Raw genomic sequence first — 56293 nt, forward strand, 5'->3', positions numbered from 1 at the left:
GCTGCTTCTCGACGGCGCGCTCCGAGCCGGCGTGGGTCGCTTCCTGGATGCGGCGCTGCAGATCCGCGAGCTTGCCCGCGGTGGTGTGGATGTCGATGTCGTTCATGACGCGTGGTGTGTCCCGTTCGGTCAGAAGGTTTCGAGGGGTGCGTGGACGCCCCGGACGTCGTGCGGGGCGTGGGAGACCTCGCCGCCCGCGGCCCGCGGTTTCAGCGCTTCGCGCATCGGCGGCGGGCTGTTGCCGGTCCCTCCCGCGTCGGCACGGAGGTCGTCGAGTGCCCTGCGGACCACGCCGGAGTCGCGCTCCTCGCGCAGCGGGGCGTTCCCGGGAGACCCGGCTCGGCGCCCGCGTCGAAGCCGTCCAGCGAGGCTCCGCCGCGGTGCGGACGGATCGGCAGGTCGGACTCGCCGCGCGCCATGGAACTCACACTGAACCTCCCTCGGTACTCAATCTCGCCTTGACGGTACCCAGTACCATTCGGGAGGGCAAGTGGCCTCCGGGGGGTGAGACGGGGAAAGATGGGTGATCATGAGCAAGCCATCCGCGCGAAACCGACTCGCGGACGCCGCCTTCGCGCTCTTCGACGAGCGCGGATACGAGCAGACGACCGTCGACGACATCGCCGAACGCGCCGGCCTGGGCCGCACGACGTTCTTCCGGCACTACCGGTCCAAGGACGACGTGATCTTCCCGGACCACGACCGGCTCCTTGACCTGATCAGGGACCGGCTGGCGACGTCGAGTCACAGCACCGCTCTGATCGCGGTCTCCGACGCGGTCCGCCTGGTCCTGCTGCACTACCTGGACGAGGGCGACCTCGCGCGCCGGAGGTACCAGCTCACGAGCAAGGTCGCGGCTCTCCGCGACCGCGAGATCGCCAGCGTGGCGCGCTATCAGCGCCTCTTCCGCGAGTTCATCGCGGACTGGATGGGCGATTCGGCCCAGTCGGCGTCCCTCCGGGCCGAACTCATGTCGGCCGCGGTGGTCGCGGCCCACAACCACGTGCTGCGCCGCTGGCTCCGAGGGGAGACCACGGATCCGGTCGCAGAGGTGGACGAGGCGATGCGTGAGGTGCTCGCTCTCTTTCCGGCGGCCGGTTCGCCGACGACGGGAGTCGGCACCACGGTCGTCGCGTTCCGGACCGGGCAGGACATCGACGCGTTGCTCCCCTCGTTGCGGCGGCTTGTCGAGGGCGGGACCGGGCGCTGAGGCCGCCCCGCTGCGGGAGACGCGATGAGTCGGCGTCCGTGAGGGGTCGTGCCGTGCCCGCACCGGAACGGTCCCGCTGACGCTGACGCTGACGCTGACGTCGCGCGGCAGGGTGCGCCGACCGGAACATCCGACGGCGCGACGGAGCCCGGTCGCAGCTCGCGGTGGGTACTCCGCGAAGTGCGCCGGGCTCGGGTGGTGGTGGAGGAGCGGGACGGCGCCGGGTTCCTCGGTCCAGGTGGAACCTGGGGACGCGGCAGGGAGCCCCGTGTGTCCGCTCAGACGGTTTCCGCGGCCCCGGTCGAGTCGCTCTGGATGTCGCGCCGGGACAGGGCGAGGTAGGCGACGAAGCCGACGATGGCGACGGTCCAGGAAGCGGTGACCGGGCCGAGGCCGAGGGCGAGACCGCCGCGCGCGTGGCTGAGGGCCATCCAGTCGGCGACCGACGCGCCGAGCGGGCGCGTGATGACGTACGCGGTCCAGAAGGCGGCGACCGCGTTCAGGGAACCCCAGCGGTGGGCGATGGCCGGGACCGCGATGGCGACGGCGTACAGGACGGCCGAGCCCAGGTAGCCGAGACCGATGGTGGCGGAGAGGTCGCCGGCCGCGGTGCCGAGGGCGAAGGTGGCGAGAACGGTGGCCCAGTAGAAGATCTCGCGGCGGCGGGTGCGGATGCTGTGGATGGAGAGCGTGCGCTCACTGGCGTACCAGACGGCGAACACGGCGCCCAGCGCGACGAGGAAGAGCGGCGTGGAGATCGCGTACGGGACGCCGAGACCGACATGGAGCACATCCGCGGCCATCGTGCCGAACACGCTGACCATGACGATCGCGGTCCAGTAGATCCAGGCCACATAGCGGCGTACGGCGAACTGGAGCGCGAGCGAGGCCGTGAGGGCCAGCCCGCCGAGCCCCACGGCGGGGATGGGCCCGATCCAATGGGCCAGGAAGTCGGAGGCCGTCTCGCCCATTCCGGTGGTCAGCACCTTGATGATCCAGAAGTACAACGTGACTTCCGGGACCTTGCTCGCCAGGACGGCGGCAGGCGGGATGCTTCGAGAGTGACGGGTGAGGTGCTCGGTGCTCATGACCCGCACAATGACACGGCCCAAAGGCCCTACCACAGAGGTCTTTGCCATCGCTTGGGAGCTTCTGGAGCAGGACTTGCCAGGGGTCGTGACGAGCCTGAACGCAACCTGAACGGTCCGACGGAATGCCTGGTCGACGCCATGATCCCGGTGATACGAAGAGAGGTCGCGCGGTTCGCCGGTGGCGGCGCGACGCCGGGGACCAGGGCCGGCCCGGACGTGTCGCGAGTGTCCCCCGGAACCGATCCTGGCAACCCTTCGCACTCGCCGGCACACGGATGGGCCGACCACCCTCCGACGCCCGCCCGGTGCGATGGACGCGTGACCGCGCCCGTCACTCCCCGCTCACCAGGACCACCTCCAGGGTGCGCGGACCGTGCACCCCCTCGACCCGGTCCAGCTCGATGTCACTGGTGGCCGAGGGGCCGGAGATCCAGGTCAGCGGGCGCGCCGGATCGAGGCGTTCCATGGCCTGCGGTACGGAGGCCACCACCTGGCCGGGAACCCGGACGACGCAGATGTGGTGGTCCGGGATCAGGGTGATGCGGCGGCGGCCCTGGTCCGGGCCGCCGTCGAGGACGATCGTGCCGGTCTCGGCGATGGCGACGGCGCAGCCGGTCACCACGCTCGTCACCTTGTCGAGCTCGCCGGGCGTGCTCACGGCACGGTCGTGGACCCGGGTGGGATCCGCCGCCGACATCCATTCCGGCGGGAGCCCCGGCGGCACGAGCACGTCCTGGGACCCGCGTTCGGCGAGCAGCCGCGTGATGACGTACGGCAGTTCCCCGCCGGTCGTGCGGTGCACGATCGCCCGGTAGTCCGCCAGGTTCTCCGCGAGCAGGTCCACCGTCTCCGCGGCACTCCGCGCACCGTGCTCGCGCAGATACTTCCGGTCGACGGCCTGCTCGTACCGGGGGTCGTTCCCAGGCCGTTCAGGCAATGGGGGAGTGCCGTCCCGGGGTACGTCCGCGAGTGCCCTGCGCACCCGGCCGAGAATCAGGTCCCTGCTGCTCACTTCGTGGTGTCCTTTCCGCCCCGGGTACGCTGCCACCAGTCTCGGAACGACTCCGCCGGGACCGTGGGCAGTTCACGGGTCGCGCTCCAGGCCCGGCCGGGTCCCGGCAGGGTCCGCGGGTGGAAGCGGCGGGTCCGGGACGCCAGCCGCTGTCCGGCGCCCAGTGCGCCGGGGTGGCTGAACGCCCATCGCGCCGCCCGCATCGCCGCCCGCTCGGCGGCGTGCCCCTTGGCCGGCTTCAGCACGACCGTGTTGCCGTCCCGTGTCGCCGGGCCGCCCTGCGCGATCCGTTCCCGCAGGTGGACGAGCACTTCCGGGATGTCGATGGCGACCGGGCAGACCTCGTAGCAGGCGCCGCACAACGTGGAGGCGAACGGCAGCGAGGCGTCGATCTCGCTCGCGGTGCCCCGGAGCTGCGGGCTGAGGATGGCGCCGATCGGGCCCGGGTAGACCGAGCCGTAGGCGTGGCCGCCCGCCCGCTCGTACACCGGGCAGACGTTGAGGCACGCCGAGCAGCGGATGCAGCGCAGCGCCTGGCGTCCGACCTCGTCGGCGAGCGTGTCGGTGCGGCCGTTGTCCAGCAGGACCAGATGGAAGTTCTGGGGGCCGTCCCCGTCCGTCGTGCCCGTCCACATCGAGGTGTACGGGTTCATGCGCTCGGCCGTCGAGGAGCGGGGCAGGGTCTGCAGGAACACCTCCAGGTCCCGCCAGCTCGGCACGATCTTCTCGATGCCGACGACCGAGATCAGGGTCTCGGGGAGCGTCAGGCACATCCGGCCGTTGCCCTCGGACTCGACGACCACGAGGGTGCCGGTCTCGGCGACCATGAAGTTGGCGCCGGAGATGCCGACCTTGGCGCGCAGGAACTTCTCGCGCAGGTGCAGGCGCGCCGCTTCGGCCAGTTCGGCGGGTTTGTCGGTGAGTCCCTCGGGAGCGGCCCGGCCCCACGCGCCCATCTCGCGGACGAAGATGTCCCGGATCTCGCCGCGGTTGCGGTGGATCGCCGGGACGAGGATGTGCGAGGGCCGGTCCTTGCCCAACTGCACGATGAGTTCGGCGAGATCGGTCTCGTACGCGTGGATTCCCGCGGCTTCCAGTGCCTCGTTGAGCCCGATCTCCTGGGTGGCCATCGACTTGACCTTGACGACCTCGCTCTCGCCGGTCATCTTGACCAGCGCCGTGACGATCCGGTTGGCCTCCTCGGCGTCGGCGGCCCAGTGCACGATGCCACCCGCCGCGGTCACCGACTCCTCCAACTGGAGGAGATACCGGTCGAGATGACGGAGCGTGTGGTCCTTGATCCGCTTGCCCGCCTCGCGCAGCTCCGCCCAGTCGGAGAGCTCGGCGACGGCCTTGGCCCGCTTGGTGCGGATGGTGTGGGTGGCGTGCCGCAGATTGCCGCGCAGGGTCGCGTTGTTCACGGCCTCGCGCGCGGCCTTCGGGAAGGCCGGCATACCGACGAAGGTTCCGCTCATGCGCTCGGCTCCTCTTCCGTTTCCGTGCTCGCTTCCGCGCCCACTCCCGTTCCCGCTCGTGTGTCCGCCGTCGTGCTCGCCAGGATCTCCGCGATGTGCACGGGCCGCAGGCCCGTCCTGAGGCGGCCCATCGTGCCGCCGATGTGCATCAGGCACGAGTTGTCCGCGGCACACAGCACCTCGGCGCCCGTCGACTCGGCGTTGCGCACCTTGTCGGCGCCCATCGCCGCGGAGACATCGGGGTTCTTGACGGCGAAGGTGCCGCCGAAGCCGCAGCACTCGTCGGCGCCGGGCAGCTCCCGCAGCTCAAGTCCCCCGACGGCCTGGAGCAGTCGGCGCGGCCGGTCGCCGAGCCCCAGGCCGCGCAGGCCGTGACAGGTGGGGTGATAGGTCACCGTGTGCGGGTAGTACGCCCCGACGTCCGTCACACCGAGGACGTCGACGAGGAACTCGGTGAGCTCGTACGTCTTGGGCACGACCGGCGCCAGCGTCCTGGCCAGGGTGTCGCCGCGCCCCTCCGCGCGGGCCCGTTCACCCATCCGCGGATACAGCTCCCGCACCATCGCCCCGCACGAGCCGGACGGCGTCACGATCGCCTCGTACTCCCCGAAGACCTCGGAGAAACGCCGGGCGAGCGGCTCGGCCTCGTGGCGGTAGCCGGTGTTGTAGTGCGCCTGCCCGCAACAGGTCTGCCCCATCGGGAAATCGACGTCGACACCCAGTCTGGTCAGCAGTTTCACCACGGCGCGGCCGGTGTCCGGATACAGCGTGTCGTTGACACAGGTCAGGAACAGGGCGACACGCATCGCGGCTCCTCGGTCTCGGTCATCGGAATGGGTGCAGGGTACGGGGCGGGAGCGTGGCCGGAGGGGCAGCGCGCGCCCGCCCTGTCCGCGGCGCGCCGCGGAGCGCGTCGCACGATGTGCCGCACGGCGCGTCGCGCAACGGCCACGTCACGGTGTGCGCTCCACTGTGCGCGTTGCATGACGCGCGCTCCACGGTGTGGGTTTCGCGGTGTGGCTTTCACGCCTCGCGTCTCACGATGTGCCCAGCCTCGCCTCGGCCGCGCGCCAAGCCGCCGTGTCGCCCCGCGGCTCGTAGCGGCGGAGCGGCTGGGTGCGCGCCACCAGCGCGCGCATCTCGGCGCGGTCGCCCACCAGCCCGTGCGCCCGCGCCTGGACGAGGACGTTGCCGAGCGCGGCCGCCTCCGCCGGGCCCGCCACGACCGGCAGCCCGCAGGCGTCGGCGGTGAGCCGGCACAGCAGCTCGTTGCGGGTGCCGCCGCCCACGATGTGCACGACGTCGACCGGATGGTCCGCGAGGGACCGCGCCCGCTCGATCGCGCGGCGGTGCGCGAGGGCGAGGGAGTCGAGGATGCAGCGGGTGATCTCGGCGCGGGACTCGGGCACCAGCTGCCCCGAGTTCCGGCAGGCGTCCGCGATCCGCGACGGCATGCGGCCCGGCGCGAGGAACTCCGCGTCGCCCGCGTCCACGACGGAACGCAGCGGCGCCACCTCGGCGGCGGCCGCGAGGAGTTCACCCAGATCGGGGTCGCCCCATTCGCGTACGCATTCCTGGAGCAGCCACAGGCCCATGATGTTGCGCAGATAGCGGACCGTGCCGTCCAGGCCCAGTTCGTTGGTGAAGTTGGCGGCCCGGCTCGCCTCGGTGAGGACGGGAGCGTCCAGCTCCAGGCCCGCGAGGGACCAGGTGCCCGTGCAGATGTACGCGAACCGCTCCCCGGTCGCGGGAACGGCGGCCACCGCCGAGGCGGTGTCGTGCGACCCGACCGTCGTCACCGGCACCGGGCCGGTCATCCCGGTCTCCTCCAGCACGCGCGGCAGCAGCGTTCCGGCCGGGTCACCGGGGCGGCGCAGCGGCGCGAACAGCCCGAGGTCGATGCCGAGTCGCTCCGCGAGACCGTACGACCAGTCACGCGTCCTCGGATCGATCAACTGCGTGGTGGAGGCATTGGTGAGTTCGGTGCCCGGTTCGCCCGTGAGCCAGTACGCCAGCAGATCCGGGATGAGCAACAGACGCTTGGCCGAGGTGAGTCGGGCGGAGGAACGGGCTGCCGTCAGCTGGTAGAGGGTGTTGAAGGGCGCGTACTGCAAACCCGTCGCCGCGTACAGTTCGGCGGCGGGCACGCTCGCCCACACCTTCTCCGCGACACCCTCGGTGCGGGCGTCGCGGTAGTGCACCGGATTGCCGAGCAGTGCTCCGTCCGCGTCCAGCAGCCCGTAGTCCACGGCCCAGCTGTCGATGCCGACGGAGTCGACCTGCCCGGCCGCGCGCAGTCCGTCGATGACCCCCGCGTACAGCGCGAGAATGTCCCAGCGCAGCCCTTCGGGGACCCGGACCGGCCGGTTCGGGAAGCGGTGCGCCTCGGTCAGTTCGAGCGTGTCTCGGCCGACGCGGCCGACCATGACACGCCCGCTGGACGCGCCGAGGTCGACCGCGGCGTAGGTGCGCGCGGAATGGGTGTGCGGGGCAGGGGTGTGCGGGGCGCTCATGGACGTCATCGCAGGAACGCGGCGGCGACGCCGGCGTCGACCGGTACGTGCAGCCCCGTGGTGTGCGTCAGGTCCCCGCCGGTCAGGGCGAACACGGCGTTGGCGACATGCTCCGGGAGCACCTCCCGCTTGAGGATGGTCCGCTGGGCGTAGAACTCGCCGAGCTTCTCCTCCTCGATGCCGTACGTCGCCGCCCGCTGCGCGCCCCAGCCGCCCGCGAAGATGCCCGAGCCGCGCACCACGCCGTCGGGGTTGACGCCGTTGACCCGGATGCCGTGGCCACCCAACTCGGCTGCCAGGAGCCGTACTTGGTGGGCCTGATCGGCCTTGGTCGCGGAGTAGGCGATGTTGTTGGGGCCGGCGAAGACCGCGTTCTTGGACGCGATGTAGACGATGTCGCCCCCCAGTCGCTGCGCGATCATCACCCGGGCCGCCTCGCGCGAGACGAGGAACGAGCCGCGCGCCATGATGTCGTGCTGGAGGTCCCAGTCCTCGGCGGTGGTCTCCAGCAGCGGCTTGGAGATGGAGATGCCCGCGTTGTTGACCACCAGGTCGACTCCGCCGAAGGCGAGTACCGCGGCCTTGAAGGCCGCGGTGATCTGTTCCTCGGAGGTGACGTCCACGGCGACGGCGACGGCCCTGTCGGGACCGCCGAGTTCGGTGGCGACCCGTTCTGCGCCCTCGGCGTTCAGGTCGGCGACCACGACACACGCGCCCTCCGCCACCAGCCGCTCGGCGATGGCCCTGCCGATCCCGCTGCCCGCGCCCGTCACCAGGGCGACCCGGGTGGCGAGCGGCTTGGGCCTCGGCATCCGCTGGAGCTTGGCCTCCTCCAGGGCCCAGTACTCGATGCGGAACTTCTCCGACTCCTCGATCGGCGCGTACGTCGAGACCGCCTCGGCCCCTCGCATCACGTTGATGGCGTTGACGTAGAACTCGCCCGCCACCCGCGCCGTCTGCTTGTCCTTGCCGAAGGAGAACATGCCGACTCCGGGGACCAGCACGATCGCCGGGTCCGCGCCGCGCATCGCGGGGGAGTCGGGCAGCGCGTGCCGCCCGTAGTAGGCCGCGTACTCCACGCGGTACTCGGCGTGCAGTTCTCCGAGCCGGGCGACCGTTTCGTCGAGGGAGGCGGCCGGGGGCAGGTCGAGGACGAGCGGCCTGACCTTGGTGCGCAGGAAGTGGTCCGGGCATGAGGTGCCGAGCGCCGCGAGCCGCGGGTGTTCGGCGCGGGCCAGGAAGTCCAGCACCTCCTCGGAGTCGGTGAAGTGGCCGACCTGCGGGCGGTCCTGGGAGGCGAGGGCCCGGATGTGCGGCGCGAGCGCGGCGGCCCGCTCGCGGCGGTCCTCCGTGGCGAGCGCCTCGTAGCCCTCGACGACCGGTCCGAACGGCTCCGCCTTGCCGCGGTCGGCGAGGAAGGTCTCGGCGGTGCGGATGATGTGCAGCGAGTTGCGCTCGCACTCCTCGGCGCTCGCGCCCCACGCGGTGACGCCGTGGCCGCCCAGGACACAGCCGATCGCTTCCGGGTTGGCCTCCTTGACCGCCGCGATGTCCAGGCCGAGCTGGAATCCGGGCCGGCGCCACGGCACCCAGACCACGCTGTCGCCGAAGCATTCGGCGGTCAGCTTCTCACCGTCGGCCGCGCAGGCGAGCGCGATCCCGGAGTCGGGGTGCAGATGGTCGACGTGCGGGGCGTCGACGAGCCCGTGCATGGCCGTGTCGATCGACGGCGCGGCGCCGCCCTTGCCGTGCAGGCAGTAGTCGAACGCGGCGACCATCTCGTCCTCGCGCTCGACGCCCGGGTACACCTCGGTCATCGCCCGCAGCCGGTCCAGACGCAGCACCGCGAGCCCGGCCTCGGTGAGGGTGCCGAGGTCGCCGCCGGACCCCTTGACCCACATCAGCTCGACGTCACCGCCGGTCACGGGGTCGGTGTCGGTGCCCTTCGCGGAGGTGTTGCCGCCCGCGTAGTTGGTGTTGCGCGGATCGGCGCCGAGCCGGCGCGACCGGGCCAGCAGAGCGGCGGCTTCGGGATGGGGTGCCATGGTCATGGTCCTTAGGGAGAGTGTGTACGTGCACTGGGGAACGAACCCGAGGAGAAGCGCCCCGCCAGGGGCGCGGGGAACCGCGCGACCGGTCACGACGGCTCCCGCAGTCCGCGGATCACCGCGTGGGGCAGACGCGGCACGGAGGGCCGGCCCCGACCGGCCCCGGCCGGGCCCGCCGTGCCGGTCAATCCGGGAACCCCCGATCAGAGAGCCGAGAAACCCCCGGTCGAAGAGCGGGGCCCGGTGAGCGGGCTAAGCCCCCCAGCCTGCCTGGGTGCCCCCGACCCGCTCCGCCGCGATCCGGTCCGCGTAACCGGACCGGTGGTACGCGGCCACCGGGTCGGGGTCGAGCCCCAGCTCGGCACGGACCTCGGCGAGCAGCGGACGCACGTCCGTGTTGTACGCGTCCATGACGACCGCGTTGGCGGCGAGGACGTCCCCGCCCCGCTGGGCCTCGGCGAGCGCGGCGCGGTCGACGAGGAGCGCCTTCGCCGTGGCCTCCTGCACGTTCATCACCGAGCGGATGATCGCGGGGATCTTCGCCTCGATGTTGTGGCACTGGTCGAGCATGAAGGCGACGTCCGGGGTGAAGCCGCCGCCGCGGATCACCTCGTACATGATCCGGAAGAGCTGGAAGGGGTCGGCCGCGCCCACCATCAGGTCGTCGTCGGCGTAGAAGCGGGAGTTGAAGTCGAAGGCGCCGAGCTTGTCCTCGCGCAGCAGCGTGGCGACGATGAACTCGATGTTGGTGCCGGGGGCGTGGTGCCCGGTGTCGACCACGACCTGTGCCTTGGGGCCGAGCTTGAGGCAGTGCGCGTACGCGGTGCCCCAGTCGGGGACGTCCGTCGCGTAGAAGGCGGGCTCGAAGAACTTGTACTCCAGCAGCATCCGCTGGTGGTCGCCGAGCCGTGCGTAGACCTGCGCGAGGGCCTCGGCCAGCCGGTCCTGGCGCTCGCGCAGATCGTCCTGGCCGGGATAGTTCGTCCCGTCGGCGAACCACAGCTTCAGGTCCTTCGAACCCGTCGCGTCCATGATGTCGACGCATTCGAGCAGGTGGTCGACGGCCTTGCGGCGCACCGCCGCGTCCGGGTGGCAGACGGAGCCGAGCCGGTAGTCGTCGTCCTGGAAGGTGTTGGAGTTGATCGCGCCCAGCCTCAGGCCGCGCTCCTCGGCGTGCTTCGCCAGCGCCGCGTAGTCGTCGACCTTGTCCCAGGGGATGTGCAGCGCGACGGTCGGGGCCGCGCCGGTGAACTCGTGGACCTTGGCCGCGTCGTCCAGCTTCTCCTGCGGGGTCCGGGGCACGCCCGGTTGCGCGAACACCTTGAAACGGGTTCCCGAGTTCCCGTACGCCCACGACGGCGTCTCGACGGCCTGGGTCTTGAGCGCGGCCTTCACCGCGGCGAACTCGGTCACTTCGGGACTCCTACGACTTCGAATGGGAACGGCTTCTTCGACGGCTTGCCGAACCGCTTCGCGACGGCCGCGCCCGGCACCTCCCTCGGCAAGCGCGGACGGGCTTGCCGAGGGGCTTCCCGCGTGACTCCCCGAAGGGCTTCCCGCGGTCCTGCTCGCAGGGCTTCTTGAACACAGCGTCTGAAACGATTCAGAAGGTGAAGTTATGAGCCCCCCGAAGGGCTGTCAACCCCTCCGGCGTGGACCGTTCGCCGTGACTCTCTTGTGACACGCGGCCGTCGAAGAATTTCGACACGAACCCATTGACGCGGCCTGGGTGACCTGTCTAACGTCCCGGCAATCCAATTGAAACCTTTCACGACGCTGTGGGAGCCGTCCCGCCGGCGTCGTCGAGGAGCCCCTCATGACCCACCCGTCCGACACGGGACCGACCCCGGTGCTGGCGCTGAAGGACCTCTCCAAGTCCTTCGGTGCCGTACGCGCCCTGCGGGACGTGTCCCTGGAACTGTTCCCCGGCGAGGTGCACGCGCTCGCCGGAGAGAACGGCGCGGGCAAGTCGACCCTCATCAAGACGCTCGCCGGCGTGCACCGACCGGACGCCGGCCAGGTGCTGCTGGACGGCGAACCCACCGTCTTCCACGGCCCCGCCGACGCCCGCGACGCGGGCATCGCGGTGATCTACCAGGAGCCCACGCTCTTCCCCGACCTCTCGATCGCCGAGAACATCTTCATGGGCCGCCAGCCCCGGCGGGCGCTCGGCCGCATCGACCACAAGGCGACCCGCGCGGCGACCGCCGCCCTCATGAAGCGCCTCGGCGTCGAACTCGACCCCGAACGCCCGGCGCGCGGTCTGTCCATCGCCGACCAGCAGATCGTCGAGATCGCCAAGGCGCTCTCCTTCGACGCCCGTGTCCTGATCATGGACGAGCCGACCGCGGCCCTCACCGGCAGCGAGGTGGCCCGACTGTTCGGCGTGGTCCGCACCCTGCGCGAGCAGGGCTCGGCGGTGCTGTTCATCTCGCACCGGCTGGAGGAGATCTTCCAGATCTGCGGGCGCGTCACGACCCTGCGCGACGGGGCCCTGATATCCAGCGAGCCGCTGGAGGGCATGACGGAGGACGACCTGGTCCGCCGGATGGTCGGCCGCGACCTCGACGAGCTCTACCCCAAGCAGGACGTCGAGGCGGGCGAGGTCGCCCTGAGCGTGCGCCGGCTGACCCGGGAGGGCGTCTTCACCGACGTCTCCTTCGACGTCCGGCGCGGCGAGATCGTCGGACTCGCCGGGCTCGTCGGCGCCGGCCGCACGGAGGTCGCGCGGTCCGTGTTCGGCGTGGACCGTTGGGACGCCGGAGAGGTGGAGGTCGACGGCCACGCACTGACGAACGGCGCCCCCTCCACCGCCATGGCCGCCGGGCTCGCCCTCGTCCCCGAGGACCGGCGCGCCCAGGGCCTGGTGATGGGCATGTCCATCGAGCGCAACATCGGCCTGACCGGGCTGCGTACGACGGTCAGGGCAGGCCTCATGGACCGCGGGGCCGAGCGCAGCCGCTCCCTCGACTGGGCGGTCAGGCTCCAGGTGAAGTACGCCCGGATAGCCGACACCGTCTCCACGCTCTCCGGCGGCAACCAGCAGAAGGTCGTCCTCGCCAAATGGCTGGCCACCGGCCCCAAGGTACTGATCGTCGACGAGCCCACCCGCGGCATCGACGTCGGTACCAAGGCCGAAGTGCACCGGCTGCTCAGCGAGTTGGCCGCCGACGGGGTGGCCGTACTGATGATCTCCTCCGATCTGCCCGAGATCCTCGGCATGGCCGACCGCGTGCTCGTCATGCACGAGGGCCGGCTCACCGCCGAGATCCCACGTTCCGAAGCCACCGAGGAATCCGTGATGGCCGCCGCCACCGGGAGGGCCGCCGCATGACAGCCATCGAGAGGGCTGCCCGAATGACCCCGATCATCCCCCGGAGGGCCGCCGCATGACGGTGACCGCGCCCACCCCCGCCCCCGCCACCGAGGTGCCCGAATCCAGCGGCGCCCGGCTGGTTGACCGTGTCTTCAAGATGCGCGAACTCGCCATCCTGGCGGTCTTCCTGGTGATGATCGCCATCACCCAGACGGGCAACAGCGAGTTCCTGTCCGAGCAGGGCGTCAAGGACCTGCTGCTGAACGCGACCATCCTCGTGCTGGTCGCCACCGGCCAGTCCCTCGTCGTCATCACCCGCAACGTCGACCTGTCGGTCGGCTCGACGCTCGGTGTCAGCGCCTTCGCCGCCGGCACCTATCTGCAGGGCGGCGGCAACCCCGTCGTCGCGGTGTTCCTCGCCGTGCTGCTCGGTATCGGCTGCGGACTGGTCAACGGCGCGCTCGTCAGCCTCGGCCAGGTACCCGCGCTCGTCGTCACCCTGGGCACCCTCTACATCATCCGCGGCATCGACTCGATCTGGGTCGGCCCCCGGCAGATCACGGCCGCCGATCTCCCCGGCGGATTCGTCGACTTCGGCTCCGGCGGCATCTCGGCGGTCCCGTATCTCGCGTTGATCGCCCTGGTCGTCGTCGTGGTCGCCGCGTACTACCTCAAGCACTTCGGCAGCGGGCGCGAGCTCTACGCGCTCGGCTCGAACCCGGAGGCCGCGCGGCTGGCCGGCATCCCGGTGCGCAACCGCATCCTGACCGCCTACGTCGTCTGCGGCGGCCTCGCCGGACTCGCCGGCGCCCTGTACCTCGCCCGGTTCGGCAACGTCGACTCCGGCACCGGCACGGGATACGAACTCACCGTCGTGAGCGCGGTCGTGGTCGGCGGCGTCGTCTTCACCGGCGGCTCCGGCAGCGTCTACGGGGCCGCGCTCGGCGCCCTGCTGCTCACCTCCATCAACAGCGTCCTGCCCGCCCTCGGCGTCAGCTCCGTCTGGGTGCTCGCCATCAACGGCGTCCTGCTCATCCTCGCCATCGCGGTCGACCGGATCGTCGCGCTGCGCGTGGCCGCCGCCCTGAAGAAGAGGAACGCCCGCCATGGCTGACTCCGCTCTCGCGCGCGCCGTCCGCTGGGACACGGTCGTCGGCGCCCTCCTCATCGTCCTGCTGCTCTTCTCCTTCTCCTTCGTGGACGGCTTCGGCAACGCCCTCAACCTGTCGTTCCTGATCGGCAACACCCTGCCGATCGCGCTGATCGCCCTGCCCATGACCCTGCTCGTGGTGGCCGGTGAGATCGACCTCTCCGTCGCCTCCACGGCCGGGCTCTCGGGATCGGTCATGGGCGCCCTGTGGAACCAGGGCATGGCGATCGAGACGATCATCCCGCTCTGTCTCGTGCTCGGCGTGGTGTGCGGGCTCGTCAACGGTCTGCTGGTGACCCGGCTCGGACTGCCGTCCCTCGCCGTCACCATCGGCACGCTCGCCGCCTACCGGGGCATCGCGCAGATCGTGCTCGGCTCCGACGCCGTCACCGACTTCCCCACCCAGTACCAGGACTTCGCGGCCGGACGCATCGGGAACACGTTCGTCCCGCAGGCCCTCCCGCTCTTCCTGGTACTGCTGGCCGTCGCCGTTCTCGTGCTGCACGCCACCCCCTTCGGGCGCTCCGCGTTCGCGGTCGGCGCCAACGAGGAAGCCGCCCGGTTCGCCGGCATCCGGGTCAAGCGGCAGAAGCTGCTCCTGTTCGTCGCGACCGGCTTCATGGCCTCCCTGACCGGCGTGTTCTGGGCCCTGCACTACGCCAGCGCCCGCTACGACAACGCCACCGGGCTCGAACTCTCCGTCGTGGCCGCCGTCCTGCTCGGCGGTATCGACTTCGACGGCGGCAAGGGAACGCTCGGCGGCGCGATAGCGGGAGTCTTCCTGCTCGGCGCCCTGCAGAACGTGATGAGCCTCCTCAATGTCTCCGCGCAGTCGCAGATCGTCGTCACCGGCGTTCTGCTCGTCGTCTCCGTGCTCGGCCCCCGGGTCGGGCGCCAGATCTCCGTAGCGAGGGCGGGCCGCAGAGCCGCCTCGACTCCGATCTCGTAACCCCGCTCCGCTCACCCTCGTAAAGGAACCCTCAGCCATGCGCAAGTCTTCGATCCGCCGTACCTGCGCGGCGCTCGCCGCCGTCACCTCCCTCGCCCTGGCCGTCACCGCCTGCGGCGGCACCACCAAGAACGACGTCAAGGACTCGGGCGGCTCCAACGCAGCCGCCGGCGGCAAGGCCGACCCGAACGCGGCCACCAAGAAGGGGCTGACGGTCGGCTTCCTGCCCAAGGCGGTCAACAACCCGTACTTCACCTCCTCCGACAAGGGCGGCGAGAAGGCCCTGACCGAACTGGGCTCGAAGTACAAGGAGGTCGGCACCAGCAGCGCCACCGACACCAGCGGCCAGGTGAGTTACGTCAACACGCTCACCCAGCAGCAGGTCGACGCGATGGCGGTCTCCGCGCAGGACCCGGGTGCCCTGTGCACCGCGCTCAAGCAGGCCATGACGAACAAGATCAAGGTCGTCACCTACGACTCCGACACCAAGGCCGACTGCCGCAACGCCTTCGTCTCCCAGGCCAGCGCCGAGGACCTGGGCCGTACCGAGGTGCAGCTGCTCGCGAAGCAGATCAACTACAAGGGCGAGATCGCGATCCTGTCCGCCGGGCAGACCGCGACCAACCAGAACACCTGGATCGGCTTCATGAGGGAGGAGCTGAAGGACCCCAAGTACAAGGACGTCAAGCTGGTCAAGGTCGCCTACGGCAACGACGAGGCCCAGCAGTCCTTCCAGCAGACACAGGGCCTGCTCCAGGAGCACCCGAACCTGAAGGGGATCATCTCCCCGACCACGGTGGGCATCAAGGCGGCCGCGCAGTACCTGTCCGGCTCCAAGTACAAGGGCAAGGTCAAGCTGACCGGCCTCGGCACCCCGAACGACATGCGCAAGTACGTCAAGAACGGCACCGTCGAGGGCTTCGAGCTGTGGGACCCGGCGAAGCTCGGCGAGCTGGCCGCCCGTACGGCCGTGGCGCTGTCCTCGGGGCAGATCACCGGCAAGGAGGGCGAGACCTTCAAGGCCGGCGACATGGGCTCCTTCACCATCGGCAAGGACGGCGTCATCAGCCTGGGCAAGCCCACCGTCTTCGACGCGAAGAACATCGACCAGTTCAACTTCTGACCCTCTGTCGGCCCGGCCCTCAGGCGCCTCGCAACCTGACGTCCTGATGGCCCCGTCGGCCCGACTCCCAGGCCCCGGAGGGTCATTGATGCAACGTGTGTGCTTTCTGCTGAAGGTCCGTGCGGACCGCCTCGACGAGTACCGCGAGCGGCACGCCGCCGTGTGGCCGGAGATGCTCGACGCGCTCTCGGCCACCGGCTGGCACAACTACTCGCTGTTCCTGCGTGAGGACGGCCTGCTGGTCGGTTACCTGGAGACCGAGGACTTCGCGGCCGCGCGGGCCGCCATGGAAGCCACCGACGTCAATGCCCGCTGGCAGACGGAGATGGCGCCGTTCTTCACCTCGCTGGACGGCGCCAGACCCGACGAGGCCATGAAACCGCTCGCCGAGGTGTTCCACCTCGCCTGAACGGTCGCAGTGCCGCGGCTCGCGTGAACGGACGAGGTGTGCCACCTCGTCCGGACAGCCCGCCCGACGTGCCTGAACAGCCGCCCCACCCCCGCCCGCAGCCCGATCGAGGAGCCCGTACATGAGACGACGCACCGTGCTGACGACGGCCCTGCTGGGCGCCGTGGCAGGCCCCGCCCTCACCGCGCAGACGGCGCGAGCGGCCGCCCCCGGCCCCTCCCTCACCCAGTCAGGCACCACTCAACTCGACTCCCAGGCGCTCTACTTCGTCTCTTACGACGGTCTGGTCAACAACAACTCGTTCCAGAAGAACGGCCTGTTGACCTACCGCGGCTATCAGTACGCGGCCTGGTACACCGCGGACCGCAGCGCGGTCGTCGCCCGCCGCGCGCTCGGCGCCACCACCTGGTCCAAGATCACGCTCGGTCACAAGCTCAAGAGCGACGACTCCCACAACGTCATCTCCATGGGAGTCTCCCGCACCGACGGCCGGCTGCACCTGAACATGGACTCGCACAGCGACGGCTTCTTCTACGTCAAGTCGGTGGCCGGGCTGCTCGACAACGCCGCGTCGACGGCCTGGACCTCCTCGGTCCTCGGGGCCGTCCAGACCTCCCTGGACGGTCTCGCGCTCACCACGCAGTTCACCTACCCGCAGTTCGTCGCCACCCCGGACGGCGGCCTCCAGCTGAGCTACCGCGTCGGCGTCTCCGGGAACGGGCGCAACGCCCTCGCCGAGTACGGAGGTTCGTCCTGGACGGCGCTCGGCGAATGGTCCGCCTCCACAGGGACCTACACCAGCGCGCACGGGTCGAGCACGGCCCGCAACATGTATCTGCACGGGATCGACTACGACCTGAACGGCCGGCTGCACTCCTTCTTCACCTGGCGCGAGCAGAACGCCGCCGTCATGTGCAACGCCGGCGGCATCACCAACCACGACACCGGATACGTCTACTCCACCGACCGGGGCCGCAGTTGGCGCAACGACGCGGGCACCGTCGTCGGCACCACCGGAACCTCGGGGACCGTCGCCGTCACCGACGCCGGGCTCGTCGTCGACGCCCTCGACCCCGACCACTCCCTGATGAACCAGGAGAGCCAGGCCACCGACTCGGCGGGGCTGCCGCACGCGATCATCAGCTATGTGCCCGGACGCTTCGGCCAGTGCACCACCAACTACGTGACGGACCGCACGGCCAACGGCCGGGCCTTCCACCTCCGCAAGAACTCCTCGGGCGGCTGGACCAAGACCGAGATCCCGATCGCCCTGAACTCCAGCCAGCGCACCAGACTGGTCCTGGACCGGTACGACAACGCCTACGCGATCATGCCGTTCGGGCGGATCGCCGGAGCCTCGAAGTCCTCCGGACACACCGACTGGAAGCTCCTGTTCGACGGCAGCGGCCTGAACGCGTTCGGCGAGGTCGTGATCGACGAGACGCGCGTCTCGCAGGACGGAACGCTGTCCGTGATGTACCAGGAGAAGTCCAGTGGAACCACGCCGTCCGCGCTGCACGTCATCGATTTCCGGCTGCCCTCATGACCACTGTTTCCGGCCCGCCCGCGGGTAATGTGAGGGCCTGCCTGCCGCTTCTCGTTCTTCTGGAGGTTCCCGCCTGATGGCCCAGTCGGTGGGTATCAAGGACGTCGCCCGTGCCGCCGGAGTCTCCGTCGGAACGGTCTCGAACGTGATCAACCGCCCCGACTCGGTGGCCTCCGAGACGAGGGCACGCGTCCTGTCCGCCATCGACCGGCTCGGCTACGTACGCAGCGAGTCGGCACGCCAACTGCGTGCCGGACGCAGCCGGATCATGGGACTTCTCGTCCTCGACATGGGCAACCCGTTCTTCGTGGACGTCGCGCGCGGCGCCGAGCGCGCCGCACGGGAAGCCGGACTCGGCGTGATGGTCTGCAACAGCGCGCAGAGCCCGAGCGAGGAGGCCGACTATCTGTCGCTCTTCGCCGAGCAGCGGGTACGCGGGGTGCTGCTGACACCCACCGACGCGAGCGGGCGCAACATCGAGGCCTTCCGCCGCAACGGCATCCCCTTCGTGCTGGTCGACCGGGTCGCCGAGGGCACCACCGAGTGCTCGGTCTCGGTCGACGACGTGGCGGGCGGCGCGCTGGCCGTCCGGCATCTCGTCGACGCGGGACACCGATCGATCGCGTACGTCAGCGGACCGCCCGGCCTCAGCCAGGTCAGGGACCGCCGGACCGGCGCGTTGAACGCCCTGGCCGAGGCGGGCCTCGGCCAGGCGAATCTGCGCGAGCTGCCGACCGAGCGCCTCGACGTGGCCGCCGGGCGTGACGCCGGCGCCCGGCTCCTCGGCCTCGCCGAGCGGCCCACCGCCGTCTTCTGCGCCAACGACCTGCTCGCCCTCGGCGTGCTGCAGGCCATGTACGCGGCCGGCGTCGGCGTGCCCGACGACCTTGCCATCGTCGGCTACGACGACATCGAGTTCGCGGCCGCCGCGGCCGTACCGCTCACCTCCGTGCGCCAGCCCGCCGTGACCATGGGCGCCCTCGCCGCCGAGCTGCTGCTGGAGGAGATCGAGGCGGAGAACGCGCCCGCGCCGCACGAGCACCGGCGGGTCGTGCTCCAGCCGGAGCTGGTGGTGCGCCACTCCAGCCTGGCGGCGCGCTGAGCGGCGGTTCAGTTCCCGGCTACGGCCTGCTGAGTCACTGTTCAGTTCATTTTCTTGATCCCCGGGCCGCGGAGCCCGGGGAGGATGTGCTCAACTGGGACGCAGCCTGGAATCCGTACGTCTCGGGAGCCCTGTTGACCGTCAGCTACCGCCAGCCCGGTGTCGTCCTCACCGACCACCGCCTCACCGTGCCTCTCGACCATGACCGCCCGGCGGGCGAGAGCATCGAACTGTTCGCCCGCGAGGTCGTCGCGAGCGACAAGGCGCACCAGAGCCTGCCCTGGATGGTCTACCTCCAGGGCGGCCCCGGCTTCGGGGCGAATCGTTTCGTCGGCCGTCAGGCCTGGCTCGACCGGGCGCTGACGGACTTCCGCGTCCTGCTGCTCGACCAGCGCGGCACCGGACACTCCACGCCCGCGAACCGGCAGACGCTCCCGCTGCGCGGCGGCCCCCGTGAGCAGGCCGACTACCTCGCGCACTTCCGCGCCGACTCCATCGTCCGGGACTGCGAGGCCATCCGGCCCGGACTCACCGGCGGAGCGCCCTGGACGGTCCTCGGCCAGAGCTTCGGCGGCTTCTGCGCCGTGCACTACCTGTCCAGCGCCCCCGAGGGTCTGAGCGCGGCCGTCGTCACCGGCGGCCTGCCCACCCTCGACGGGCACGCGGACGACGTCTACCGCGCCGCGTACCCGCGCATCGAGCGCAAGGTCGCCGCCCACTACGCGCGCTACCCGCAGGACGTCGATCGCGCCCGCCGGATCGCCGAGTACCTGCTCCAGCACGAACCGGTCCTGAGCGGCGGCTACCGGCTGACCGCCGAGGCCTTCCAGTCGCTGGGCATCCTCCTCGGCGGCAGCGACGGCAGCCACCGCCTGCACTACCTGCTGGAGGACGCCTTCGTCCGCACCCCGCAGGGAACGGCCCTCTCCGACGCCTTCCAGGAGGACGTCCAGGGGCTGCTCTCGTACGCGGGCCATCCCCTGTACGCGCTGGTCCACGAGGCCTGCTACGCCCAGGGCGACCGCCCCACGGCCTGGTCCGCCGAGCGCGTGCGCGCCGAGTTCCCGCAGTTCGACGCGGCCAAGACCCTCGCCGACGACGGACCGCTGCTCTTCACCGGCGAGTCCGTGCACCCCTGGACCTTCGAGAACGACCCGGCGCTGCGCCCGCTGCGGGACACCGCCGAGGAACTGGCCGCCCGCACCGACTGGGCGCCGCTGTACGACCCGGCCCGCCTCGCCGTGAACGAGGTACCGGTCGCGGCGGCGGTCTACCACGACGACATGTACGTCGACGCGGAGCACTCCCTGCGCACCGCGCGTGCCGTCCGGGGCCTGCGCACCTGGGTGACCGACGAGTTCGAGCACGACGGGGTACGGGCAGGCGGCCCGCGCGTCCTGGACCGGCTGCTGGCGCTCACCCGCGACGAGGTCTGACAGGTCCGCACCCCCGCGCCGTCCGGCCCCGCCAGCGGGTTCCGCCGGACGGCGCAGCCGTCTCCGTCACCGGTCGCCGAGGACCGGACGTGGACATAGCGTCGCAGACGACCTGAAGTCGTCCGCGGATCGAGGGACCGGCATGGCTGTTCTGGTTCAGAACCAGAGTGCGGTGTGGAGCCAGAAGCTCTACGACATCATCTTCGAGCGGGTGATCCCGGACCGCGCGAAACCGCCCACCGGGCTCGTCGCCCACTACGGCGCGCCCCTCGCTTCGGGCGGCTTCCAGGTCGTCGACGTATGGGAGTCGGAGGACGCCTTCCGGCGGTTCGAGGCGGAGGTCATCGCGCCCGCCGCGCAGGACCTCGGCCTGCCCCCGTTCGACACGACCGTGGTCGAGATCCACAATTCCCTCGTCGTGTAACGGCGTTCCTCGCCCCCTTCATCCGCCAGATGGCGCCTTCTAGAATTCTGACGGTCTGTCAGAATTCAGAGGAGGCGCGGATGATCGACACCACGCGTACGGACATCCCGGAGGGCGACGAGCGGCTGCGTCTCGACGTCGAGGGCGGTATCGGCGTCCTCACCCTGTGCCGCCCGGCGAAGCTCAACGCGTGGAGCTGGGAGTCCACCCGCCAACTCGGCCTGTTCGCGGACCGGATCCGCTTCGACGGCTCGATCCGGGTGGTGCTGCTGCGGGCCGAGGGACGCGCCTTCTGCGCGGGGATCGACGTGAGCGCCCCGGGTGGCGCGATCACCGGCCGCTCGGGTGCCGAACGCGCCCGCGCCTACTACGAGGGCATTCGCTGGGCCCACGAGCGCTTCGCGGCCTTCGCGAGGCTGCCGCAGCCCGTCGTCGCCGCCGTCCAGGGTCACTGCCTCGGCTTCGGGTTCGAGCTGGCACTGATGGCGGACATCAGGATCGCCTCCCGCGACGCCGTGTTCGCCCTGCCCGAGGCCCAGTTGGGGCTCGCCGTGGACGCCGGCGGGGATCTGCGGATCGCCCGCGAGGCGGGCGCGGGGTGGGCGAAGTTCCTCGCGCTGACCGGGAGACGGCTGGACGCGACGACGGCCGAACGTCTGCACCTCGTCCAACTTGTCGCGGAGGAAGGCCAATTGGACACGGCGGCCCGAGCCGTCGCCGCGGAGATCGCGGCCAACGGTCCGCTCGCCGTGCAGGGAGTCAAGCGTGACATCGACACGTACGCCGACGCCGGTCTGGCCGCCGCCCTCGACCGGACCTCTCTGTCGGCCGCGCTCACCCTCACCTCCGAGGACGCGGCGGAGGGATACGCGGCCAAGGGCGCCCGCCGCGCGCCCCGCTTCGAGGGAAAGTGACCGACGTGTTTTGATCGGTCACTGTTCCGTACGACGAGGCAGGGGGACCGATGAACGACACAGAGCTTCTCGCGGACCGGTTCGAGGAGCACCGGGGCCGGCTGCGGGCGGTGGCCTACCGGATGCTCGGATCGCTCAGCGAGGCGGACGACGCCGTCCAGGAGACCTGGCTGAAGCTCGTCCGCACCGACCCGGGCGAGATCAGGAACCTGGGCGCCTGGCTGACCACCGTGGCCGGCCGGGTGTGCCTCGACATGCTGCGCTCGCGCACCGCGCGCCGCGAGGACCCCCTGGAGTCCTCCGGCACCTTCGTCCCCGACCCCGTCGTCAGCCCCCTGGACCGGATCGACCCCGAACAGGAGGTGCTGCTCGCCGACTCGGTCGGGCTCGCCCTGCTCGTGGTCCTGGAGACGCTGGAGCCCGCCGAGCGGCTCGCCTTCGTGCTGCACGACATGTTCGCCGTGCCGTTCGACGACATCGCGCCCGTCGTGGGCCGCTCCTCGGCAGCCACCCGTCAGCTCGCCAGCCGGGCGCGCCGCCGCGTGAAGGAAGGGGCTCCCGAGCCCGAACGGGATGTCATCCGGCAGCGGGAGGTCCTCGACGCCTTCCTCGCGGCCTCGCGCGGCGGGGACTTCGAGGCCCTCGTCGCCGTCCTCGACCCCGACGTCGTGCTGCGCGCCGACGCGGGCCCGAAGGCCGCCGGCGAGGCGGTGTCCAGGCTGGTCCGCGGCGCCGAGACGGTGGCTCGGCAGGCGCTCGCCTTCGCGCGGTTCGGGGCGGCCTCCCGGCTCGTCCGGGTCAACGGGGAGGCGGGTGTCGTCGCGCTCGTCGACGGCCGGCCGCACTCGGTCATGGGCGTCACCGTCGTCGACGGCAGGATCGTCGCGATGCACATCCTCGCCGACCCCGACCGGCTCGCCCGGCTCGACCTCGCGGGGGAGAGGGCGGGGGAGTGAGGGTGCGGGAGTGAGGTTCAGCCGGTGAAGGGACCACGCCCCAACTGGTCCCGCACCGGTATGACCGGCGGGCTGACGAGCCCTCTGCGCTGCCAGTTCGCGCCGTCCACCACCAGCGTGTGACCGGTGATGAAACGGGCGTAGGGGGACGCCAGGAAGGTGGCGGCCCAGCCGAGTTCGCGGGGTGCGCCGACACGCAGGGCCGGCTGCCGCCGGTCGTGCGTGTCGCGCTCCCCGCCGTCCGCGGTGTCCGGGCGGTCCCCACCGTTCTCGTTGTCCGGGCCGCCGTCCGGGCCGCCGTCCGGGCCGTCCCCGCTGTCCGCGTCGACCGCGGCCCGTGCCAGGTTGCCGCGGATGTCGTCCGTCATGTCCTCGTGCGGCATCAGCCCCGGCACCAGACCGTTGACCTGGATGCCGTACGGGCCCCACTCCACGGCCAGTGTCCGCACGAGGCTCTCCACGCCCGCCTTGGCCGCCGCGCTGTGCGCGAAACCGGGGCCGCCCGTCCAGGCGTAGGACGCGCCGATGTCGATGACCGACCCCGGTGTGCCCGCGGCCAGGTGTCGTATCCCGAACTCACGAGTCATCAGAAACGTGCCCGTGAGCGTGATGTCGACGACCGCCTGCCAGGCGTTCGGCGACAAGTCCTCCGTCGGCACGGGGAAGTTGGCGGCCGCGTTGTTGACCAGCACGTCGGGCAGCGGGTACTCGTCGAACACCTCGGAGATGCGCTTCGGGTCCCGGATGTCGCACACGGCGGACTCGACCCGGGTGCCGAGCTTCGCCAACTCCGCCCGGGCGGGCGCGAGATGCCGCTCACGACGGCTGACGATCAGCAGATCGGCCCCCAGCCGGGCGAACTCCGCCGCGATCGCCCTCCCGAGTCCGGTGCCGCCACCGGTGACCAGCACCAGCGAGCCGTCGTACGTCCCGGACGGCAGCGCGCTCGCGCCCAGCGGCGGAGGGGAGGGGAGGCCGGGGAGCGCTGTGGATTTCATGGTGACTCGATACCCGGTGCGCCGCCAAAGATCCGGACAACGACCGCAGGGATCGCCTCGCGCACAGAGTCCGGGCCGTCAAGTCGGCGCAGTTCAGGGGCGTGTCACGAACTGAGTAGGCTGGGTGACATGCAAGAGGACGGCAGCACGCACCCGGACCCACGCCTCGAACTGCGGGCCGACTGCGGTCAGTGCTTCGGGCTGTGCTGCGTCGCCCTGCCCTTCGCCCGCTCGGCCGACTTCGCGATCGACAAGGGCGCGGGCGAGCCCTGCCGGAATCTGGAGAGCGACTCCCGGTGCGGTATCCACACCCGGCTGCGGCGGACGGGCTTCACGGGCTGCACGGTCTACGACTGCTTCGGCGCCGGGCAGCGGGTCTCCCAGGTGACCTTCGGCGGCGTGGACTGGCGCTCGGGGTCCAAGGAGCACGCCCGCCGGATGTTCGACGTGTTCCCCGTCGTACGTCACCTGCATGAACTGCTCTGGTACCTGAACGAGGCACTGACGCTCCCCGCCGCGCGGCCGGTTCACGCCGATGTCCGGCGCCTGCTCGCCACGACGGAGCGCCTCGCGGGGCGAACCCCGGAGGAACTGGGCGCGTTGGACCTGGACGCGCACCGGCAGGAGGTCAACGAACTGCTGCTGCGGATAAGTGAGTTCGTACGGGCCGGGGCCGACGGGGGCAGGAAGAAGGACCGGCGCGGTGCCGATCTGATGGGCGCCCGGCTCAGAGGTGCCGATCTGCGGGGCGCGAGTCTGCGCGGTGCCCTCCTCATCGCCGCCGATCTCACGGGGGCCGACCTGCGCGGCGCCGATCTGATCGGTGCCGACCTCAGGGACACCGACCTCACCGACGCCGACCTGACCGGAGCCGTCTTCCTCACCCAGCCGCAGCTCAACGCGGCCCGCGGCAGCGCGGGCACCCGGCTCCCCCGATCGGTCGGCCGCCCCGGCCACTGGGCCTCTCAGGACTGAGGGCCGGCCGGCGCCCGCGCCGGGAGCGGGGCCTCACTCGGCCGCGCGGGCCAAGGTGGCCTCCCGCCCCGGCACCACCGGCGTGCGCCGTTCGAGGCGCAGGCGCAGGCCCTCCGGCATCAGGGTCAGCCGTTCGGCCACTCGTAGGCGGTAGCCGGGCTCGGGGGCCAGGTCGTAGCGGCGCAGCAGCAGGCCGAGGACCAGCGTCGCCTCGTGCAGCGCGAACTGGCGGCCGATACAGGCGCGCGCCCCGGTGCCGAACGGCTTGAAGGTGTGCGCGGGCCGGGCCCGTACCGCCTTCGCGTCGAAGCGGTCCGGGTCGAACTCCTCGGCGTCGGCGCCCCAGACCTCGGGGTCCCGGTGCAGCATCGCGGTGAGGACCAGCGCCCAGGCCCCCTGTCGCATCGGGTGGACACCTCCGAGCAGGGTGTCGTGCCGGGCCTCGCGCGCGAACGCCGGTGCCGTCGGCCACAGGCGCAGCGACTCGTCGAGAACCCGGCGGACGTAGCGGAGCTTGGCGACCTGCTCGTAGCCGGGCCGCCCCGTGTCGCCCCAGACCCGGTCGACCTCGGCCCGGGCGCGGGCGGCGACCGCCGGGTGCCGGGCGAGGTAGTGCAGGGCGAAGGAGAGGGCGCCCGAGGTGGTCTCGTGGCCGGCGATCAGGAAGGTGATGACCTGGCGGCGGATGTTCTCGGGGGCGAGCCGCGCCCCGGTCTCGGGGTGTGCCGTCTCCAGCATGCGGTCGAGCAGGTCGCCCTCGCCGCCGTCGGCCCGGCGCGAGGCGACCACCGCGTCGACCGTGCGATTGAGGTAGGCCATGTCGGCCGCGTTGCGCCGGGAGGCGCCCCGCAACAGGAGCGGAGCCAGCGGGACCGGGACGACGTTGAGGCGTTGCGCGTAGGTCAGCGTGCCCACCATCGCGTTCACGAAGGGGTGCGGCCGGGAGCGCTCGAAGGAGGCGAAGTCATGGCCGAAGCCCGTCCTGGCGATCGTCTCCAGTGTCAGCTTCGTCATGTCGCCGGGCACGTCCACGGTGCGGCCCGCCGCCTGCTCCCGGTCCCAGCGGTCCGTCAGCCGTTCGGTCACGGCCAGCATCATCGGGTGGTAGCCCTCCATGGCCTCGCGGCTGAAGCCGGGGGCGAGGACGTCGTGCGCCAACTGCCAGTTGGGCTCGTGGTTGTAGGCGGTGAACAGTCCGTCCCCGGCGACCGGACGGAGATTGGCGATCCCGAGGCCCACGTGCTTCGCGAACCGTGACTCGTCGGCCAGTTCGGCGGCGAGATCAGAGCCCCAGACGAAGACGATCTCGTTGCGGAAGGCCCTGCGCCGGAAGACCGGTCCGAGCTGCCGCCCGAACTTCATCGAGTCCTGGAGCGGTGAGCGGACGTTGGCGCCGATCACATCACCGACCAGCGGTACGCGGTGTGGAGGGTGCGGAATACGGTGCAGTTCCGGCCAGCCCAGCTCCGCGCTGCGGAACCCCTTGGGAAGCGCGGCCTCCGTCGTCTCCGCCATCACGCCATCTCCCTTGTGCCTCGGGCACGTCGAGTCTGTTGTACGCGAGTTCAATAGCGGTGTTCAGTCTGGTCCCGTTGCTGAACCGACGTCAAGTAAGGTGCGGGCATGACGGGGAGACAGGGGGAGCGCGCACGTCGGCGGCTCAGCACCGAGGAGCGCCGGGAGCAACTGCTGTCGGTCGGCGCCCGCCTGTTCTCGGAGAGTCCGTACGACGACGTGTGGATCGAGCAGGTCGCCGAGATCGCCGGAGTCTCGCGCGGTCTGCTGTACCACTACTTCCCGACGAAGCGGGACTTCTTCGCCGCCGTGGTCGAGCGGGAGAGCGGGCGGATGCTGCGGATGACCGCGGCGGTGCCCGGCGTTCCGGTGCGCGAGCAGCTCGGTGCGGGTCTGGACACCTTTCTCGGGTACGTGGAGGAGCACGCGCACGGGTTCCGTGCCTTCCACCGCGCCGACGCGGCCGGCGACCAGGCCGTGCGCAGGGTCTATCAGCAGGCACTGGCCGCGCAGGAACTGCAGATCCTTCGGGCGCTGGCGGCGGATCCCGAGCTGGGCCGGGCGTCCGAGGACCGTCTTGAACTCCGGATCGCCGTCCGCGGGTGGCTGGCCTTCACCACGGCCGTGTGTCTGGAGTGGCTCAGGGGTGCGGACCTGACCCGCGACCAGGTACGGGATCTGTGCGCGCGGGCCCTGCTCGGCGCGATCACGCCCTGAGGTCCGCTCCGTCCGCCCGGCCGCGATCGCCTGCTCGGCGGCCGTGAACCCATGGCCGGGCTCCCCGCCGGCTCCCCGCCGGCCCCCCATCGGCTCCCTGCCGGGCTCGCTGCTGGCGAGGCGTGGTTGGCGTACACCCCGATCTTCGGTAGCTTAGGGAAGCCTTACCTAATAAGGAGGAAGCTGATGGGTGACCGTCACACCTGGACGGCCGCGCCCGCCGCGGCGGAGCACGCCCGCTCGGTGCTCGCCGCGGCCTGGTCCTGCGCGGTGACCGCGGAAGGCGGCCGCGAGGAGTTCGTCGGCGCGCACACCGTCGCCGCCGACGGCCGGGTTCTCCTGCGAGTGCCGGAGGACAGCGCCCTGCTCGCCGCCGCCATCTGCTCGCCGCGCGGAGAGCCCTCCGCCGTCCTGGAGTTCGCCGACGTCGCGCCGGTTCCCGTACGGAACCGGATCCGGGCCCGGCTCTGGCTCGCCGGCTGGTTCGTCCCCGAGGACGGGCACCTGTCGTTCCGTGCGACCCGCGCGGTGCTCCGCAGGCCCGGCGGGACCGTGGTCGTCGACCTGGACGAACTGGCCGACGCCGAGCCCGACCCGCTCGCCCTCGCCGAGGCCCAGTTGCTCACCCATCTCGCCGACGCCCATCCGGAGGCCGTCGAACGGCTCACCCGCCTGGTCGGACCGGACGCTCTGCACGGCGCGGTGCGCGTCCAGCCCCTCGCCGTCGACCGCCACGGACTCACCCTGCGCGTCGAGCGGGTGCGCGGCAACGGCGACGTACGCCTGCCGTTCCACGCACCCGCCGACGACGTCTCGCAACTCACCGAGCGCATGCACGTGTTGCTCACGCAGGCGAGCGTCGCCGCGTGCCCGCGCCCGCTACAGCGGCAGCGCACAGACCGCGACCGGTGAGGCGAACGGCGCGCCCAAGAGCCGGAGTTCACCGCTCCCGTCGTCGACCTGGAAGACGCTGACCGTGCTCGACCGCTGGTTCGCCGCGAACAGCAGCCGCCCGTCCGGGGAGAACGCGATGTGACGCGGGAAGTCGCCGCCGACGGGCACCGTGTCCAGCAGCCGCAGACGGGCGCCGTCCGCCTCGATCGCGTACCGCGTCAGGCTGTTGTGGCCCCTGTTGGCGAGAAAGGCGTACGAACCGTTCGACGTCACCAGGAGCTGTGCCGGGTAACTCGTGCCGCTTCCCGTGCCCGTGGACCGCGGCTCGCCCACGGTGAGGCGGCCGGTCGCCGGCTCGTAGCCGCAGACCGTCACCGTGTTGTCGACCTCGTTGGCGAGATAGGCGTACCGGCCGCCGGGATGGAACGTGAGATGGCGCGGGCCCGCGCCCGGCTTCGTCCGCGCCCGGGACACCTCGGTGAGCGTGCCCCGGGTCTCGTCGAGGCGGTAGGTGTACACCGTGTCGGTGCCCAGGTCGACGGCGAGCAGGTGCCCGCCGTCCGGGCTGGTGATGAACTGGTGGGCGTGCGGGCCCTGTTGGCCCGGGCCGGGCGGCGGGCTCGCGTGCGTGACCAGATCGGTGCGCTCGCCGAGAGCTCCGGACGCGTCGACGGGGTGAACCGCCACGCTCCCAGAGGCGTAGTTCGCGCTCAACAGCCAGCGCCCGCTCGGGTGCACGGACAGATGGCAGGGGCCGGCGCCACCGGTGGAGCGGGTGCCGATCACCTCGTTCCCCGGAAGGCGTACGGCCGTCACCGCGCCCGAGGTCTGCTCGTCGACGGCGTACAGCGTCCGGCCGTCCGGATGCACCGCCAGAAAGGACGGGTTGTCGACGCCCGTCACGACACCGCCGCCGGTGACCGCGCCGGTCGCCGCGTCGTACGTGGCGAGACCGATCCCCTTCCCGGCGCCGTCGCCCGACGTGTACGTGCCGAGGAACAGCGGGCGGGGGCCGGAGGGGGGCGCCGGGGACGAGGGCGCCGATGGACTCGCCGAGGAGGCGGGTCCGGCCGGGGGTGTCTTCGGGAGAGGCGTCGGCGCGGAACGGTCCGCCCGCGGAGCGGCCGGTGCCGGGACCGTCGTGATCGCGGCGGCGCCCGCGAGCGCGCCGACGAAGCGGCGCCTGGTCCAGCCGCCGCCCGCGCCGCGCGACGGCTCCGCGCCACTTCTCATGCCTGCACCTCGGGGTGTCGGTTTCCTCGACTGTGACAGCCACCTTGGCTTGAGACACCCCGGAAGTGCAAGAACGGCAATAGGCGTTGCGATGCATGCAACGCCGGAGGTTCCTACCAGTCGCCGTCCCCGACCGGTTTGCCCGGCGCGTCGCCGAGCGGCTTCACCTGATGGGGTGAGGGCTGCTGCCACGGTTCGTGGTCGTCGCCCAGCCAGTCGCCCACCGGCTTGACCGACCCCAGATCGTCCGTGGGGGCAAGATCGGCGGCGTCCTGGTCGTAATAGTCGAACCAGGGGAGCCCCGCGCGGGTGTACGCCGCACGGTCCACCGGGGACGGCGGCGGGGCCTCGCCGGTGATGCGGCGCCACTCCGGAGGCGTCACGAGATGGACGAACACGCGCCCGGCCGGCTCCTTGGCCCACGCCTTCAGCGGCCTGTCGTCCCGGTAGACCTCCTGGCGCATCGAACCGCCGACACCGAGACCCATCGCCGGGGCGCCGCGCGCACGCGGGGCACCCCCGGGACGTGCGGCTCCGGGAGCGGCACCGGGGGCGGGCGGCGCGGCCATCATCGGCATGGCGCCGCCGTACGCGCCGACCGAAGGAGGCATCCGCAGCCGCTCCTGCGCCTTGCGGCGCTCCGCCTCGCGCCACGCCGCGAGTTCCTCGGGAGCGAGCGGGAACGACTGGAGCTGGACGCCGCCCCAGACCTCCTCGCCGGTGACCTGGCCCTCGACCGTCGCACCGAGGCCCAGCGGTACGGCCACGAACTGGCGGACCGTGCCCTTGCCGGAGTTGATTCCGTCGAGCCATGGCTGCCGGGGGAGCACGACGTAGTTCTGCGGGTCGCGGGCGAGCCGGGAGCTCCACGGCTTGCCGGAGACGGCACAGACCTTGCCCACACCGACCTGCAACGCCGCCGGCTCCGCCGTCCCGGCGAAACTCAGCCACATGGCCTCGCGCAGGTACACCGGCAGCATCACACCGCCTCGGGCCCGCCACTCCGCGGGCACCCGGTCCCCGTAGTCCTCGACGCGCCGCACGGGGAACTCGCCGAGCCCCGGCGGCAACGCGTGCGTGCCCGTCTCGGGCAGGCGCAGGGTCCGGATGAACCTCACCTGCACCCCGCCCGGCAGCCGCAGTGCGTTCCCGTCGATCCGCACGGTGTCCTCGGTCATCCGCCCGCCCCCTTGTCGTCCTGCTGTCGGCGACGCCGGGCGGCTCACCGCTCCACCACGTCGTGCCGCGTCCTCACCCGGAACTCGTCACTTAGAACGACTGGGAGCGGCGGAACGGTTCCGGTTCCGGCGCAGCGGGCGCGGCAGGCGCAGCCGGCGCCGAAGCCGAGTGATGCGCGGCCGCCGCTCGCGCTCCGCGGCGGCGCAGCGGTCCAGTTCCTCCAGGAGCCGGCGCGTCCGGTGCTCGGTGTCGAGTTCGTCGATGATCCGCGTGACCTCGGTCAGGACGGAGCCGTGGAGCTGCCACTGGCTGGCGTCGCGCTGGACCTCTTCGAGGAACAGCTGGGCCAGTTTGTCGCGGGTGCCGGCGGCCGTGCCGAGTTCCGCGCTGAGCCGCTCCTCGGCGGACGCGGCGTTCTGGGCCACGTCCGTGGTCACCAGCACCGCGAAGCTGACGATCGCGTCGGCGATCTCGGACAGCAGTTCCTCCAGGACCGCCCCCGCCTGCGGTTCGAACAGCGGCTGGGGTTCCCTCTCCTTGGCGAGGTCGGTGAGGCTGCGCGCGAGGACCCGCAGGACCACGGTGCAGATCTCCAGGGTGTCCAGGCCGGTGCGCAGCACGACCCGGTGCAGCAGCCCCTCGCGGACCCGCGGGTTGAGCTTGAGGCTGTCCTCGGCCTGCCGCAGGGCCGCGTCCACCCCGGCGATGTCATGGTCGAGCCGGCGGGCCTCGTGCAGCCGCTCGGCCGCCACATGGAACGGGGTGTGTCCGGCGGCCTGCTCGCCGACCCGGATCATCAACTGCCGCATGCGGCGTGCCAGATCCTCGATGGACTCACCGGCGACCCCCACCCACACGGGTGGCGCGAGCACGAGGTTGCAGGCGAGACCCACGACCGCTCCGATCAGCGTCTCCAGCACGCGGGCCCACGCCGTGTCGCCCACCCTGGTGACGCCGAGGACCAGCATGGCGCTGATCGCCACCTCGGGCACGAACTCGCTGACCCGGACCAGATGGCCCACCGCCAGCGAGGCGAGGATGATCAGGCCCAGACTCCACCAGGTCAGGCCCACGAGGCTGCTGAAGCCGATGGCGATGACCACGCCCGCGACCACGGAGTTCACCCGCCGGACGGCGGTGGTGATCGTGGAGTACAGGGTGACCTGCACGACCAGCAGCGCGGTCAGGGGCGCGGTCAGCGGAGCGGGCTCCGGACTGAGATGGATGGCCACCACGTACGCGATCGTCGCGGCGGCCGTCGAACGAAGTGTCTGGACGACCACCGGCTCCCGGCGTCGCTCCACGATCTTCGCGACGGATGCCGACCACTCACCTCGTGCCTCTTGCATCCTTGTGGCCTTCCCGTTTAACAGGGGTACCGAACGTCCTGATTGCGGACCGTATCTGTCCGCAAGGGGTTCTAGATTGAAGGCATCAACTGGGTCGGACCGCATCAGGAGGCACCGGAATGAGCAAGGCCGAGGGCATCGAACTGCTGACGCGGGCGCACGACCGGCTGCGCGAGGCGGTGGCCGGCGTTCCGGAGAGCGCGTGGGGCGCGCCGACGCCGTGCGGCGAGTGGACGGTGCGCCAGGTGTTCAACCACGCGCGACTCGATCAGCAGGCGTACGGCGCGGCGGTCACCGGCAGTGGGTGGCCCGAGGAGGACCCCTTCCAGCCCGTCGACGGGCTGGGCGCCGACGCGACGGCATCGCTCGACAAGGCCCTCGCCGATGTCGCCGCCGTCTACGGAGGCCTGCCCGCCGACGCGGACGAGGTGGCGACGCCGCTCGGTCCCCTGCCGCTGCCGGTGGCGGCCGCCGCCGCTGCGATGGACGCGGGAGTGCACGCCTGGGACATCGCCGTGGCGACCGGCCAGGCGTCCCCCCTCGACGACGAGCTGGCCGAGGGCATCCGGCTCGCGGCGGACCGGCTGGCCGATCACCTCCGCACGTCGTTCGGGGTGTTCGCCGCCGCCCGCGAGGTGCCGGAGGGCGCCGGCCGCGCCGAGGAGCTGCTCGCCTTCCTGGGCCGCGACCCGTACTGGACCCCGGCCGGTTCCTGAGGCGTCCGGTGCCGGGCCCGCGGCGGAGACCCGCCGGGAGAGCGTCGCGGAGCCCGGTGTTCCCCGACGCTCCCGGTGGCCGCGTCCTGGACCCCGGCGCCTGCACCGCCGCGGGTCAGTCGTGCAGCTTCGCCAGGAAGGCGGGGAGACTGCCGACCGTCCGGGCGATCTGCTGCCCGGTCGTGAGGGTCTCCTCGAAACGGCTCCCCGGGCGGAGGTCCCTCTTCCCGCGGACGTAGAGGGAGCAGGCGAGGCCGGCGCACATCCGGCGTGACGCCGACTTCCTGACGGGCTATCAAGAATTTTCCGGGGCGGTCGAATTCGACGAATCCGCCAGGAAGCGACTGGCCCTGTACCGCAGTTACCTCTACCTGATCATGCTCGTCGAGACCGTGCCCCGCGCACCCGGCGACGAACGCGTCGCGTGGGTGCGCGAGGTGGTGGCCCCCCGACTGACGGCCGCCCTCGACGAGATCGGCCGCAGAACGACCGCTCCTGCCGGGACGGACCGCTAGAGCCTGTCGTTCGGATCCTGTGGCGGGACCCTGGCGCGTCCTGCGCGCCGCGTTGTTCCCGGCAGGAGCCGCTCGGCACGGCTTCGAGGCGAGCCGAGCCCGGCAGGGAGCGCCCGGCGCCGCTCGCGCGCCGCCGGCGCCCCGTCAGGCCGCGTTGCGCGCGCTGCCCCGGTGCTCGCGGACGATCTCCGCGTAGCGGTGGCCGCTGCCCTTGATCGTCCGCTGCTGCGTCTTGTAGTCGACGTGCACCAGCCCGAACCGCTTGTCGTAGCCGTACGCCCACTCGAAGTTGTCCAGCAGCGACCAGGCGAAGTAGCCCGCCAGCGGAGCGCCCTTGCGGGCCGCCGAGGCACAGGCCGCCAGGTGCTGTTCGAGATACGCGACGCGCTCCGGATCGTCGATGGTGCCGTCGGGGCGTACGACGTCGGGATAGGCGGAGCCGTTCTCCGTGACGTACAGCTTGCGGGCGCCGTACTCGTTCGTCAGGCGGAGCAGCAGACGCTCGATACCGGCGGCCTCGACCTCCCAGTCCATGCCGGTGCGGGGCACGCCGGGCCGGCTGACCGTCCGCACGTGCGGGGCCGGGCCGGTGGGGTCGTCGACCACGCTGGACGGGAAGTAGTAGTTGAGCCCCAGCCAGTCAAGCGGAGCGGCCATCGTCTCCAGGTCGCCCGCGGCCTCGGGAAGTTCGACCCCGTAGACCTCGACCATGTCGGCGGGGAAGCCGCGGCCGTGCACCGGGTCGAGCCACCAGCGGTTGGTGTGGCCGTCCAGCCGCTTCGCCGCCGCGACGTCCTCGGGCCGGTCGGTGTTCGGCTCGACGCTGGACAGGTTGTTGACGATGCCGATCTGAGCACCCGGCGCGGCGGCGCGGATCGCCTGCGTGGCCAGTCCGTGGCCGAGCAGGAGATGGTACGAGGCGCGGACCGCGGCCGTGAGGTCGGTCAGGCCCGGGGCCATCCGCCCCTCCAGATGGCCGATCCAGGCCGAGCACAGCGGCTCGTTGAGGGTGGTCCAGTGCTGGACGCGGTCACCGAGCCGCTCCGCGACGACCGACGCGTAGGCGGCCAGGTGGTGGGCCGTGTCACGGGCGGGCCAGCCGCCCCGGTCCTGGAGCACCTGCGGCAGGTCCCAGTGGTAGAGGGTGACCGAGGGCGTGATCCCCGCCTCCAGCAGGCCGTCGATCAACGCGTCGTAGAAGTCGAGCCCCTTGGCGTTGACCGGGCCGTCGCCGCCCGGCATCACCCGCGGCCAGGCGATGGACAACCGGTAGGCGTTGGTGCCGAGTCGGCGCATGATCCCGATGTCCTCGCGCCAGCGGTGGTAGTGATCGCAGGCGGCGTCCCCGTCGTCGCCGTTGTCGATCTTGCCGGGGGTGTGCGAGAAGGTGTCCCAGATGGAGGGGGAGCGACCGTCCTCGGCGACGGCTCCCTCGATCTGGTAGGCCGACGTGGCCGTGCCCCACAGGAAGTCCTCGGGGAGGGCGGCAAGGTCGATGGTCACTGAAGTCCCTTCGTCATCAATGGGGTTGGCGTGGCTCACTTGACGGCTCCCGCCGTGAGACCGGCGACGAGATAGCGCTGGAGCAGCAGGAAGCCGGCCACCACGGGGACGCTGACGACCAGCGAGGCGGCCATGATCTGGTTCCAGTACACGTCGTTGAGCGTGGAGTAGCCCTGCAGTCCGACGGCGAGGGTGCGGGTCGCGTCGTTGGTCATCACCGACGCGAACAGCACTTCGCCCCAGGCGGTCATGAAGGCGTAGACGGCGACCGCGACGATGCCGGGGATCGCGGCCGGGACGACGACACGGAAGAGGGCGCCGAGCGGCCCGCAGCCGTCCACCAGGGCCGCCTCGTCGAGATCACGCGGCACCGAGTCGAAGTACCCGATCAGCATCCAGATCGAGAACGGCAGCGAGAAGGTGAGATACGTGAGGATCAGACCGCCGCGCGAGCCGAACAGCGCGATCCCGGTGGCGTTGCCGATATTGACGTAGATCAGGAAGAGCGGCAGCAGGAAGAGGATGCCCGGGAACATCTGGGTGGACAGCACGGTGACCGTGAACACGCGCTTGCCGCGGAAGTTGTAGCGGCTGACGGCGTAGGCGGAGAAGACGGCGATCACGACCGAGCAGGCCGTGGCCGCACCCGCGACGATCAGCGAGTTCACGAAGTAGCGCGCCAGCGGCACCGTCGACCAGATGTCGACGTACGGCCGCAGCGTCAGGCCGCTCGGTATCCAGCGGAACTTCCCCGAGACGTCCGCGAGCGGCTTCAGCGAGCTGGAGACCATGACGTAGACGGGCACCAGGACGAAGCCGGTGAGCAGGGTGAGGAAGATCCGCCGGGACCACAGGAAGGACCGCGGCGGAGCCATCGGCGAGCGGGGGGTGGCCGACCGGGCGCCGGCCGAACGGATGGTGGTGGAGGTGCTAGACATCGGCCGTCTTCCTTCCCCGGGAGGTCAGCAGCAGATAGGCGCCGGTCACTACGAGCAGGAACAGCAGCAGCAGCACGGACATCGCCGAGCCGGTGCCGAAGTTCCAGGTGACGAAGGACGCCTGGTAGATGTGGACCGAGATGAGGTCCGCCGCGTCCGGGGCGGTCCTGCCGAACAGGACGAACGGCGTGTTGAAGTCGTTGAACGTCCACAGGAACAGCACCAGCACCAGGACCTGGTTGACCGGACGCAGCGACGGGAGGGTGATGCGGCGCAGTTGCTGCCACACACCGGCGCCGTCGAGGGCGGCGGCCTCGTACAGCTCGCCCGGGATGTTCTGCAGGCCGGCCATGACGATCAGGAAGGCGAACGGCCAGCCCTTCCACACGGACACCACGAGCAGCGCGTAGAAGCTGTTGTCGCCGATCAGCCAGAAGGACGGCTTGTCGGTGAGGTGCAGCTGGTCGTGCAGGACGTGGTTCACCAGCCCGTTGTCGTGCTGGAACATGAACACCCAGGTGATGACGGCCGCGTACACCGGCAGCGCGTACGGCACCAGGAACAGGGCCCGCAGCACACCGCGCCCCACGAAGTTGTCCTGCATGTAGATCGCGGCCGCCGTCCCGATCAGCCAGCACAGGCCGACCGAGAGCAGCGTGAAGGCGATGGTGACGAAGAAGGAGTGCAGCAGCGCCTCGCCGACGGGCTCGTCGAAGTGCACCGACACCGAGTAGTTGTCGAAGCCGGCCCAGGGCGCCGTGCCCCAGTCGCGGATGTAGAACTGCGTGAGCTCCTTGAAGCTCATCACGATGCCGATCACCATCGGCACCAGGTGGACCAGGAGTTCGAGGACCAGCGCGGGCAGGAGCAGCAGGTAGGGCAGTCCGATGCGCTTGATCCGCCCGGTGCGGCGCGGGCCGCGCGCCGCACCGGGGGAGCTCTTGCGCACCGTCCGCTCGCCGGATTCGGCGGAGGCGGCGGTCGTGGTGGTCATGGTGGTGTCCGCACTCACTTCTTCGGCATCTGCTGCTGGGCCTTCTCGAGCGCCGCCTTCACCGACGCCGTGGTCACCGCGCGTCCGCCGGCGGCGTCGGCGAACAGGCCCTTGATGGCCGTACCGACCGCGGTCTCGAACTGCGACTCGTCGGCGACCTGCGGCAGCGAGGCGGCACTCTTGGCCAGGGTGTCCTTGATGACCGCGTTCGAGGGGGAGTTGAACGCGGTGTCCGTCTGGGCGGTCTTGATCGGCGGGATCGTGGTGTACGCCTCGTTGAGGATCTTCTGCTCGGCGTCACTGGTCAGGAACTTCACGAACTTCGTGGCGCCGTCGAGGTTCTTGGAGTTCTTGAACACCGCGACGTTGATGCCCGCGACCATCGAGTTGACGTTCGTGCCCGCGCCCGGCGTGCCGGACTGCACGGGCACCGGCGCGATGCCGTACGCGTCCTCGCTCATGCCCTGCGACTTGAGGTTGGCGACCGCCGACTGCCACAGCAGCATCGCGTTCTTGCCCTTGGCGAAGTCGCTCACGGACTGGTTCTGCGCGTACTCGGCGTTACCGGGGGCGATGATCTTGTCCTTCGCCATCAGGTCGACGTACTGCTTGACCGCCGAGACGACCCCGTCGCTGGTGAAGTCGGCCTTGCCGTCGGCGGTGAAGAAGTCGGCGCCGTGCTGCTTGGCGAAGACGAAGGCGTGGTGGATGTTCTCGGCGGGGTTCGATCCCTCGGCGCCGAGGCCCCACTTGCCACCCTTGGAGAGCTTCTTGCCGTCGGCGACCAGTTCGTCCCAGGTGGCCGGCGGGCCCGCGATGCCGGCGTCGGCGAACATCTTCTTGTTGTAGTAGAGCGCGTACGACATCGAGTACAGCGGAACCGCGGCGGGGTCCTTGCCCTCGGCGCCCGTCGAGCCGAGCACGGAGTCGACGAAGCGGTCCTTGCCGCCGATCTTGGCGAAGTTCTTCGCGTCCCACGGCAGCAGCGCGCCGGTGGCCTGCAAGGAGGCGCTCCAGCTGTTGCCTATGTTGAGGACGTCGGGGCCCTGACCCGAGGTCGTGGCGGTGAGGATCCGGTTCAGGAGGTCGGTCCAGGGAACGACCTCCAGCTTCACCTTGATGCCGGTGTCCTTCTCGAACTTGGCGATCTCGGGTGCGAGGACCTGCTTGTCGATCTCGATGCTGGCGCCCTGATTGGACGCCCAATACGTGAGGGTCTTCGGTGAGGCGTTGGACCCGCCGCTCGACGAGCCGCCGCCACAGGCGGTCGCGGCGGTCAGCAGAGAGATGGTGACCGCACCTGCGGCCGCGGCTCGGATTCTGCGCATGGCTGCTTATGTCCCTTTCCCGGAGGGAGACATGAGGGGCGTCCGCGTTCACTTCCCGAACGATCCTCATGGCTTAATTTAGGACGTGAGTTAAGACCCGGAAGAAAGTCGCGTCAAGGGATCGCGCAGGGGTATCTTGCAGTTCGGGCAGGCCGGAAGGGACATCACATGGCGGGGCGGAACGGACGGACAGTGCGTGACCTGCGACGGGGCAACCGCACCGCCGTACTACAACGGTTGTATTTCGACGGGCCGATGAGCCGCTACGAGCTCGGTCCCGCCACCGGACTGAGTTCCGGATCCATCAGCAACGTGGTCGCCGAACTCGTCGCCGACGGCCTCGTCGAGGAGGCCGGCAGTGTCGACTCCGACGGCGGCCGACCCCGCACCCTGCTGCGGGTCGTGCCCGGCAGCGGCCACATGATCGGCGTCGACGTCGGCGAAACCCGCGTCCGCATCGAGCTGTTCGACCTGACCCTCACCGAACTCGCCCGCACCGAAAGGCCGTTGGAGCGCCAGGGGTACGAGGCGGACCGGCCGCTGAGGCGCCAGGAGTACGACGTCGACGTCATCGTCGGCCACATCCGCGACGGCATCGCCGAGGTCCTCGCCGGGGCGGACATCGCCCCCGGACAGCTCCTCGGTGTCGGTATCGGGGTGCCCGGCATCGTCGCCCGTACCCCCGAGCGCGGCGCGGTCGTGCACGGCCAGACCATCGGCTGGGACGCCGTTCCGCTGGAGTCCCTGCTCCGCTCCGCCTGTGAACTCCCCGACACCGTCCCGTACTTCGCGGACAACGGCGCCCGCACCCTCGGCCAGGCCGAGATGTGGTTCGGCGCGGGACGCGGCGCCCGCAACGCGGTGGTCGTCCTCTTCGGCTCCGGCGTCGGCGCCTGCCTCGTCACCGAGGAGGTGGAGAACGGCCGCTCGGTCGAATGGGGGCATCTGACCGTACGGGTCAGGGGCCGCCGCTGCCGCTGCGGCGCCCTCGGCTGCCTGGAGGCCTACGCGGGCGCGGAGGCGCTCCTGGACCGCTGGCGCGAGGCGGGCGGGCGTCCCCCGGAGGGCACCGACGAGGAGACCGCGCTCACCGCGATGCTCGCGGCCGCCTACCCGCCCGAGGGCACCGAGCCCGACCCCGTCGCGCTCGCCGTCCTGGAGGAGACCGCCGAGTACCTGGGCGCGGGCCTCTCCGACCTGATCAACCTCTTCCAGCCCGAGCGGATCCTCATCGGCGGCTGGGCCGGCCTCCAGCTCGGCTCCCGCTTCCTGCCCGCCGTCCGCCGGTACGCCTCCTCCTACGCCCTGCGCTATCCCGCCCAGCGGGTCACCATCGACCTCGGCCGTCTCGGCCCCGACGCCGTCACGGTCGGCGCCGCGATCCTGCCGCTGGCCGACTTCTTCGCGCGCGGCGGCCGGCGCGCGGAACCCGCGCCGACGGGCCCGTCACCCGCCTGGCGCACGGCCCTGGAGGAACGGACGCCGCACTGACCCGCACCGCACGCCGCGTGGGACTGCGCACCGGACGCGTCCCCCGCGTTCGTGTGACGTCCGATGACATCCGATGACGTCTGATGACGTCCGACGTGGTCCGATGACGTCCGAGGTAATCGACGCCTTCACGGCCTCCCGGAACCATGAAGGCACAGCGACTCGCCCGTCGCACCACCTGATTCCGGGAGGACCCCCCATGCCGTACTTCGCGAGCCCCGTCGACGGCACCCGACTGCACTTCGTCGACTACGGCCCCGCCACCGGCCAGGTGGTCGTCTTCGTCAACAGCTCCTACTTCGGTACGGAGATGTGGGAGTACCAGATGCTGCCGCTCGCCGACGCCGGCTACCGGTGCGTCGGGTTCGACCGACGGGGGCACGGCAGGTCCGACGACGTCTGGGGAGGCTTCGACCTCGACAGCCTCGCCGACGACGTCGACGGTCTGCTCAGGCACCTCGGCCTGCGGGAGGTCACCCTGGTCGGGCACTCCGTCGGGACCGCCGAGATCGTCCGCTGTCTGACCCGGCACGGGGCCGAGCGGGTGGCGCGGCTGGCGCTGGTGGCGGGCATGGCGCCGGGCCCGGTGCGGTCCGCGGACCATCCCGGGGGTGTCGACCCGGCACTCGTCGAGGTGGGCAACAAGGCCTTCCGTCACGACCGGGCCGCGTTCTTCGAGGACGGCGCCCGCGCGTTCTTCGCCCTCGGCCTCCCCGGCAACGACCTCTCCGAGGCGTACGTTCGATCCATGATCGACCGCTGTCACGGTGCGACCGCGCGCGCCGGAGCGGCCCTCGGCGACCTCGTCGTCACGCTGAACGTCGCGCCCGAACTGGCCAAGACCGACCTGCCCGCACTGGTCGTGCACGGCACGCACGACGCGTCCGCGCCACTGGACCTGACCGGCCGCCGGGCCGCGGAACTGCTGCCCGACAGCACGTTCAAGGTCTACGAGAACGCGGGACACGGCCTGTTCGCCACGCACCGCGAACAACTCACCGCGGATCTGCTGGAGTTCATGTCACGCTCCTGATGCGGCTCGTGCGGCTCGTGCGGCTCGTGCGGCTCGTGCGGCTCGTGCGGCTCGTGCGGCTCGTGCGGCTCGTGCGGCTCGTGCGGCTCGTGCGGCTGACGCCCGCGCGGCTCACCCGAAGGCGTTCACCCCGGTCAGTTCCGCCGACAGGTCCCACAGGCGGGCGGCCTGCTCGGGGTCGGTCGCGTAGGCGCGTACGCCGGTCCGGGTGCCGTCCGCCGGAGCGGGCTCGGCGATGTCGCAGTCCTCGCAGTACACCCCGCCCAGGCCGGCCAGCAGAGGCGAGGTCGCGGCCCATACCTGGGTGGCCGCTCCCTGCTCGGGCGTCTTGAAGCCCTCGGGGTTGAGCGGTGTGCCGTTCTCGTCGATCCAGCCGCGGTCGACCATCTCCTGCCTGGGCAGGTGCCGCTGGAGCGGGGTGAGGATGCCGCCGGGGTGCAGCGAGAAGGCGCGTACGCCCGAGTCCTGGCCCCGCCGGTCGAGCTCGACGGCGAACAGCACGTTGGCCGTCTTCGCCTGCCCGTACGCCTCCCACTTGTCGTACCCGGTCCGCCAGTGCACGTCGTCCCAGCGGATGCCGGAGTAGTGGTGGCCCGCGGACGACACCGACACGACCCGCGCGCCGCCCGGCTCGATCGCCGGCCAGAGCCGGTTGACCAGCGCGAAGTGACCGAGGTGATTCGTCGCGAACTGGGCCTCCCAGCCGGGGCCGACCCGGGTCTCCGGGCAGGCCATGATGCCGGCGCTGTCGATGACGATGTCGATCGCACGGCCCGAGGCGAGGAACCGCTCGGCGAAGGCGCGGACGCTGTCCAGGTCGCCGAGGTCGAGCTCGTCGGTCTCGGCGCCGTCGATGTCCGCCAGCGCCTCGCGCGCGGTCGCCGGGCGCCGGGCGGGGACCACGACCCGGGCGCCCGCCCTGGCCAGCGCCCGGGTCGACTCCAGACCGAGGCCCGAGTAGCCGCCGGTGACGATGGCGAGTCTGCCGGAGAGGTCGATTCCGTGGAGGACGTCGTCGGCGGTGCTCCGGGCGCCGAATCCCGAACCGATCTTGTGCTGTGCGGTGCTCATGCCTCGCACGCTACGGATTGGAGCGGACTCGAAGTCAAGCGGACACGGCCCTCGCGCCGAGAGGAGAGGCCGCCGCGAACCGGTCCGCGGGTCGGCCGGGCTCGGACCGGTCGCGTTCGTTCGATCGGTCCGATCGGACTGGGTTCGGTCCGATCGGGTTCGGGCGGGCTGGGTTCGGTCCGACCGGGTTCGGTCCGGGCAAGGAAAGACCCCGACCGGACGGGGGAATCGCGGTCGGGGTCGTCTGTCGTGGGCACCGATGGCGGTCGCCTCTCGGCGAATCGCTCCACAGGGCTTCAGCCGGACGATCGTCCCTGCGGGCAAAGGTGAGGCCCGGGGACACTGTCCCATCCGCACCCACGGTTTGTTCAACGGGTAACTACCTGTGGGTGTTCCCCGGAACGGCGCCGTCGGCGGTGACGTGCGTCACGGCGTCTCCCGGGTCCGGGCCCAGGCGAGCAGCTCCTCCAGGGTCCATGTGGTGATGACGCGCTCCGCGGGCACCCCGCACTCCTCGGCCCGCGCACAGCCGTAGATCTGCCAGTCAAGCTGTCCGGGAGCGTGCGCGTCGGTGTCCAGGGAGAACAGGACGCCCGCGTCGACCGCACTGCGCAGCAGTCGGCGCGGCGGGTCGAGACGCTCCGGGCGGCTGTTGATCTCCAGGGCCGTGCCGGTCTCCGCGCAGGCCGCGAAGACCGCGTCGGCGTCGAACTCGGACTCGGGCCGGCCGCGTCCCGTGATCAGCCGTCCGGTGCAGTGTCCGAGCACGTCCGACAGCGGGTTGCGCACGGCGGTGACCATCCGGCGGGTCATGGGCCGCGCGTCCATGCGCAGCTTGGAGTGCACGGACGCCACCACCACGTCCAGCTGGTCCAGCAACTCCGGCTCCTGGTCGAGCGATCCGTCGTCGAGGATGTCGCACTCGATCCCGGTGAGCAGCCGGAAGGGGGCCCAGCGTTCGTTGAGCTCGGCGACGACCGCCAGTTGCTCGCGCAGCCGCTCCGGCGGCAGGCCGCTCGCCACGGTCAGCCGCGGCGAGTGGTCGGTGAGCACCGCCCAGTCATGGCCGAGCCGTGCCGCCGTACGCCCCATCTCCTCGATCGGGCTGCCGCCGTCCGACCAGTCGGAGTGCAGATGGCAGTCTCCGCGCAGCAGCGCCCGCAGGCCCTCGCCGCCCTCGGTGAGCGGCCCCGCGGCCTCCCGTTCCACCTTCTCCAGGTAGCCCGGCACCTCACCGGCCAGCGCCTCCCGCACCACCTGCGCGGTCTTCGGGCCGATGCCCTTGACCGACTCCAGGGCTCCGGTCTCGGCGCGCTCGCGGACCTCGTCGGCGGGCAGTGCGGCGAGCAGGGTCCGCGCGGTGCGGAAGGCCCGGACGCGATAGGTGGGGGCCAGGCTCCGCTCCAGCAGGAACGCGATCCGGTCCAGGGCCTCGACGGGGTCCATCGGCACTCCTCCCTGCGGTCGCGTGGGCCGCCGCACGCTCCCCCAGCGTTGCCCAGCCGCCGCCGGACCGCACGGCGGCCGACCGGTGCCGCGACCGTTCCGGGCCCCTGGTGGGCGGGGCGGGTACCTCACCCGGTCGGACGAACGGCCGGATTTCCGCTGCTCCGCCACTCCGCGGGCGGTGCGGGCGGCAGCCTCACGGCGCTCCGCCCTGACCAGCGCGACCAGCGGGAACCGCTTTACGCTCTAGTTATGACCGAAAGCGCGAGCCCTCACATCTCCTTCCCACGGATCATGGTGCTCGGAGTGCAGCCGGGCACGCCGCCGTTCCGGATCATGGAGATCGACGGTGAGATGGTCGGCGAGGCGAAGGCGATCACGGACGTCCTGGAGTACGCGGCGGCGTACGGCATCACGGTCCACGATCTCGACGACCCCGACGTGGTCCGGTGGGTGGGCGGTGACAAGCTCACCTGGCATCCGCGCTGACGCCGCCGTCCGGGCACCGCGATCCGCCCCTGTCCCAGGGCCTGCCGCGGCCCGAGGGCCCGTGCTGTGCCCGGAGGAGCGGGTCGGCCGCGTGGCGGGGTGCGCGACGAGCCCGGCAGGGTCGCTTACCGACCCGCGGTCCGGCCGACGCCGCGGTCACTGGTCCGGCCGCGCCGTGGGCGCCGCCGCGGGTTGTCCGGGAGCCGGGAACGGGCCGGAGGAGATCCGCTGCCGGAAGACGTGGTAGGTCCAGCCCTGGTAGCAGAGGACGACGGGGAGCAGGACGAGGGCGACCACGGTCATGACCTTGAGGGCGTAGGGGCCTGACGCGGTGTTCTGGACGGTCAGGTCGAAGGCGCTGCTCGTGCTGGAGACCATGACCCTCGGGTAGAGCTCGGTGAAGAGCGACGTCACGGTCCCGGCGATCGCGAGCGCGGTGGCACCGAACGCCCAGCCGTCGTGGCCGCCGCCGACCAGCCAGGCCGCCGCGGCGATGGCCACGACGGCGGCGAGTTCGGCGAGGTTGAGCAGGATGCCGCCGCCGGCGAGCGAGCGGGTCCAGAAGACGAAGGCGAGGACCACCAGGCCGGCGGGCAGGACGGTGAGCCGGGCCAGCCGGTGGGCCTTCTCGCGGATGTCCCCGCTGGTCTTCAGGGCGAGGAAGGTGGCGCCGTGCAGGAGGCAGAGCACGGTGAGGGTGATCCCGGTGAAGACGCCGTAGCCGGTGAACAGGTCGGCGAAGGTGCCCGTGTACTCCTGGTCCTGGTCGATGGGCACGCCGTGCAGCAGGTCCCCCAGCGCGATGCCGAGCACCAGGGGCACGGTCACGCTGCTCGCGGTCAGCAGGACGGTCCAGTTCCGGCGCCAACGCTCGCCCTCGATCCGGCCCCGGTACTCGATGGCGACGCCGCGGACGATGAGTCCGGCCAGGAGTAGCACCAGCGCGAGGTAGAAGCCGGAGAAGAGGGTGGCGTACCAGCCGGGGAAGGCCGCGAACATGGCGGCACCGGCGGTGACCAGCCAGACCTCGTTGCCGTCCCAGACCGGTCCGATGGTGTGCAGCACGGCCCGTCGGCTCGACTCGTCGCGGGAGAGCAGTCCGTGGAGCATGCCGACCCCGAGGTCGAAGCCCTCCGGAACGAAGAAGCCCGTCCACAGCACGGTGACGAGGATGAACCAGAGGGTGGTGAATGCCATCGCGGGCCTTCCGGCGGCTCGGGACCTCAGTAGGTCATCTCGGGTGCGGGCTGATCGCCCTGGTGCAGGGGGCCGGTGCCCTTGCGTGTGTGGCGTGTCATCAGCACGGCGGCGATCACGGCCATCGCGGCGTAGAGGAGGAAGAAGGCGACGATGCTGATGGCGACTTCGGCGGTACTGACGGAGGAGGAGACGCCGTTCTTCGTCAGCTGGAGGCCTTGCACGATCCAGGGCTGGCGTCCGTTCTCGGTGAGGAGCCAGCCGGAGGTGTTGATGAGGAACGGCAGCACGACGGCCCACACCGCCGTGTTCAGGAACCAGCGCGCGTGCGTCAGCCGTTCGCGCCGCAGCAGCCACAGGCCCCACAGTCCGAGGAGGAGGGCGAGCGAGGCGAGGTAGGCCATGACGCGCATCGCCCAGTACTGGATGAAGACGTCGGGTACGTGGTCGCCCGGCCCGTAGGCCTGCTGGTACTGGCTGTTGACCTCGTTGAGGCCGAGGACCTGGCCGTTCCAGTCCGGGAAGAACGCGGCGAGCCCCTCCATCGCCAGGGGCGCCCCGAACACGTCACCGACCGTGCGGGAGTAGCCCGACCAGTCCATGCCGAACTGGAACTCCTGGACCAGGCCGGTCACCACGCCGACGGCGACGTTGATCACCAGCAGGGTCCCGAAGAACCGCGTCAGCCGCAGGTACGCGACCTGCCCGCCCCGGTACCAGGCGGTCTGGAGCAGGGCCGTCAGCAGGGCCAGCCCGATGGTCACGGGGACGAACAGGAAGTGGTAGATCGAGGTCATCGCGAACTGCAAGCGCGCCAGGTCCAGCTGACTCATCTGTCCACACCCATCGCATCGCGCCGCAACGCAGGTCGGTTCAGCCACTCAGACAAACAGACCGGTTTCCTGGCGGCCGACAAGCCGCACCCGCGGACGGCCATGGCCATCCGTTCGGTGTACCGGCTCCGCAGCGGCAGGCGGAGAGACGGTCGGCGTGTTCCGCGAACGGGTGGCAGCGTGGGAACCGATCCCCGGACGCGTCCGGGTGAGACGTTCGCCGTGGTGACCGCGACGAAGCCCGAGGAGGCGCGGTTCAATGTCGTGCTCACGACCAGGGCATCATGGGGTGGGTGAACCTGGCCAACAGCCCCGGCGTATTCGACACGAGCGGCAACCCCGCACCCCGCGTGTCGTATCGAGTGGCCACGGCCCGGTACCGCTCCAGCCGGTCGATTCCGGCAGGCGCCGAGACTTCCCCGATGCCGATGCCGATGCCGATGCCGATGCCGATGCCGATGCCGATGCCGATGCGCTGGACGAGGGACGGCCGTCGCGGTCGATGGTGCTGCGCGGCCGCATCACGTACGAGCTGACGCGACTCGTGTGCCTCGACCACGTCCTCACCCGCCCCGGACCACCGGCGGATACCGCAACCCCTTATTCGAGAAGGAAACTTGCCATGTCGAACAGCCTGCTCTTCAACCCGCGCACCTACGACCCGGCACACTTCGACCCGGAGACCCGCCGCCTGCTGAGGGCCACCGTCGACTGGTTCGAGACCCGCGGCAAGCGGGCACTGCTGAGCGACTACATCGACCGCACCTGGTACGCGGACTTCCTGGAGTTCGCAGCCAAGGAGGGCCTGTTCGCCACCTTCCTCACCCCGTCCGCCGATGCCGCCGGGGACGAGAACAAGCGCTGGGACACCGCCCGCAACGCCGCCCTCAACGAGATCCTCGGCTTCTACGGCCTCAACTACTGGTACACCTGGCAGGTCACCGTCCTCGGCCTCGGCCCGGTGTGGCAGAGCTCGAACCCCGAGACGCGCGCGCGTGCGGCGCGGCTGCTCTCCGAGGGGCACGTGATGGCCTTCGCCCTGTCCGAGAAGAGCCACGGCGCCGACATCTACCAGACGGACATGGTCCTCACCCCGGACGGCGAGGGCGGCTTCCGCGCCAACGGCTCCAAGTACTACATCGGCAACGGCAACGTCGCCGGACTGGTCTCCGTCTTCGGCCGCCGCTCCGACGTCGAGGGCCCCGAGGGCTACGTCTTCTTCGCGGCGGACAGCCGGCACCCGGACTACCACCTGACGCAGAACGTGGTGAACTCGCAGATGTTCGTCAGCGAGTTCCGCCTGGAGGACTACCCGGTGCGCGCCGAGGACGTGATGCACACCGGTCAGGCCGCCTTCGACGCCGCCCTCAACACCGTCAACATCGGCAAGTTCAACCTGTGCGCGGGCGGCGTCGGCATCTGCGAGCACGCCATGTACGAGGCGGTCACCCACGCCCACAACCGCATCCTGTACGGGAACCCCGTCACCGACTTCCCGCACGTGCGCCGCGAGTTCACCGACGCCTACGTCCGGCTGGCCGCCATGAAGCTGTTCAGCGACAGGGCAGCCGACTACTTCCGCTCCGCCGGTCCCGACGACCGCCGCTACCTGCTCTTCAACCCGATGACCAAGATGAAGGTCACCACCGAGAGCGAGAAGGTCATCGACCTGCTCTGGGACGTCATCGCGGCCAAGGGCTTCGAGAAGGACACCTACTTCGACAAGGCGTGCCGGGACATCCGCGGTCTGCCCAAGCTGGAGGGAACGGTCCACGTCAACCTCGCCCTCATCCAGAAGTTCATGAGCAACTACCTGTTCCAGCCCGCCGATTACGCGCCCGTGCCCACCCGTCTCGACGCGGCGGACGACACGTTCCTGTTCGGGCAGGGCCCGGCACGGGGTCTCGGAGCCATCCGTTTCCAGGACTGGCGCGTCGCCTACGACCGGTTCGCCGCGCTGCCCAACGTCGCCCGCTTCCGGGAGCAGGCGGACGGGCTGTGCGAGCTGCTCTCCCAGCACGCCCCGGACAAGGCCCAGCTGCGGGACCTCGACTTCTCCCTGGCCCTCGGTCACCTCTTCGCCCTGGTGGTCTACGGCCAGCTGGTGCTGGAGCAGGCCGAGCTGACCGGCCTGGACGAGGACCTGCTGGACGAGATCTTCGCCGTCCTGGTCCGCGACTTCTCCGGCTACGCCACCGATCTGCACGGCAAGGCCGCCGCCACCGACGCCCAGGCCGCCTGGGCACTGGCCCACATCCGCCGCCCGGTCGCCGACGCCGAGCGCCTGGCCCGCGTCTGGACCCAGGTCGAGGCGCTGTCCGGCGCCTACGAGATGCAGCCCTGACGCCGAGGCCCGCGGCCGCGCGAGGAACCCGCGGCCGCAGGCCCCCGGCGACACGGCGGATCGATGCCGGCGGTGATCCACACCTTGCGCGGGAGGGGCACCCGCTGCAGTACAGGCGGGTGTTCCACCCATTGGCCGAGGCCGCCGCTGGGCCGGCCGGTACCGGACATCGTTCGTTCCTCCGGTGTCTGTGATCCCTCCGCAGCGGATGACCGCAGTCCGTTCCGGGGTGTGCACCGTGTCCACGCGAGCCATTTCGGGTGAGTTTGTGGTGCGCCGTCCGGACGTCGCGGGGTTGCCCGGGGAGAGTGGCTGTTCGCAGGCAGGCGGGGCAGCGGGGTTGCCACGGCATCGGGCGTCCGAGAGGGGGACGGTGGACAGGAAGTCGCGCAGTGGACGCCGGGCGGTCGTGCTCACGACGGTGCGCTGTGTGCTTGTCGCGGCCGCCTTGGTCGCGGCCTATTACCTGCTGCCGCTGGACTCGGCCTTCACGGCGAAGTCCGTCGTCGGCCTCGTGGCGGGGCTGGTGGCGGTGGCGCTGCTTCTCGGGTGGCAGGTGCGCGGGATCGTGAGTTCCGAGCGCCCCCGGCTGCGGGCGATGGCGGCTCTCACAACGGCACTTCCGTTGTTCCTGCTGCTCTTCGCCACGACCGACTACCTGCTGGATCGCAGCGTGCCGGGCAGCTTCAGCGAAGGGATGTCGAGGACCGACGCCCTGTACTTCACGATGACCGTGTTCAGCACGGTCGGATTCGGCGACATCAGCCCGCGCAGCCAGACGGCCCGGCTGCTGGTCACTGGACAGATGACGGCCAACCTTCTGCTGCTCGGTGTGGCCGCCCGAGTCCTCGTGCACGCGGTGGAGGAGGGCCGGCGGTCCCAGGGTGGGACTTTGTGACGGGCCGGCCTGTCACACCGGCCTGTCACACCGGCCTGTCACACCGGCCTGTCACACCGGCCTGTCACACCGGCCTGTTCACGCCGGGCGTCCGAGGGCGTCCGGCCGGTCAGTCGGCCGGAACGTCCTGCGCGGGCAGCCGTCCCGCCCGTACCGCGTCGACGAGTGCCTGATGGTCGCGCTCGTTCTGGTCGGCGTACGCCTCCGCGAAGGTCACGAGAGCCCGGTCGAAGGAGTCCTTCTTGCCGAGGTAGGAGGCGATCGCGATCCGGTCGCCGGAGCGCGCGTGCGCGCGGGCGAGGGTGAGGCCGCAGACGCCGCCGAAGGCCTCCAACTGCCGGGGCGACATCGTCTCCGGCATCGCGATGCCCTTCCAGTCGCGCAGTTGCCGGACGTAGAAGTCGCGGCGCTTGCCGTCGATTCCGTCCACGCGTTCCCAGCCGAGGAAGATGTCGCTCGCCGCCTGCATCAACCGCTGTCCCGCGACGACTCGTTCGCCCTGGTTGCGATACTGGCTGGCTCCGACGTGGTCGGCGAGTACGGAGGTGTCGGCTTCCTTGGCCTGCAGGAACAGCGGGTCGCGGCCGTCCCGCCCGAGGAGCAGGAAGATCCAGCACCGGGTGCCGACGCTGCCGACCCCGACCACCTTGCGGGCCACGTCCGCGAGTTGGTAGTCGTCCAGGAGAGCGCGCCGGTCGGACGGCAGGGTGATCCCGTACCGCTCGATGAGTCCGCGGAACTGGCGCTCCAGCGTGGTGCGTTGGGCGTCGGGAAGCAGATCGGCGATGGGTACGAGCAACGGGGGATCCGGCGCGATCATCGGGCGGCCCTCGACCTGGCGCGTGAGCTTCTCGAAGACCTGCACGGTGTCGCGCGAGCGGGCCTTCGTCAGGGCGTGGTCGAGCTTCTTCTGACCACTTTTGTGAAGCCGGCCCGTCGCGAGGTCCATGAGGCGGTCGGCGTCGATCTTCGCGTACCAGACGTCGAGGTTGCTCATGCCGGCGAAGCGGATCATCGCCTCTCGGTACGAGCGCACGGTGCCGCTCACGATGCGGGCGCGCTCGTCGTCGTCGAGACCGTTCGCCCGGGCGGCGATGACGAAGCTCGCCGACAGCCGCTTGACGTCCCACTCCCAGGGGCCCGGCAGCGTCTCGTCGAAGTCGTTGATGTCGAACATCAACTTCCGCTCCGGCGAGGCGAGCAGCCGGAAGTTGAGCAGATGGGCGTCCCCGCACAACTGGGCGTTGATTCCCGAGACGGGACTGCCCGCCAGGTCGGACGCCATGATCGCCGCGGCCCCGCGGTAGAAGCGGAACGGGGACTCGGTCATCCGGCTGTACCGGATGGGCACCAACTCCTGCACCCTGGCGGCGGACTGCTCCTCCAGGATCGCCAGCGGGTCCGTTCTCTTCGGACCGGGCCTGTACACCGCGTGTCCCGACCGTGGAGAGCGGCGCCGCGCCTCCTTGCCGAGCGCCACGCGTTCCGCGGGTGTCGCGTGAGGTGACGTACGCATCGCGGTGGTCGCGTACTTGGGCATCGTCGGCTCTCCTGCCTGGCCCTGCGGCCCCGGGGCGACCGGGGACCACGGCAGCCGGAGTGCTGCCGTGCTCCCCTGTTCGTGGGCCGCGCCGATCGTCTGTTCCTGGTGGCGTCTGTTCTCAGCCCTGGCCTTCGACCTCGGCGTCGGCGACGGCGATCGCGATGCCGAGTGCCGCCGCGATGTTGCCCGCTGCCGTCATGACGCGGGCCGTGCCCACTATGGGTGCGATGGCGACCAGCACGTCCTGCAACTGGGTGGCGGTGACGCCTGTTTCGATGGCGGGGTCGATATGGGCGACGTAGGAGATCGGCGGAGCGTCCGAGGCGGCCAGGGCTGCGATGCGCGTCAGCAGCAGCATGTCCGGGGCCAGCCCGCACCGTTCGATCGAGTCGACCGTCATCGCGGCGAGCGTGTCCAGGACAGGGGTTTCCGACGCAGTGGCCATGTCTGGGTGCCTTCCCGTGGGCTTCCGGCGCCGGGTGAGCAACGGTGGCGGAGCATCGAGCATCCGCGAGCGCCGGGCTTCCCCTCAACGGTAGATCCGTCTCGGGTACCCCGCATGGCGGAGCTGGGTGCCGCGGTGCACAGGGGCTGAGCCGCCGGTCCGGTTCCGGGCCCCGGGCCGAGCGGAACCGCGCCGAAGACCGGCGTACCCCTGGCCCGTACGGCCCGCGTACCCCTGGCCCGTACGGCCCGCGTACCCCTGGCCCGTACGGCCCGCGTGCCTCTAGCCCGTACGGCCCGCCCAGGGTGCCGTCCCGCCGTGGAGCGACGGAAATGGAGGCAGGCAGCCCCCGATGAGCCACGGAGCACCCATGACCAGCCCCCGCGATCCGTCCGAGTTCGGCGCAGTCCCGGAGAAGGACGCGGGTGATGCGGCGGGGGGTGGGCACAAGGGCGGCTCGACGGCCACGCGGATCGCCAGGAACACCGCCTCCGCGGTACTCATCGTCCTCACCTGCATCCTCGTACCGATCGCACTGCTCACGGTGTGGGTGCACGACATCGCGCTGGACACGGACCGGTACGTGGCGACGGTCGCCCCGCTGGCCTCGGATCCCGCCATCGAGGACGCGGCGATCAAACGCATCACCCATGCCGCCGATGTGCGGGTCGACGGCAACCAGGCGGCCTCGGACATCGCCGCCTGGCTCCAGACACAGGGCCTGCCGCCGAAGGCCGCGCAGGCCGTGAAGGGGCTCGGCCCCCAGCTCGACGCGGCGGTCGACAGCACGGTGCAGAAGGTGGTCACGCGCTTCGTGCGGAGCGACCGCTTCGAGAAGATCTGGACGTCCGCCAACCGGGATGCCCACGCCGCGGTCGTCCACGCGCTGACCGGCCAGGGCCGCGGCGCCATCGGCGTGAGCGGCGGAACCGTCACCCTGAACGTCGGCGAAGCCGTCGACCAGGTCAAGCAGGCGCTGGTGGCCGCCGGACTGTCCCCGGCCTCCAAGATCCCCGACGTCAACAAGCAGATGGTGCTCTTCCAGTCCGACCAACTCGACAAGATCCGCAAGGGCGCCCATCTGCTGGACGTGATCGGGAACTGGTTGCCCGTGATCGTCGTGCTGATCGGCGCCGCCGGGGTGTTCCTGGCCCACCGGCGGCGCCGGGCCCTGGCCCGTACGGCCCTGGGCGCGGCCTTCGCCTGCCTGGTCGTGGCCATCGTCCTGGTCGTCGCCCGCCGCTACTACCTGGACCACCTCCCGGCCCAGGTCCAGTCGGAGGCCGCCGCGGCGGCCGTCTTCGACACGCTGCTGCACTTCCTGAAGGTCAGCCTCCGCACGGCGATCGTGCTCGGCGTCGTCATCGCGCTCGGCGCCTACCTCATCGGCCCCGGGCGGCTGCCGGTCGCGGTCCGGGGCACCTCCGAGCGCACCGCGGACTCCGCGGCCCAGTGGGCGTACGCCCACCAGGTCCGCACCGGCCGGGCGGGAACCTGGGCCCAGGCACACCGCCGGTGGATCGCTCTGGCCGCGCTGCTGATCGTGGCCCTGGTCTTCGCGCTCTGGAACCACCCGACGGTCCTGACGATCCTGCTGCTCGTGCTCATCCTCCTGGCCCTGCTCGCGCTGCTCGCGCTCCTCGCCGCCTCCGGACGCGCCACGACCGAGGCGGAGAAGGTAGCGCCACCGGGGCCGGAGGGCGGTCGGTGAACGGCCGGCCACCGGGCGGCCCCGGGGCCGCCGAGGTCGGATCAGGCGACCTCGGCGGCTGCCCGCTGGACGGCCTTGTCGATGTCGTTCGTGCTCACGTCGAGTTCCTTGGCGATCTTCTTCTCGGCCTTCAGCTCGGCCTTCTCCAGGGCATGCGACAGCGTGCTCGCACCGACGATGACGAGGGCGGCCTCTCCCTCGTCGATGAGCTCGCCGAACTCCTTGACGTCCGCCCGGGACATGCCACGCCACAGGTGTCCGCCCACGCCTCCCACGGCGGCACCGACGAGGGCGGTGCCGATGACCGCCGGCGGGAACAGCAGACCGACGACCGCACCGGCGGCGGCTCCGCCCCATGCCCCGTGCCGCGTGGCCGTCTCGTCCTTGTCCACATGGACCTTGCCGGACTCGTCCTTGGTGACCACGGAGGCGTCGAAGGTGCCGACCGCCCCGGCCGCGTGAAGTTCCTTGACGACGTCGTAGTCGGCTCGCGCCGCGGCCTCGCTCGGGTAGGTGCCGATGTAGATGAAGACTGCGTCGGGCTTGGCCATGACTGTTCTCCCGTCTGTGCGCGCCATGTTCGCAGGACCATGGCGACTGGGTGCGGCCACGCCGCGAAAACCGTTGCAGGCGGCCACCGGCCGGCTCACCTCCTCATGCTGCGCGCTCCCCACCAGGGCTGCATCCGCTCCGGCTCCTCGCCGGGAAGCGGCGTGTCCTTCCGCGGCTGTCACCGGCCGTACCGGCGGATCAAGGCAGCAGACGGGAGCCGCTCACGGCAGCCCGGATCACCCGTCCGCGGCTCGGGCAGGCGCCCGTATACGGCCTGCCAGACAGTGGATCGCGTCGAAACCTCATGGATTGGAAACTGATGGACCGTTATCCACCCATCGCCAACCACGGTCTGGTGGGCGACCTCCAGACCGCCGCCCTGGTGTCCTCGGAGGGCGTGGTGAACTGGTTCTGCTCGCCGAGGTTCGACTCGCCCAGCGTCTTCGCCTCACTGCTCGACCACGACCGCGGCGGGTACTTCCGACTGGCCCCGGAACACTCGGACGTGACGTGCAAGCAGCTCTACTACCCGGACACCGGCGTGCTGGTCACGAGGTTCATGTCGCCGGAGGGCGTCGGCGAGGTCGTCGACTGGATGCCCGCGATCACCAGCCGTACCCCCACCGACCGGCACAGCCTGATGCGGGTGATCCGCGTGGTGCGCGGCACCGTGCGGTTCCTGCTGGAGTGCAGGCCGCGGTTCGACTACGGCAGGGCCGACCACGAGCTCGATCTGCGGCCCCAGGAGGCGGCGTTCCGGGGCCCCGGGATCGCCGGCCACCTGCAGGCATCCTTCCCACTGGCGCGGGACGGGCAGGACGTGAAGGGTGCGGTCACCCTCGGAATCGGCGAGTCGGCCGTCGCCGTGTTCACCACGTGTGCCGCCGACGGCGAGGCGCCGCCTCCGCTCACGGTCGACGGCGCGACAGAGGCGTTGTGGCACGAGGTGGACTTCTGGCAGAGGTGGCTGCACACCTCCCACTACCGGGGGCGCTGGGCCGAGATGGTGAACCGCTCCGCCATCACGATCAAACTCCTCACCTACCACCCGACAGGAGCGCCGGTCGCCGCCGCCACCATGGGTCTGCCGGAACAGGTCGGCGGTGAGCGCAACTGGGACTACCGGTACTCGTGGGTGCGGGACGGGTCGCTCTCGGTGCGGGCCCTGCTCGACCTCGGGTTCGCCGAGGAGGCGTCGGCGTTCACCAAGTGGCTGGGCGAGCGGATGCGCGACCGGGCGGACCTGCCCGGCGAGCGCCTGCAGATCATGTACCGGGTCGACGGGGACCCGCAGCTGACCGAGGAGATCCTCGACCACTGGGAGGGTTACCGGGGATCGAGGCCCGTGCGGGCCGGTAACGCCGCCGCGGACCAGTTGCAGCTCGACATCTACGGCGAGGCCCTCTACGCGATGGCCGAGGGCATGGATGTCAGTGAGGAGCTGGGCTTCCACGGCTGGAAGGGGCTCGCCCGGACGCTGGACTGGCTCTCCGACAACTGGGACCGTCCGGACGAGGGCGTCTGGGAGACGCGCGGGGGCCGCAACGACTTCACGTTCAGCCGGGTGATGTGCTGGGTCGCCTTCGACCGAGGTCTGCGCCTGGCGACGGAACTCAGCCGGCCCGGCGACATCCCGCGCTGGCGCGACGCCCGTGACAGCATCCTCGAACAGGTCATGGACAAGGGCTGGAGCCAGTCCGAGCGGGCCCTGGTGCAGCACTACGGCGGGGACGTCCTTGACGCCTCCCTCCTGTTGATCCCGCGCGTGGGGTTTCTCTCCGCGAAGAGCCCGGGCTGGCTCTCCACCCTGGACGCCATGGAGCGCAAGCTCGTCTCGGACAGTCTCGTGTACCGGTACGATCCGGCCGCCTCCCCGGACGGTCTTCGTGGCTCGGAGGGCACCTTCAGCCTCTGCACCTACCTCTACGTCGACGCCCTGGCCCGGGCCGGGCGGGTCCGTCCGGCCCGCTACACCTTCGAGAAGATGCATACGTACGCCAACCACGTCGGTCTGTTCGCCGAGGAGATCGGCCCGAGTGGTGAGCAACTCGGCAACTTCCCGCAGGCGTTCACCCATCTGTCGCTCATCATGGCGGCCTCGACCCTGGACGAGGCCATCGACCGGGCACGGCGGCGTGGCTGAGCCCGGGCAGGCCGGTGCGGGCGCACCGAATCCCGGCGGCCGCCCGCAGAGCCGGGCCGACTTCGACGCCCTGTACGAGCGTCTGCGGCAGCGGGCGGACGCCACCGGAGCCCTGCCCTCCACCGGCGGCGGGGCGCCGGCGGGCATCACACCGGCGACGGTCCTCGCCGCGGCGGCCGAGGTCCGCTCGGGCCTGACCGTGTCACTGTCCTCCCCGATCGAGACCGACGTGGCCCCCGACGATCCGCACCCGGCAGGCCACCGGCTCACCAGCCGCCCGGAGTCCGAGGCCGCGGCCACCGGGCTGCACTTCGCCACCGACCACTTCGCCATGAACATTCACGGCGACGCCGACAGCCACCTCGACGCCCTGTGCCACGTCGTCTACAACGGCACACTGCACGGCGGCGTCCCCGCGAGCACCGTGACCGCCGAGGGCGCGACCGCCCTGTCCGTCGACCTCGTGCGGAACGGCATTGTCGGCCGTGGCGTCCTGCTCGACATCCCGCGGCTGCGAGGTGTGCCGTGGCTGGAGCCGGGCGACCACGTCACCGCCGACGACCTCCGGGCCGCGGAGGCCGCCCAGGCCGTGCGGGTCGATGCCGGGGACATCCTCCTCGTACGGGTCGGTCACCGTCGCAGACGCGAGGAACAAGGACCCTGGGACGCCTCACGCGACCGGGCCGGCCTGCACCCGGCCGCGATGGAGTTCCTGGCCGAGCGCCGGGTCGCCGTACTGGGCGGCGACGGCAACAACGACACGGCCCCCAGCCTCACCGAGGGCGTGGACTTCCCCGTGCACGTGCTGGGAATCCACGCCCTCGGGCTGTACTTCATGGACTACCTGCGGTTCGAGGACCTGGTGCCGCTCTGCGAAGACGCGGACCGCTGGTCGTTCCTCTGCGTCGTCGCTCCTCTGCGGCTCCCCGGGGCCACCGGTTCTCCCGTCAACCCCATCGCCGTCCTCTGACCGGCGGGCGCTCTTCCGGGCCGGGCGCCGGTGCCACCTGGGGCCTGGGGAAGCCCTGGGAGCGACTGCCCGTCGTGAACCGCAACACCTGGCTGCGGTGACCGCAGAAGCGCGGACGCATCCCCGACGAGGCATCGTCCCTCACGCCGCCCGTGCCGCAGGTCCCGTCATGGGCCGGTCGGCCCCTCCCAGGGACCTGCGGCCCCTGCGCGGCGAGCCCATCGGACACGACGCTTGAATCGCACCTCCGATTCAGAAGGCGGACATCATGCGCACTGTCACCGTGGGCCTCGACGGTTCCCTTGAGAGCCCCGCCGCCGCCGAACGGGCTGCCCGTGAGGCGCGGTCGCGCGGGCTGCGAGAAGCGCTGTTCAAGGCCGCTGACGACGCCGAAGTCATCGTCCTCGGCACCCGTGGACTCAGTGGCGTGGGCGGTTTCATGGTCGGCTCGGCCGGCCTGGCCGTCGTCCCGCACGGCTGATCACCTCGGGCCGCCCGTTCGTCACCCACCGCGAAAGGAGAGACATCCCATGAAGCCGCCCGTCGTACGAGCATTCGGTGAGCCGCTGCCCCTGGTCGTGGGTGTCGACGGCTCCGAG

General features: G+C 71.1%; 51 protein-coding genes and 2 pseudogenes (1 of these 53 cut by a window edge). 27 read left to right on the plus strand and 26 right to left on the minus strand.

All coding sequences use genetic code 11. The features are described from left to right. Positions 1-129: 129 nt before the first annotated feature. Positions 130-291, minus strand: coding sequence for a hypothetical protein (locus ACFYW8_RS00005; RefSeq protein ID WP_365871811.1), 162 nt, complete (start codon positions 289-291; stop codon positions 130-132). A 238-nt stretch (positions 292-529) separates the two neighbouring features. Between ACFYW8_RS00005 and ACFYW8_RS00010 the strand changes: the two genes are divergently transcribed. Next, the gene (locus tag ACFYW8_RS00010; protein ID WP_365871813.1) at positions 530-1210 is read left to right on the plus strand and encodes a TetR family transcriptional regulator; all 681 of its coding nucleotides are present in this window, start codon (positions 530-532) and stop codon (positions 1208-1210) included. A gap of 278 nt (positions 1211-1488) precedes the next feature. Here ACFYW8_RS00010 and ACFYW8_RS00015 read toward each other — a convergent pair whose 3' ends face one another. From ACFYW8_RS00015 to rhaI, 7 genes are all read right to left on the minus strand, one after another. Beyond that, a complete protein-coding gene (locus ACFYW8_RS00015; protein WP_365871815.1) occupies positions 1489-2298 on the minus strand; it encodes a hypothetical protein in 810 nt (269 codons plus the stop codon). A 334-nt stretch (positions 2299-2632) separates the two neighbouring features. After that, complete coding sequence (locus ACFYW8_RS00020; protein WP_389064710.1) at positions 2633-3313, minus strand: lactate utilization protein C; 681 nt, start codon at positions 3311-3313, stop codon at positions 2633-2635. Further along, positions 3310-4788, minus strand: a complete 1479-nt coding sequence (locus tag ACFYW8_RS00025; RefSeq protein ID WP_389064715.1) for a LutB/LldF family L-lactate oxidation iron-sulfur protein — start codon at positions 4786-4788, stop codon at positions 3310-3312. Before ACFYW8_RS00025 ends, ACFYW8_RS00020 begins: the two co-directional genes overlap by 4 nt. Further along, the gene (locus ACFYW8_RS00030; protein ID WP_389064720.1) at positions 4785-5594 is read right to left on the minus strand and encodes a (Fe-S)-binding protein; all 810 of its coding nucleotides are present in this window, start codon (positions 5592-5594) and stop codon (positions 4785-4787) included. Before ACFYW8_RS00030 ends, ACFYW8_RS00025 begins: the two co-directional genes overlap by 4 nt. Before the next feature lie 231 nt (positions 5595-5825). Further along, positions 5826-7301, minus strand: coding sequence for a rhamnulokinase family protein (locus tag ACFYW8_RS00035; RefSeq protein WP_389064723.1), 1476 nt, complete (start codon positions 7299-7301; stop codon positions 5826-5828). 5 nt (positions 7302-7306) lie between these two features. After that, the gene (locus tag ACFYW8_RS00040; protein ID WP_389064728.1) at positions 7307-9346 is read right to left on the minus strand and encodes a bifunctional aldolase/short-chain dehydrogenase; all 2040 of its coding nucleotides are present in this window, start codon (positions 9344-9346) and stop codon (positions 7307-7309) included. A 255-nt stretch (positions 9347-9601) separates the two neighbouring features. Further along, the gene (rhaI, locus tag ACFYW8_RS00045) at positions 9602-10762 is read right to left on the minus strand and encodes an L-rhamnose isomerase (RefSeq protein WP_389064732.1); all 1161 of its coding nucleotides are present in this window, start codon (positions 10760-10762) and stop codon (positions 9602-9604) included. Positions 10763-11165: 403 nt separating this feature from the next. Between rhaI and ACFYW8_RS00050 the strand changes: the two genes are divergently transcribed. From ACFYW8_RS00050 to sigJ, 11 genes are all read left to right on the plus strand, one after another. After that, positions 11166-12683 carry a sugar ABC transporter ATP-binding protein gene (locus tag ACFYW8_RS00050; RefSeq protein WP_365871828.1) on the plus strand — a complete coding sequence of 506 codons (1518 nt, stop codon included), beginning with the start codon at positions 11166-11168 and terminating at the stop codon, positions 12681-12683. A gap of 55 nt (positions 12684-12738) precedes the next feature. Further along, the gene (locus ACFYW8_RS00055) at positions 12739-13779 is read left to right on the plus strand and encodes an ABC transporter permease (protein ID WP_389064737.1); all 1041 of its coding nucleotides are present in this window, start codon (positions 12739-12741) and stop codon (positions 13777-13779) included. Continuing rightward, positions 13772-14764 carry an ABC transporter permease gene (locus ACFYW8_RS00060; RefSeq protein WP_365871832.1) on the plus strand — a complete coding sequence of 331 codons (993 nt, stop codon included), beginning with the start codon at positions 13772-13774 and terminating at the stop codon, positions 14762-14764. Before ACFYW8_RS00055 ends, ACFYW8_RS00060 begins: the two co-directional genes overlap by 8 nt. 37 nt (positions 14765-14801) lie before the next feature. Continuing rightward, the gene (rhaS, locus tag ACFYW8_RS00065) at positions 14802-15887 is read left to right on the plus strand and encodes a rhamnose ABC transporter substrate-binding protein (RefSeq protein ID WP_365871834.1); all 1086 of its coding nucleotides are present in this window, start codon (positions 14802-14804) and stop codon (positions 15885-15887) included. Between the two features lie 88 nt (positions 15888-15975). Then, on the plus strand, positions 15976-16296 hold the full coding sequence (locus tag ACFYW8_RS00070; RefSeq protein ID WP_365871836.1) for an L-rhamnose mutarotase: 321 nt from the start codon (positions 15976-15978) through the stop codon (positions 16294-16296). Between the two features lie 121 nt (positions 16297-16417). Next, a complete protein-coding gene (locus ACFYW8_RS00075; RefSeq protein ID WP_389064745.1) occupies positions 16418-17842 on the plus strand; it encodes a BNR repeat-containing protein in 1425 nt (474 codons plus the stop codon). A gap of 76 nt (positions 17843-17918) precedes the next feature. After that, a complete protein-coding gene (locus tag ACFYW8_RS00080; RefSeq protein WP_389064748.1) occupies positions 17919-18944 on the plus strand; it encodes a LacI family DNA-binding transcriptional regulator in 1026 nt (341 codons plus the stop codon). Between the two features lie 86 nt (positions 18945-19030). Then, positions 19031-20380, plus strand: a complete 1350-nt coding sequence (locus tag ACFYW8_RS00085; protein ID WP_389064751.1) for an alpha/beta fold hydrolase — start codon at positions 19031-19033, stop codon at positions 20378-20380. A 142-nt stretch (positions 20381-20522) separates the two neighbouring features. Then, entirely contained in the window at positions 20523-20804 is a 282-nt protein-coding gene (locus tag ACFYW8_RS00090; RefSeq protein WP_389064753.1) for a hypothetical protein, read from the plus strand. An 80-nt stretch (positions 20805-20884) separates the two neighbouring features. Continuing rightward, positions 20885-21718, plus strand: a complete 834-nt coding sequence (locus ACFYW8_RS00095) for an enoyl-CoA hydratase/isomerase family protein (RefSeq protein WP_389064757.1) — start codon at positions 20885-20887, stop codon at positions 21716-21718. Between the two features lie 50 nt (positions 21719-21768). Next, entirely contained in the window at positions 21769-22674 is a 906-nt protein-coding gene (sigJ, locus tag ACFYW8_RS00100; protein WP_389064762.1) for an RNA polymerase sigma factor SigJ, read from the plus strand. A 17-nt stretch (positions 22675-22691) separates the two neighbouring features. On the opposite strand, the gene ACFYW8_RS00105 is transcribed toward sigJ, so the two are convergent. Further along, positions 22692-23672 (minus strand): SDR family oxidoreductase, encoded by a 981-nt coding sequence (locus ACFYW8_RS00105; protein WP_389064766.1) that lies wholly within the window; start codon positions 23670-23672, stop codon positions 22692-22694. A gap of 129 nt (positions 23673-23801) precedes the next feature. Here ACFYW8_RS00105 and ACFYW8_RS00110 point away from each other — a divergent pair, with 129 nt between their 5' ends. Next, entirely contained in the window at positions 23802-24647 is an 846-nt protein-coding gene (locus ACFYW8_RS00110; RefSeq protein WP_389064770.1) for a pentapeptide repeat-containing protein, read from the plus strand. A 33-nt stretch (positions 24648-24680) separates the two neighbouring features. Here the strand turns inward: ACFYW8_RS00110 and ACFYW8_RS00115 are convergent, their stop codons facing one another. Further along, positions 24681-26162 (minus strand): cytochrome P450, encoded by a 1482-nt coding sequence (locus ACFYW8_RS00115; protein ID WP_389064775.1) that lies wholly within the window; start codon positions 26160-26162, stop codon positions 24681-24683. A gap of 108 nt (positions 26163-26270) precedes the next feature. Between ACFYW8_RS00115 and ACFYW8_RS00120 the strand changes: the two genes are divergently transcribed. Both ACFYW8_RS00120 and ACFYW8_RS00125 read left to right on the plus strand, forming a co-directional pair. Beyond that, entirely contained in the window at positions 26271-26879 is a 609-nt protein-coding gene (locus tag ACFYW8_RS00120; RefSeq protein ID WP_365871856.1) for a TetR/AcrR family transcriptional regulator, read from the plus strand. A 186-nt stretch (positions 26880-27065) separates the two neighbouring features. Continuing rightward, the gene (locus ACFYW8_RS00125) at positions 27066-27791 is read left to right on the plus strand and encodes a DUF2470 domain-containing protein (RefSeq protein WP_389064780.1); all 726 of its coding nucleotides are present in this window, start codon (positions 27066-27068) and stop codon (positions 27789-27791) included. On the opposite strand, the gene ACFYW8_RS00130 is transcribed toward ACFYW8_RS00125, so the two are convergent. The 3 genes from ACFYW8_RS00130 to ACFYW8_RS00140 all read right to left on the minus strand — a co-directional run bounded on the left by ACFYW8_RS00130 (position 27759) and on the right by ACFYW8_RS00140 (position 31534). Next, positions 27759-29006, minus strand: a complete 1248-nt coding sequence (locus ACFYW8_RS00130; RefSeq protein ID WP_389064785.1) for a lactonase family protein — start codon at positions 29004-29006, stop codon at positions 27759-27761. The two genes, ACFYW8_RS00125 and ACFYW8_RS00130, sit on opposite strands and share 33 nt — an antisense overlap. Positions 29007-29119: 113 nt before the next feature. Next, positions 29120-30184 carry a hypothetical protein gene (locus ACFYW8_RS00135; RefSeq protein WP_389064788.1) on the minus strand — a complete coding sequence of 355 codons (1065 nt, stop codon included), beginning with the start codon at positions 30182-30184 and terminating at the stop codon, positions 29120-29122. Between the two features lie 87 nt (positions 30185-30271). Further along, on the minus strand, positions 30272-31534 hold the full coding sequence (locus ACFYW8_RS00140) for an aromatic acid exporter family protein (protein ID WP_365871864.1): 1263 nt from the start codon (positions 31532-31534) through the stop codon (positions 30272-30274). 119 nt (positions 31535-31653) lie between these two features. Here ACFYW8_RS00140 and ACFYW8_RS00145 point away from each other — a divergent pair, with 119 nt between their 5' ends. After that, positions 31654-32250 carry a TIGR03086 family metal-binding protein gene (locus ACFYW8_RS00145; RefSeq protein ID WP_389064793.1) on the plus strand — a complete coding sequence of 199 codons (597 nt, stop codon included), beginning with the start codon at positions 31654-31656 and terminating at the stop codon, positions 32248-32250. A gap of 115 nt (positions 32251-32365) precedes the next feature. Here ACFYW8_RS00145 and ACFYW8_RS00150 read toward each other — a convergent pair. After that, positions 32366-32515, minus strand: a pseudogene (locus ACFYW8_RS00150) (FBP domain-containing protein); the annotation flags it as partial. On the opposite strand from ACFYW8_RS00150, the pseudogene ACFYW8_RS00155 reads away from it, so the two are divergent. Beyond that, a pseudogene (locus ACFYW8_RS00155) lies at positions 32514-32765 on the plus strand (aminoglycoside phosphotransferase family protein); the annotation flags it as partial. The pseudogenes ACFYW8_RS00150 and ACFYW8_RS00155 sit on opposite strands and share 2 nt — an antisense overlap. Before the next feature lie 144 nt (positions 32766-32909). Here ACFYW8_RS00155 and ACFYW8_RS00160 read toward each other — a convergent pair. The 4 genes from ACFYW8_RS00160 to ACFYW8_RS00175 are packed head-to-tail and all read right to left on the minus strand — an operon-like array spanning position 32910 to position 37528. Continuing rightward, positions 32910-34268 carry a GH1 family beta-glucosidase gene (locus tag ACFYW8_RS00160; protein WP_389064795.1) on the minus strand — a complete coding sequence of 453 codons (1359 nt, stop codon included), beginning with the start codon at positions 34266-34268 and terminating at the stop codon, positions 32910-32912. A 35-nt stretch (positions 34269-34303) separates the two neighbouring features. Next, the gene (locus ACFYW8_RS00165; protein ID WP_365872204.1) at positions 34304-35143 is read right to left on the minus strand and encodes a carbohydrate ABC transporter permease; all 840 of its coding nucleotides are present in this window, start codon (positions 35141-35143) and stop codon (positions 34304-34306) included. Positions 35144-35198: 55 nt separating this feature from the next. After that, positions 35199-36200, minus strand: coding sequence for a carbohydrate ABC transporter permease (locus ACFYW8_RS00170; RefSeq protein WP_261709183.1), 1002 nt, complete (start codon positions 36198-36200; stop codon positions 35199-35201). Between the two features lie 14 nt (positions 36201-36214). Beyond that, on the minus strand, positions 36215-37528 hold the full coding sequence (locus tag ACFYW8_RS00175) for a sugar ABC transporter substrate-binding protein (protein WP_365871872.1): 1314 nt from the start codon (positions 37526-37528) through the stop codon (positions 36215-36217). A gap of 168 nt (positions 37529-37696) precedes the next feature. Between ACFYW8_RS00175 and ACFYW8_RS00180 the strand changes: the two genes are divergently transcribed. Further along, positions 37697-39019: an ROK family protein gene (locus ACFYW8_RS00180; RefSeq protein ID WP_389064804.1), complete on the plus strand. Its 1323-nt coding sequence runs from the start codon at positions 37697-37699 to the stop codon at positions 39017-39019. A 199-nt stretch (positions 39020-39218) separates the two neighbouring features. Beyond that, positions 39219-40052: an alpha/beta fold hydrolase gene (locus ACFYW8_RS00185; protein WP_389064809.1), complete on the plus strand. Its 834-nt coding sequence runs from the start codon at positions 39219-39221 to the stop codon at positions 40050-40052. Positions 40053-40163: 111 nt separating this feature from the next. On the opposite strand, the gene ACFYW8_RS00190 is transcribed toward ACFYW8_RS00185, so the two are convergent. Next, positions 40164-41123, minus strand: a complete 960-nt coding sequence (locus ACFYW8_RS00190) for an SDR family NAD(P)-dependent oxidoreductase (RefSeq protein ID WP_389064813.1) — start codon at positions 41121-41123, stop codon at positions 40164-40166. 426 nt (positions 41124-41549) lie between these two features. After that, positions 41550-42569 (minus strand): PHP domain-containing protein, encoded by a 1020-nt coding sequence (locus ACFYW8_RS00195; protein WP_389064817.1) that lies wholly within the window; start codon positions 42567-42569, stop codon positions 41550-41552. A gap of 252 nt (positions 42570-42821) precedes the next feature. Between ACFYW8_RS00195 and ACFYW8_RS00200 the strand changes: the two genes are divergently transcribed. Further along, on the plus strand, positions 42822-43058 hold the full coding sequence (locus ACFYW8_RS00200) for a hypothetical protein (protein WP_365871882.1): 237 nt from the start codon (positions 42822-42824) through the stop codon (positions 43056-43058). A 156-nt stretch (positions 43059-43214) separates the two neighbouring features. On the opposite strand, the gene cydB is transcribed toward ACFYW8_RS00200, so the two are convergent. The 3 genes from cydB to ACFYW8_RS00215 all read right to left on the minus strand — a co-directional run bounded on the left by cydB (position 43215) and on the right by ACFYW8_RS00215 (position 45647). Continuing rightward, entirely contained in the window at positions 43215-44255 is a 1041-nt protein-coding gene (cydB, locus tag ACFYW8_RS00205; protein ID WP_389064823.1) for a cytochrome d ubiquinol oxidase subunit II, read from the minus strand. A gap of 26 nt (positions 44256-44281) precedes the next feature. Next, positions 44282-45088, minus strand: coding sequence for a cytochrome ubiquinol oxidase subunit I (locus tag ACFYW8_RS00210; protein WP_389064827.1), 807 nt, complete (start codon positions 45086-45088; stop codon positions 44282-44284). A gap of 268 nt (positions 45089-45356) precedes the next feature. Further along, positions 45357-45647: a hypothetical protein gene (locus ACFYW8_RS00215; protein WP_389064830.1), complete on the minus strand. Its 291-nt coding sequence runs from the start codon at positions 45645-45647 to the stop codon at positions 45357-45359. A 63-nt stretch (positions 45648-45710) separates the two neighbouring features. On the opposite strand from ACFYW8_RS00215, the gene ACFYW8_RS00220 reads away from it, so the two are divergent. Together ACFYW8_RS00220 and ACFYW8_RS00225 are read left to right on the plus strand one after the other, a co-directional pair. After that, positions 45711-47432 (plus strand): acyl-CoA dehydrogenase, encoded by a 1722-nt coding sequence (locus ACFYW8_RS00220; protein WP_389064834.1) that lies wholly within the window; start codon positions 45711-45713, stop codon positions 47430-47432. A gap of 373 nt (positions 47433-47805) precedes the next feature. Further along, positions 47806-48330 carry a potassium channel family protein gene (locus ACFYW8_RS00225; RefSeq protein ID WP_365871892.1) on the plus strand — a complete coding sequence of 175 codons (525 nt, stop codon included), beginning with the start codon at positions 47806-47808 and terminating at the stop codon, positions 48328-48330. Between the two features lie 109 nt (positions 48331-48439). Here the strand turns inward: ACFYW8_RS00225 and ACFYW8_RS00230 are convergent, their stop codons facing one another. Then, a complete protein-coding gene (locus tag ACFYW8_RS00230) occupies positions 48440-49870 on the minus strand; it encodes a DUF2252 domain-containing protein (RefSeq protein ID WP_389064841.1) in 1431 nt (476 codons plus the stop codon). Positions 49871-49991: 121 nt separating this feature from the next. After that, positions 49992-50318: a carboxymuconolactone decarboxylase family protein gene (locus tag ACFYW8_RS00235; RefSeq protein ID WP_389064844.1), complete on the minus strand. Its 327-nt coding sequence runs from the start codon at positions 50316-50318 to the stop codon at positions 49992-49994. Positions 50319-50688: 370 nt separating this feature from the next. Between ACFYW8_RS00235 and ACFYW8_RS00240 the strand changes: the two genes are divergently transcribed. Beyond that, positions 50689-52029 (plus strand): hypothetical protein, encoded by a 1341-nt coding sequence (locus tag ACFYW8_RS00240; RefSeq protein ID WP_389064849.1) that lies wholly within the window; start codon positions 50689-50691, stop codon positions 52027-52029. A 41-nt stretch (positions 52030-52070) separates the two neighbouring features. Here ACFYW8_RS00240 and ACFYW8_RS00245 read toward each other — a convergent pair whose 3' ends face one another. Then, a complete protein-coding gene (locus ACFYW8_RS00245) occupies positions 52071-52580 on the minus strand; it encodes a DUF1269 domain-containing protein (RefSeq protein WP_389064852.1) in 510 nt (169 codons plus the stop codon). A 320-nt stretch (positions 52581-52900) separates the two neighbouring features. Here ACFYW8_RS00245 and ACFYW8_RS00250 point away from each other — a divergent pair, with 320 nt between their 5' ends. From ACFYW8_RS00250 to ACFYW8_RS00265, 4 genes are all read left to right on the plus strand, one after another. Continuing rightward, positions 52901-54724: a glycoside hydrolase family 15 protein gene (locus ACFYW8_RS00250; protein WP_389064857.1), complete on the plus strand. Its 1824-nt coding sequence runs from the start codon at positions 52901-52903 to the stop codon at positions 54722-54724. Then, positions 54717-55694, plus strand: coding sequence for a cyclase family protein (locus tag ACFYW8_RS00255; protein ID WP_389064860.1), 978 nt, complete (start codon positions 54717-54719; stop codon positions 55692-55694). The genes ACFYW8_RS00250 and ACFYW8_RS00255 overlap by 8 nt, the downstream gene beginning before the upstream one ends. A gap of 268 nt (positions 55695-55962) precedes the next feature. Further along, the gene (locus ACFYW8_RS00260; protein WP_389064865.1) at positions 55963-56175 is read left to right on the plus strand and encodes a hypothetical protein; all 213 of its coding nucleotides are present in this window, start codon (positions 55963-55965) and stop codon (positions 56173-56175) included. A gap of 49 nt (positions 56176-56224) precedes the next feature. Then, on the plus strand, positions 56225-56293 hold the beginning of the coding sequence (locus tag ACFYW8_RS00265; protein ID WP_389064870.1) for a universal stress protein. It continues 873 nt past the right edge of the window; 69 of the gene's 942 nt are visible here — the first part of the coding sequence; it begins with the start codon at positions 56225-56227; its stop codon lies off the right edge, out of view.

Origin of the sequence: Streptomyces sp. NPDC002742, assembly GCF_042888885.1 — a bacterium.
Lineage (GTDB): Bacteria > Actinomycetota > Actinomycetes > Streptomycetales > Streptomycetaceae > Streptomyces.

Bases quoted from the DNA above. Each gene is read 5' to 3' on its own strand.
- ACFYW8_RS00035 (WP_389064723.1), bottom strand. From the start codon at position 7,301: ATGAGCGCCCCGCACACCCCTGCCCCGCACACCCATTCCGCGCGCACC.
- ACFYW8_RS00080 (WP_389064748.1), top strand. From the start codon at position 17,919: ATGGCCCAGTCGGTGGGTATCAAGGACGTCGCCCGTGCCGCCGGAGTC.
- ACFYW8_RS00015 (WP_365871815.1), bottom strand. From the start codon at position 2,298: ATGAGCACCGAGCACCTCACCCGTCACTCTCGAAGCATCCCGCCTGCC.
- rhaS (WP_365871834.1), top strand. From the start codon at position 14,802: ATGCGCAAGTCTTCGATCCGCCGTACCTGCGCGGCGCTCGCCGCCGTC.
- ACFYW8_RS00200 (WP_365871882.1), top strand. From the start codon at position 42,822: ATGACCGAAAGCGCGAGCCCTCACATCTCCTTCCCACGGATCATGGTG.
- ACFYW8_RS00110 (WP_389064770.1), top strand. From the start codon at position 23,802: ATGCAAGAGGACGGCAGCACGCACCCGGACCCACGCCTCGAACTGCGG.
- ACFYW8_RS00130 (WP_389064785.1), bottom strand. From the start codon at position 29,006: ATGAGAAGTGGCGCGGAGCCGTCGCGCGGCGCGGGCGGCGGCTGGACC.
- ACFYW8_RS00165 (WP_365872204.1), bottom strand. From the start codon at position 35,143: ATGGCTCCGCCGCGGTCCTTCCTGTGGTCCCGGCGGATCTTCCTCACC.
- ACFYW8_RS00145 (WP_389064793.1), top strand. From the start codon at position 31,654: ATGAGCAAGGCCGAGGGCATCGAACTGCTGACGCGGGCGCACGACCGG.
- ACFYW8_RS00210 (WP_389064827.1), bottom strand. From the start codon at position 45,088: ATGAGTCAGCTGGACCTGGCGCGCTTGCAGTTCGCGATGACCTCGATC.
- ACFYW8_RS00090 (WP_389064753.1), top strand. From the start codon at position 20,523: ATGGCTGTTCTGGTTCAGAACCAGAGTGCGGTGTGGAGCCAGAAGCTC.
- ACFYW8_RS00095 (WP_389064757.1), top strand. From the start codon at position 20,885: ATGATCGACACCACGCGTACGGACATCCCGGAGGGCGACGAGCGGCTG.
- ACFYW8_RS00195 (WP_389064817.1), bottom strand. From the start codon at position 42,569: ATGGACCCCGTCGAGGCCCTGGACCGGATCGCGTTCCTGCTGGAGCGG.
- ACFYW8_RS00010 (WP_365871813.1), top strand. From the start codon at position 530: ATGAGCAAGCCATCCGCGCGAAACCGACTCGCGGACGCCGCCTTCGCG.
- ACFYW8_RS00105 (WP_389064766.1), bottom strand. From the start codon at position 23,672: ATGAAATCCACAGCGCTCCCCGGCCTCCCCTCCCCTCCGCCGCTGGGC.
- ACFYW8_RS00235 (WP_389064844.1), bottom strand. From the start codon at position 50,318: ATGGCCACTGCGTCGGAAACCCCTGTCCTGGACACGCTCGCCGCGATG.
- ACFYW8_RS00140 (WP_365871864.1), bottom strand. From the start codon at position 31,534: ATGCAAGAGGCACGAGGTGAGTGGTCGGCATCCGTCGCGAAGATCGTG.
- ACFYW8_RS00075 (WP_389064745.1), top strand. From the start codon at position 16,418: ATGAGACGACGCACCGTGCTGACGACGGCCCTGCTGGGCGCCGTGGCA.
- ACFYW8_RS00260 (WP_389064865.1), top strand. From the start codon at position 55,963: ATGCGCACTGTCACCGTGGGCCTCGACGGTTCCCTTGAGAGCCCCGCC.
- ACFYW8_RS00050 (WP_365871828.1), top strand. From the start codon at position 11,166: ATGACCCACCCGTCCGACACGGGACCGACCCCGGTGCTGGCGCTGAAG.
- ACFYW8_RS00240 (WP_389064849.1), top strand. From the start codon at position 50,689: ATGACCAGCCCCCGCGATCCGTCCGAGTTCGGCGCAGTCCCGGAGAAG.
- ACFYW8_RS00190 (WP_389064813.1), bottom strand. From the start codon at position 41,123: ATGAGCACCGCACAGCACAAGATCGGTTCGGGATTCGGCGCCCGGAGC.
- ACFYW8_RS00025 (WP_389064715.1), bottom strand. From the start codon at position 4,788: ATGAGCGGAACCTTCGTCGGTATGCCGGCCTTCCCGAAGGCCGCGCGC.
- ACFYW8_RS00115 (WP_389064775.1), bottom strand. From the start codon at position 26,162: ATGGCGGAGACGACGGAGGCCGCGCTTCCCAAGGGGTTCCGCAGCGCG.
- ACFYW8_RS00070 (WP_365871836.1), top strand. From the start codon at position 15,976: ATGCAACGTGTGTGCTTTCTGCTGAAGGTCCGTGCGGACCGCCTCGAC.
- ACFYW8_RS00030 (WP_389064720.1), bottom strand. From the start codon at position 5,594: ATGCGTGTCGCCCTGTTCCTGACCTGTGTCAACGACACGCTGTATCCG.
- ACFYW8_RS00170 (WP_261709183.1), bottom strand. From the start codon at position 36,200: ATGACCACCACGACCGCCGCCTCCGCCGAATCCGGCGAGCGGACGGTG.
- ACFYW8_RS00055 (WP_389064737.1), top strand. From the start codon at position 12,739: ATGACGGTGACCGCGCCCACCCCCGCCCCCGCCACCGAGGTGCCCGAA.
- ACFYW8_RS00175 (WP_365871872.1), bottom strand. From the start codon at position 37,528: ATGCGCAGAATCCGAGCCGCGGCCGCAGGTGCGGTCACCATCTCTCTG.
- sigJ (WP_389064762.1), top strand. From the start codon at position 21,769: ATGAACGACACAGAGCTTCTCGCGGACCGGTTCGAGGAGCACCGGGGC.
- ACFYW8_RS00060 (WP_365871832.1), top strand. From the start codon at position 13,772: ATGGCTGACTCCGCTCTCGCGCGCGCCGTCCGCTGGGACACGGTCGTC.
- ACFYW8_RS00245 (WP_389064852.1), bottom strand. From the start codon at position 52,580: ATGGCCAAGCCCGACGCAGTCTTCATCTACATCGGCACCTACCCGAGC.
- ACFYW8_RS00040 (WP_389064728.1), bottom strand. From the start codon at position 9,346: ATGGCACCCCATCCCGAAGCCGCCGCTCTGCTGGCCCGGTCGCGCCGG.
- ACFYW8_RS00230 (WP_389064841.1), bottom strand. From the start codon at position 49,870: ATGCCCAAGTACGCGACCACCGCGATGCGTACGTCACCTCACGCGACA.
- ACFYW8_RS00180 (WP_389064804.1), top strand. From the start codon at position 37,697: ATGGCGGGGCGGAACGGACGGACAGTGCGTGACCTGCGACGGGGCAAC.
- ACFYW8_RS00220 (WP_389064834.1), top strand. From the start codon at position 45,711: ATGTCGAACAGCCTGCTCTTCAACCCGCGCACCTACGACCCGGCACAC.
- ACFYW8_RS00125 (WP_389064780.1), top strand. From the start codon at position 27,066: ATGGGTGACCGTCACACCTGGACGGCCGCGCCCGCCGCGGCGGAGCAC.
- cydB (WP_389064823.1), bottom strand. From the start codon at position 44,255: ATGGCATTCACCACCCTCTGGTTCATCCTCGTCACCGTGCTGTGGACG.
- ACFYW8_RS00250 (WP_389064857.1), top strand. From the start codon at position 52,901: ATGGACCGTTATCCACCCATCGCCAACCACGGTCTGGTGGGCGACCTC.
- ACFYW8_RS00185 (WP_389064809.1), top strand. From the start codon at position 39,219: ATGCCGTACTTCGCGAGCCCCGTCGACGGCACCCGACTGCACTTCGTC.
- ACFYW8_RS00135 (WP_389064788.1), bottom strand. From the start codon at position 30,184: ATGACCGAGGACACCGTGCGGATCGACGGGAACGCACTGCGGCTGCCG.
- ACFYW8_RS00120 (WP_365871856.1), top strand. From the start codon at position 26,271: ATGACGGGGAGACAGGGGGAGCGCGCACGTCGGCGGCTCAGCACCGAG.